Here is a 56,849-nt window from a genome sequence, read left to right as displayed (position 1 = left end):
GAGCGATCCGCAGGATGCCGGTTAGGCGCTGCCTGATCTGTAAGGAGGAGCAGCAATGAATCAGCGCGCAGAAGTATGGCTCAGTACGATCGATCAGGAGCAGGAGCTGCATCAGCAGACGCCTGTGGCTGTGGCGAAAACAGCTTCCGTGGAACAGACGATTAAACAGGTTCAGGTCGACCCCGGCACCCGTTATCAGGAAATGGACGGCTTCGGTGCCTCCTTTACGGATGCTTCCGCCTATCTGGTGTACCGGGTGCTGGATGAACAGTCGAGGCAGGAGGTCATGCAGAAGCTGTTCGATCCGCTGGAAGGCATCGGCATCAGTTTCCTGCGCCAGCCGATGGGGGCAACCGATTATACGACGGAGATCTACAGTTACGATGATATGCCGGAAGGCGAAGAGGATTTCGAGCTGAAGCATTTCAGCATCGATCATGATCGTGACTATGTCATTCCGGCTGTGCTTGAAGCGCTGCGGATCAATCCGGGCATCAAGGTGATGGCATCCCCGTGGAGCCCGCCCGGCTGGATGAAGACATCAAACCACATGGTGACCGGCAAGCTGCGGCCGGAGTGCTACAGCACGTATGCCCAGTATTTCGTGAAATTCGTGCAGGCGTATGAGGAAGCCGGAATACCGATCTACGCAGTTTCCATTCAGAATGAGCCAGGCTATGAGCCGAAGGAATATCCGGGGATGATCCTGACGCCGCAGGAGGAAGCGCAATTTATCCGCGACCATCTCGGCCCGGCGTTTGAAGCAGCCGGGATAGCAGCGAAGATTCTCTGCTATGACCATAACTGGGACGTGCCCCAGCATCCGCTCGGAATCCTGTCCGATCCTGAAGCGGCACGCTATGTGGCGGGGGTCGCATGGCATGTATACGGCGGCGAGCATGAAGCGATGTCGCTGGTGAGGAATGTACATCAGGATAAGGGTGTCTGGTTCACAGAGGCATCCGGCGGCAGCTGGATTCCGCCGTTCCGCACGGCGTTTCTCGACCAGATGAAGCATGTGATCCGCACGACACGCAACTGGTCGAAGTCGGTCGTATGGTGGAACCTCGCGCTCGACGAGCATAACGGTCCAACCGTGCTATCGAACAGCACTTGCCGCGGCTTGGTACAGATCAACCAGGCGAGCGGTGAGGTGAAATATGAGCTGGATTACTACACGATGGGACATATCAGCAAGTTTGTCGCGCCCGGCGCATACCGGATCGAGTCGACGACCTATCGCGATGAGCTGGAAAGTACCGCTTTCCTGAACCCGGACGGTTCGACGGTTCTGATCCTCTCCAACCGGACGGAAGCCGAGCAGGTTATGGAGATCGATACAGGCGATGGTTATATCTCGTTATCGCTGCCCGATGGGGCGGCGGCTACGGTGAGATGGTAATAGAAAAAGGTTGCATAAGACACCCCGCTCATAAGAGTGGGGTGTTTTTGTGTTAGGATTAGACATAACATTAACTTTGGAATTTCCCCCTTGACCCTCCTCTTAGGTCAGACCTTAGACTGCTGTCAGAAGGGAGTGAAGCATATGATGCTATTCACAGTCAAAGAAGTATCCGATCTGTCCAAGGTGACGATTAAGACGCTTCATCATTACCACAAAATCGGCTTACTCCAGCCGGCCGAGATCAGCGAAGCGGGTTACCGCCTCTACGGGACGAAGGAGCTTGAACGCTTGCAGACGATTTTGTTTTACCGTGAGCTGGATTTCCCGCTGGAACAAATCGGTCAATTGCTCGATCGGGAGCCGGATCGGGCAGCGATTTTGGCGGAGCAGGAAAGCCTTATGCAGCAGAGACGGGAGAGATTGGACAGGATCATGGATACACTCAGGAAAACAAAAGCCAGTCTGGAGAGCGGTAAACCGCTGCCCCAGGAGGAACTGTTTGTCGGCTTTGAGGAGGAAGAGGCGTGGCGGGAAGCGCTGCAGGAGCAAACCGATTACCTCCAAGAACAATATGGGATAGAGCTTCAAACAGAACCGATCGATGTGCAGGAAATGAATGAGCAGGCTGCGGAGGCCGCGGCTTTCATGAGGGACATGACGGCCTCCCTGCAAGGCGGAGTCATGCACAATGATCCGCGAGTACAGGAATTGATTCGCGACCACCTGACGTTTATGAATGGTCATGGACACCAGGTATCTGCAGCCGATTTCGCGGCACAGACTTCTTTCTTCATGCAGGATGATTTTCATCTGAAGATGCTGGAAGGTCAGCAGATTGGTCTGGCTTATTACCTGAATGCGGCTGCGGAATCGTACGCCAAGGCGGAAGCCTAACAGTTTAATCACCAAAGGCAGAGGATAAACGCTACGGTTTATCTTCTGCCTTTTTTTGCGTCCCGTTATGCAACTCCACTTATCAGTAAGTTCGAAAGGTCAGTAAGTCCGAAAGGCCGTGACTCCACAACTTCTTCAGGTAGATGATCTTCTACTCTCTAATAGTTAACGGAACTTACATCTAATCCGGCTAAACCTTCATTTGATTAAATATTCGTTATCTGAGAGGGTAATATGATGAAACAGGGAAAGATCGTTTACTGGATTAGAAAAAAATCGTTTGAGACTTCTTATGTTGGAATCTATCAATAAAGAGTGCGCCTTAACATTATTCGGGAGATGTGATGCAGCAATAAGATATCACTTCAGTGCGTTTACGAAAAGAGAAAGAGGCGAAGTCCGCCGCTTTCTCTTTTCGTCTATCCATATCTGCATCCCATTCATTGCAGCGCCTTCGGCACCGCAACCGCAATCAGCTTGCCGGTATCCTTGGCTTGAATGATCAGGGTATTGCCGGAACGGAGGGTTGGACCATAATTGCGGGCCCCTGTGTTGACGGTAAAAGCTGGAGCTGTAGTTTGCAGGTTGTAGCCATGGAAAACGCCGTCACTTTGCCCGATGTACACCCCATTGCCGTAAATATCCGTCTGAACGGGAGGGTTATCGGCTCCCCAGCTGACTTCCTGGCCATCCGCCAGTTTCATGCCTGTGATCCGATTCGCGGAGTAATCTATAAAAAATAACCTGCCAGCGTGCACCGATCCGGTCAGCCATCCGGAGTTATAGGGTTTGGCCCATTTTTGAACCGGCTTACCGTCCTTCTCATAATGACTGAAGTCATATTTCTGTATTGCATTTTCGGTGGTTAGGTAGAAGTCATTATTGATAAGCAGTGTGGAGCCGCTCACACCCTGTGTTGGTGTGCTGGAGTGCGCCCAGGAGTATACACGCGTTCCGACCTCTTTTCCTGTTTTTGCATTGAGGACGGAATAGGTTAGGCTCGGTATGTCGCTGACTTCGTCGAACATGGAGTACTCTACCTTGGAATAGACGAGTCCGTCCCTTACTGCAATCGGGGCTTCGCGTTTACCTGCTTTCCATAAGATTTTGCCCGTGCTTGTATCAAAGGCATTCAGCTGCGAGTACGAATATGCTCCAGAGATCGTATAGGACACGAGCAATACGCCATCCGATTCCATGCAGATATTGCCCCCGTAATCGGCCTGATCTTCCGCCGCTTTCCAGCGCTGCTTGCCCGTGGCTGCTTCGAGCGCGATGATGGCATTTTTCTTGGTAACGTAGACGGTATTGCCGATGACAACAGGGGAGTTTGAATCGGACAGGCCTGCGGCTGTCTGCCAAATAGCTTTGCCGGTCTTAACGTTAAGGGCATACACGCTGCCATTCTCCGTAATGCCATATGCGCTGCCGTTCACGTATTGGATGGAAGGCTTCAAACCGCTGCCATACGTAAATGACGTCTTGCCAGTAGCCAGATTCAGCGCGACCAGCTTTTTTCCTGAAAAAGAGAGGATTCGTCCGTCATCCGTCACGGTCCCATTCGATCCCGGATCGACGGCTGCCGTCCATAGCGATTTTTGCAGCGGAGCCTTGATCTTCTCGCCGAACGAAGAACCGTAAGAAACGGCAGGAGCATCGGCATGTGTAACAGGAACGGAACCTGCTCCGCATAACATGGCTGCAGCGATGGCGGATACCGCTCCGGCACGGAACAATTGAGTTGCATTCAATATTATCTACCTCTTTTCTTGATATGTTTATAGTGAGATTATGTGATGGCACCAAGTAGTAGTTTCATATATTAAACGTTTTAACCAAAATAAGGTTGCTGAACTACTGCGCGAAATCAAGTTAAGATTAAACCTGACCCGATAAGACCCGTAATAGTTTTCAGGGGGAAGTCATCGTTAAACGAATCATGCGAATGATGCAGAACGGAAAATTGACAATATTTCATTGCGTTTCTGATGGAGAGGTTTTATTCTGATAGATGCGTGATTCCATATTCTGTGAAATGACTTTGATGAAAACATGCGCTTCGTACTGGAACGGACCGCTGATTTCTTACGTATCAAATGACATATGCAATCACTTGAACAGGGGAGGATATAGACATGGGTAATGATATGAGCGTGATCTTAACGGAAAAAACGCCAAGCGGCGATCTTCGTCGTATTGAAGAGCGCAGCTGGAGCATGAATATGGTTGCTGCACTTGAGCACGTCAATTATCTCGTTGTTGGAGGCCAGGAATACGAGGCTATTGAGGGAAGATTGAACGTGGATGAGGGCAAGCTGGAGCTTCTGCTCGTACGGATCCGCAATGAATAGCTGCACAAACGCATGAAGGGAGGAATGAGACATGAAGAACGAACAACAGCCTCAGGATAAAGAAAAGACGGTTTCCAAGCTGTTTACGCCGGAAGGCAAGCCGGTGCGCGTCTTGTCTACATCGCTGGGCGTAGCGCTTCTCGCGAATGCGTTCCTGTTATCGGGAGCAACGGCTGCAGAAGCCACTACCGGATCGGCGGATGAGCCGAAGCTGGTCTCCTGGTCGACGGAGGAGGTAAAGGCGTACTTCGATAAAAACGCCGATTGGAACATTCCTCTTCCCGAGGAAATCGAGAAGGATGACCAGACGCAGTCCGGAACCACAGGTAGTACCGGTAACGGAGGCACGACCGTCATCAATAATTACGGTACCAGCCACTCCGGTTTCGGATGGGATGACCTGCTGCTGTATCATTTCTTGTTTAACAGCGGTTCAAGCTATCGTCCAAGCACATATTATGACAACCGCCGCACCTATTACACAGGCACATCGCAAACCTACAAGCCGCGTTCCTATTCGAGCAGCACATTTCAAAATAAACCGGTCGTCGGCTCCAGAGTCACGCCTAAAACCTCCAGATCGACCGGATCGATTACGCGGCGCGGAACGTCATCAAGCTCCGGCGGCATTGGCGGCAAATCCAGCGGTTACAGCTCGTCCGGCAGCTCCAGCTCGAAATCAAGTATCTTTTCGGGCTCGAAATCGAGCTCGAGGAGCGGGTTTGGCGGATGACCGGCCCTGTGTTTGAAGTACTGGCACCAGGCGGGCATGACCGCAAGGAACGGGTGGAACTGCTTAGCAAGATGGGGTTCACCTGGGCGAATATCGATGATGAGGAGTATTGGCTCGATCAACTGGTCGTCATGAACCGGGAAACCTATCAGGAACTGGAGGAGGCGTCGGCTTGCCTGTGGCGCATTTTGGACCGGACGGTGCGTTACGTGCATGGGAACCGGCATCTTTATGAGCTGATCGGCATCCCCGAGATTTTGTGGGATATGCTGGACATCTGTCCGCTGCCTGAAGAGAACCAGATCAGCCGTTATGCCCGGTTCGATTACGCCGTCTCGCATGACGGGAGCATCAAGCTGTACGAACTGAATGCGGATACTCCGACAGGCTATGTGGAGGCTTCCGTTGTCACGCCATGGATGTGCCGGGAAGCCGGCATCGATTCGCCCAATGTACAAATGAAGGGGCTAATAGCGGAAGCCTGGGGCATGGAACAGCCGGATACGGCGGCCTGCATCGCCTATGGCGAGCATCTGGAGGATTCCGGAACGATTGATGCACTTGTACGGCATAGCGGCCTGGATATTCAGTGTGTAGATTGCCTTGAGCTGTCCATCGACCACGGAATCGTGAAGGATGGAACAGGACGCGAAATCAAGCGCATGTTTGCCCTTTATCCGAAGGAATGGATGGCCGTTGATGACGCGGGGGATGCGCTGGCTTATTCCATTGAGACCGGCAAGCTTGAATTGTTTAATTCGCCGCACAGCATTCTTCTGCAATCCAAGGGTCTGTTGGCCGCAGCCTGGGGGCTCTATGAACTGGGGATTTTATATAACGATGGCGAACGCGAAATAATTGAAAAATATATTTTGCCGACCTACAACAAGCCCGTCTTTTCAGGAAGCTATGTCTCCAAATCCATGTTTGGACGCGAAGGTGGATCGGTTCAGATGTTCGATAGCGGGGGAGAGCTCGAGATCAAGGATGAGGATGGCTTTGACACCAGCGAGCTGTTTCCTTCTGTCTATCAGTTGAGGGCAAACCTTCCGGCAATCCCCACGGTCGTGGGAGAACGCCGCTTGTTGACAGGCATGTTCATGATCAACGGCAAACCATGCGGGCTGCTCGGCAGAGCTGGCGGGTTGATTACAGGAAATACGAGTCATTTTATAGCGATTGGAGTGAGATAGATGGCAAGAAACCGGAATAGGGAAAACCGTTCACCCAGAACCCCGTGGAGGCTTGCTGCCGGTTTGATCCTTACGATGCTGGCGATGCTCCTGCTGAATGCATGTTCCGACAATGAGAGCTCTGTATTCCACACGAATTCCTCCTCGGAGGAGGCGCTGGATAATGTGGCGCGGGTGCCGTGGGATTACCGGATCGTCGAAAGCAGCGTCGGGGACCTGATCGGCAGCGACATGACGATTTTGCCGGACAATGAGCTGATACCCAATGATGAGAACTATGCAACGGGAGACAAAATTTGGGCTTTGCAATACATGGATGCGGAAATGACCACGGATACGAATCAGCGTAACAACGTGCAGCTGTCGGCCTGGAGCACGATCAAGACCTTCAAGACGCAGGCGGATGCCAAAAAAGACATGGCCAACCTGAAGGTGCCCGTGACCACGGAAATCGATCTCGTCGGGGTGTACAAAACGCAATATCAGGATAAGACGCGGAATTTCGCCGTCCTTGAGCTGCCTTCCGGCAACCGGATCAAACAGCCGATTGATGATGACCGCTACAAGAGTCTGGAGAAGAAAAAGAAAGTCTCCGTCAAGTTGGAGGAAATACATGATTTTGCCGATTATGATTCGGCCTATGCAAAATTCAGGGGGTGGGCGAGTTGACCGTCGTCGTTAATCTAGTCGTAAGTGTACTTGTCATCATTGTGCTGCAGCTGCTTGGGATGCTGATCTTCAGCTGGATGACGCCGTTTAAGGATATGGAAGAGTTGAAAAAAGGAAATGTGGCGGTAGGAATCGCACTCGGAGGGAAATTCCTCGCTACGGCTATCGTCCTTGGGGTTGCGGCATTTACGAATACGTCCATCTGGTTTCTCGCGATGTGGTTTGCCGTCGGTTATGTATGTCTCGTGGCGGCGTATTGGATTTTTGAGCTTGTGACACCAAGCTTTAATATCGCCGACATGCTGCAAAAAGGCAACGTGGCAGTAGCCACATTGCTGTGCATGGTATTCATCGGAACGGCCTTTGCGGTCAGCAGTCTGATTGTTTAAACGATCGCTTCGGAAAGGGGTAGGCAGTTGCATTTTTTTCTCCGGTTTTCCACTCGCATGATGCGGATGCGCAAAACGACCATTGCTCTTATTATTTTTATTTTCGTGACCGGCAGCGCAACCGTAGCTTACATTCTGGAGCCGTCTACGTTTCACAGCTGGTTTAATGCCTTGTATTGGGTCATGACGACCATGGCGACCGTGGGGTACGGCGATTTTTTCGCCGCGACCGTCTGGGGCAAATTGTTCACGCTGTTTCTCTATATTTTCGGCATTGGACTCCTCAGCTTGGTCATTGGCAAAGTCATTGATTCCATAGGCAGCATTCAGCGGCAGAGGGAGGCGGGAAATTTGAATTATCACGGCCGGGATCAGGTTATTATTATCAATTGGAGCAAGAAGGCGAAATCGGCCGTTCATGAAATTCTAACGTATGATGAAAGGGCTCAAATCGTCATTATTGACGAGTTGGAACGACATCCGCTGGAGGAGCAGCATCAGGTGCATTTTGTCAGCGGTGATCCTTCGGCGGAGGATATTTTGCGGAAGGCTGGGCTTGAGAAGGCTAGAGCGGCAATCATATTCGCGGATACCCGGATCGAGGAGACCTCGCTGATCGACGGCAAATCACTGATGATCGCTTCCAGTATTGAGCGGATCGCACCGGAGGTACATACCACCGTGGAGGTTATGCATGAGAAACATATTCAAAACTTTCGGTTTGTGCAGGTCAATGAATTCGTATTATCGCATGATGCGATTTCCAGTCTAGCCGTGCGGGCAGCTTTGCAGGAAGGCAACTCCGCTGTCATCAGCCAGCTGATCAGCCGCGAGCAGGGGGATGATATTTATGAGGTTCCCCGTACCCGCGAATGGCGCACCTATGGAGATGCCTTTCAGGATTTGCTCCGCCAGGGAGCGACCCTGCTGGCCGACCGCAGTGATATGTCCATCAACCGCAAGCTGAATGATCCCATTCCCGCGGATGCACGCTTGTATGTCGTTTCGGATGAGGCGACATACCGGCGCATAGCAGGTAAATAAGAAAAATACAGAATCAGGAAGGATTCGCCCGGCGGTTTGTGGAAGCAAGCCACAGGGCCTTTTTTTATCCAAAAATCGACATCGGCTTTTCAAAAGGGAAGGGTTTAGCAGCCTGCGGCATACATATAAGAGGGACGTATCCCCATGAAGCATCAGAAAAGGCCGATTCATAAGGAGGAATTCGGATGAATTTATATCCTTACAAGAACTTGACCCAATGGTTTGCCACTACCTTGTTTTTACTAGGTTTCTGCTGTCTTCAAATTCTCTTGCAGATTCAAATGCACGGAAATCCGGCTATAGCCGGTATGTTTTTTGTCATGGGATTGGGTTTCGTAACGCTGGCTATTTTTATTGGCGCAGATTTATTCGCGAAGAAGCAAGTTGTCTGCGAAGGTAAAGTCATCAATAAGGAAAATAAAATCGTGCATATTTTGACGATCGAAGAGAAACTGAAACGCATCAGAATAGGGCAACCGGATGTATTCGAGAAACTGGCGGCGAATCAGAAAGTAGAGTTTACATTGACCCATTTCACGAAGATGCCAGTCAGCATTCGGATTGTGGAAGTGCCAGAGGAGCAGGAGGAAAGCGGCAGCAGGTAAAGATAAGCCAAGCGACACATTTTGAAGATAAAAGGGAGCATACAACATGAATCCATCAATATGGGAACTTTGGAATGGACATAAGGTCAAGCTGACCTGGATCGCGGGAGCGGAGCAACCAGATCCGGCGCTGGTCACCAGCGTGCACGGTATATGCCTGTATCAAGATCATGTTCTGGCAGTCCATGTGCAGGGGAGGGGATTTAATCTGCCTGGAGGGCATGTGGAGCCTGGGGAAACGCCGGAGGCGGCCTTTCACCGGGAAGCGCTCGAGGAGGGCAGCGTGAAAGGAACGGCGGTATATCTCGGGAAAATGGAGGTCAATCACGAAGAGGATGAAGGCTTTGATCCGAACGGGAAATATCCGATGATTGGCTACCAGCTGTTTTACTGGATGGATATTACCGAACGGCTGCCCTTCAGCCGCGAGCACGAGTGCCTGTCCCGGATCTGGGTGGAACCTACGGAATTCGAGCATGTCGTGAATGAGAATCGATTGATCGGTCTCGTATTGGAGGAAGCCTTGCTGCGGGATGGGCAGCCTTGATGGCAAATAGCAGAAGCAGCGGCTAATCATCATCTGGAAATGACGGGAGGAGATGACGCATGAGAGCGCCGGAGCACATCTTGCGGGTTTGGCACCGTTTTGACGGTTATCCAATGGAGACGTTGACCAAGGCCTGGTACAGTCTGCAGCCGGGAGAAGGAGGCCAGCGGAGCGTTCCTGAAATGAAGGAGCATCGAGAGCGCTATGGCATCACGGGCAATTGTTTTGATCTGGCGATCTGGCTGCTGGATGACTATCGAGCGGAAGGCATTACCGCTTATGCGGTCGGGCATGACCTGGGGTCGCCGATGGCCCATGTTGCCGTTGTGGCGGAGGATGAAACAGGCAGACGGTATTTCTGCGATCTGGGAGATCAGTGGATACAGCCTATTTTGGTAGATTACGAACCTTATGCCGACTCCAAGGAAGCGCATGAAGGCTTTATTACGGGCGGACGCATTCAGGTATCTTTGGATGCTTCAGCTCAGCATGTGGAGTTCAGCTATGTCAGAACGGGCGGGAAAATGAGCAAGCAGTCCTTTCATCTCGCGCCTATTGCCATGGAGAATCTGTTGGCGGCCGCGGATCATTCCCAGCGTTTGCTCCGTCACCCGCTTGTGGAGCATCGATTGTATCTGCCGGGTGAAGTGGTGCACTGGGAGTTTGACCGATGGACCAGCTTCTTCAGCCGGAACGGAGGACTTGATAGAGAGGCACAACTGCACAGCAATGAAGAATGGGCGCAGCGCATCCATCGCATCTCCGGGATCGACTTTCAGGTTGTGCTGCAGGCTTTGAACATCTACTCTGCCCTGACGGTTGAATGAATGCAGCTCCGCTAGAAGGTGCGAGCGGGCCGCTTTGCATCATCGTCTCCCGATATCCTTCAACGAGAAGAACACAAGCACCTCTCGATTTGAGAGGTGCTTGTGTATTTGCCTATCCTAATGAAGATGGAAATATAAGTTATGACCCCGTATTACCGGATTGATGCTCATAGTTCCGAATCAGCATCCCTTGTGCCTTCCTCATGCCAAGCCCTGCGTAGAACTCCTGAAGATCCGGGTCGCACAACAGGTCAACCATATAAATACCTTTCAGCTTATCTAACATTCGATGGGTGAGCTCTTTTCCGATACCCTGCTTTTGATAGGAGGGTACGACTTCCAGCAAAGGAATGTAGGCCGTCAACACCTTGTCGGACAGCGCCGTAATGAACCCGACAACGTGATTGGTATTTTCATCGATTGCTAAAATGACGTAAGTAGCATTGTGAAGAATCCGGATAAAGGTTTCGGTTGAAGGCGGATTCGGCCATCCGTCGAAGAAGCCTTCCGCAAAGGATGCTTCGGTGATATGTTGCATATGTTCCTGATATTGAATCATAGAAATCCCCTGCCTTTAAGAGAGATATGTATCTGATTATTAACCTAGATATAAGAATAAGGATTTGCTGGTAAACGTGCTAGGAATGAAATGGAAAATGAAATGGAATACCAAAAGATCTCCCATTGTCTCTTAAAATTCGTTGCGTGCGCATGGTTACCGCTATGAGACAATCATTATAACCATTCTTGGCATGGCGTCACAGCCGCGATTGCTGATATGATGAATTGAAGTAAATGGTTTTTTTGCGCACGGTGAAGTGAACGAAAGAGCCATGCCGAAAAAATTAGGACAATAGTACATAGTCAAGCTCGAGGAGGGCGTTCATATGAATCAACCATGGACCGGCCGCATGCCTGCGGTTCAATTCCGCACTGCGCGGCCGACACATCAAATCGAGAAAATCACCGAATTTTACCGGGATGGCCTCGGACTGCAGGTGATCGGCTCCTTTCAAAATCATCAAGGCTACGACGGCGTCATGTTCGGCATGCCGGACCACGCTTATCATTTAGAATTTACGCAGCATGAGCATGGGACCGCTGTGCCGCCGCCTTCCGAGGACAACCTTCTTGTATTTTACATCCCGGATCAAGAGTCGAGAGACGAAATTGCAAACAGGCTGCACCGGATGGGCTACCCGGCGGTGCCCTCAGAGAATCCGTATTGGGACGTGAACGGGATTACGATATGCGATCCGGATGGCTGGCGAATCGTTCTGCAGAATACAAGCGGAATTTGAGGGCTGTACGTATTGAACGGGATTTAATAATATGTGGACCTAGCGGATATCTGAATTAGGCCCATTTAATCGATGAGGTGAGGTCAATTGGAGAGTATATTGAATATAGAAGAGTGGATCATAGAAGCCGACATCCTTGGGATGCAAGCAGCGATGGAATCGGGCGAGATGAGCTCTGAGGAGCTTGTTCGGGCTTATCTGAACCGCATAGAACGTTATGACGAAAAGCTGAGATCCGTCATTGAGGTCAATCCGGATGCGATCAGCATTGCTAGAGCGCTGGATGACGAGCGGTTCGAAAAAGGAAGCCGGGGGCCGCTGCATGGCATTCCCCTGCTCCTGAAGGATAACATTGATACGCACGATGCGCTGCATACCAGTGCGGGAACGCTGGCCTTGGCGGAGCATGCCGCTGCGCAGGACTCATTCGTAGCCGCACAGCTGCGCAAGGCAGGCGCCGTTTTCCTCGGGAAAGCGAACATGACCGAATGGGCCAACTTTATGGCACACGGGATGTGGGCCGGATACAGTACGCGCCGCGGGTTGTGCCTGAATCCGTATGGTCCGGGAGAGCTGTTCATCGGCGGCTCGAGTTCCGGCTCGGGAGCAGCGGTAGCTGCCAATCTAGCGGCCGCGGCCATAGGTACGGAAACATCCGGATCAATCATCAGCCCGGCCAGCCAAAACATGCTGGTAGGCATCAAGCCCACGGTAGGACTGGTCAGCCGCTCCGGTATCATCCCGATTACCCGTACCCAGGATACCGCAGGGCCGATGGCCAGAACCGTCACGGACGCAGCGATTGTGCTGGGGGCGATGACGGGCGTAGATGAACGCGATGATTATACGACATCGAGCCAGGGACATTTTTTAACGGACTATACGCCATTTCTGGATGCTTCGTTTCTGAAGCAGGCGCGGATCGGCATTCCGCGGTTTTATTACGAGGGACTTGACCCTGAGCGGATGCAAATTCTCGAGAATGCGATCGAGGTGCTGCGCAGCGAGGGAGCGACGATCGTTGACCCGGTGGAGCTGCCGTGTCAGGAGACCAAGTGGAACTGGAATGTTCTGCTCTATGAATTCAAAAAGGGCGTCAACGACTATCTCCTGCAACTGCCAAGCAGCATCCCTGTCCATTCGTTGGAAGAGGTCATTGCGTTTAACAACGAACATGCCGAAGAGTGCCTGAAATACGGGCAAGGTGTATTGGAAGAATCCGAGGCGACAAGCGGAACTCTGTCGGAGCCTGAATACCTGGATACCCTCCGCTTAAATACGGAAATGTCGCGTGCGCAAGGAATCGATGCTGCTCTTGAGAAGCATAAGCTGGATGCCCTTCTGTTCCTGGGCTGCGATGAAGGAGACGATATTGCGGCCCGGGCGGGATATCCGGTCATTACCGTTCCGGGAGGATATGCGCAGGACGGCATTATTGCCCCTGGCGGCTACATTACCAAAGGTCCGGCAGGCATTACTTTCATCGGGACGGCTTACAGCGAGCCGACTTTGATTAAAATCGCTTACGGATACGAGCAGGCGACGAAACATCGCGTGCCGCCGGAGATGAACAGGCTGGATGAAGCTTAGCTTCGGGGATCCCTTAGAAACAGCTCGATAACCATATCGAGCTGTTCGTTATTGAAACTAAAGGAGACATACATGAGCAGCAAGTCGCGGACCAGCATGAGGAAAGATATGACTCGATCACGCAGTTGCTGTCATGCGCGACGATCAGAACTACGACCGTCCCTCAAAGCGGAGAAGAGCTGTCCCGGCAGGACATTCATCTCCAGATCCGGTACACCTTTCCGCAGGAGGCTCTTCGTCTGCTGAGGCAGAGCGGGTTTGAGGTGATGCATACCTACGGTGGATGGAAAAAGGAGCCGTTAACCTCGGCGAGTCCGGAAATGATCTTCATTTGCCGGAAAGCGGGTTAAGGCTCCTTAAAGGACAACGGTCGTTCAACTATCTTTGGCGGTTTCGCATTCGGATGCGGCGCAGCAGCACGAAGAGCACAGCTATTGGCGGCAGCAGCAGCGTGGCTTCTAGGGACTGGTGATACCACAATCTCTGTCCGATTTGAATGAAGAAAGCACAAATCGTAATCACGGCCAACAATATGACCGGATCGACGGATCGGTGAAACACTTTTTTGAACAAGAACTTCAAACCGAAATACGCTATAGCAAAATAAAATCCGCACATGAGGACGATGGCCAAGGCGACAGCAAGGAATACCAGTGGAATCAACTCCAATAACTTGGATTATATTTCCATTATACTCCTGCTGATCCGAATTCGAAAGACTTTTAGCCTTGTTGAATCGGTTCCAGTTCCAGTCCTTCCAGGTTGCGGCGGATGAGATCACAGGAAGTATGGAAGCGCTCCTGTTCATCCTCATTCAGCTTCAGTTCCAGCAGTTCCTGAATGCCGTCGCTGCTGATAATCGCCGGCACGCCGGCACACACGCCGTATTGGCCGTACTCACCATCGAGTATGGCGGATACGGCGATTATTTTATGCTCATCATTCAGGACGGAGCGGGTAATATGGGCAATCGCGCTGCCAATCCCGAAATGGGTCGAGCCCTTGCGCGTGAAAATCTCCCATCCCGCGTCCTTGGTTTTGCGGGCAATGTCGTTCAGATCGACATGCTTGAAACGTTCTTGATGCTGCGCCAAAATATCAAGTATCGGCTTGCCGCCGATGGTCACATGCGACCACGCCACGAACTGCGATTCCCCGTGCTCGCCGAGCGCATATCCGCTGACGCTGCGTGGATCGATGGAGAAAACGTCGGAGAGCAGCGTTTTGAGGCGGGAGGAGTCGATGGAGGTGCCGGATCCGATCACGCGGTGGCGCGGAAAGCCGGTCAGCTTCCAAATCATGTAGGTGACAATATCGACCGGATTCGCGGCGGTAATGAAAATGCCATTAAAGCCGCTCTCCACGATCGGGGTTACAATCTGCCGCGTAATTTCCGCAGCTTCCGCAAGCACATCCATCCGGTTCTGCCCCGGCTTCGGATTCGCACCTGCGGTAAGGATAACAACATCCACATCGGAACAATCCGCATAGGTTCCGGCATAGACCGTGGTGCGGGTATGTGTGAAATCTATACAATGCGACAGATCCAGGGCCTGGGCTAGCGCCCGGTCGTAGGTGCGGTCAATCATCATGATCTCGTCGCAGATGGACTGATTGATCATGGAGTAAGCGCAGCTCGATCCGACCATGCCGGAGCCTACGATGGCAACTCTTCTTCTTTTACGGTTCATAGGTCATCCGCTCCTTCAACACTATATTACATGAGGAATCCATGAAAATCCCATTACAGACGAAATCAGCCGAAATCGGCTGAAAACCGTCTCATACGAATAAAACCGGCAGCAACAGCTTAACCGGTTCCCGAGCGTACTATTCGTTAGGCCGCCGGACTCCATGGCAGATGCTGCAGCCGTTTTTTGCTGCGCCATACCGGAAATTTTCCGCCCGGCCCCACGTATTTGAACAGGTGCGTACCGACCGAGCTTCCCAAAATCGCGATAGCCTCGTGTCCGTTCACCCGTTTCAATCCCGCATAAAGTGCGGAGCTGAAAAGGATTTCCACCACCACGAACTTGACCAGTTCGGTCCGGGTAAACACCCAGACCGTAAATTCCGTAGCTCTAAGCCCTCGCATGCGTTCCTCCTTGCTTTCGTCATAAACTCCTTTTTAAGGATATCGTGGATGGCAAATTTTAAGAACATGCGGACAAGTTTGAATTTTGTTTGCGATTTTGACTGATCATGGAACCGACATAATCAATGTGATGAAAATCACAAGATCGGCATGCAGGCGATGGTACGCTGAGATTAAGGACAGGGTTATACTTGATTCGCTATATGGAAATACTGTTCATAGCAAGAGCGGCCTAGGGCAGCTTTACACGGTGCGGGATGAAATTCTGCTCCCAGTAAAGCTGCCCTTTTCAAAATGGCTGGCGCTTTCAGAAAGGAAGTAAAGAAGCATGAACACGCGAAGTCATCGGTCGTCGCTCATACATCCCGTGATTCGGCAAGCGTTTGAAATCAAAAAAACGGCTTTGCCCTGGAACCGTGCCATCAGTGCGGGCATCTGCCTCGGCCTTCCATCGCTTATCGGCCTGCTGCTAGGCCGCTTCGATTATGGACTGCTGGCGGGGACGGGCGGTTTTACATATTTGTATGCGTTTAATGAGCCTTATGTATTAAGGGCGCGAAAGCTGTTTTTCACGATGCTCGGCCTCGGGTTCTCCGTCTTCTGCGGCTCGCTGCTGTCGCCGTATCCGGTGCTGTCGGCGGTAGTGCTCGGACTGATCGGGGCGCTGGCTACTTTTATGTTCGGAGCCTTGAAATTCAAAGGTCCGGCGGCGTTGTTCTTCGTTCTCAGCTTCGCGCTTGCCTCCGGCATGCCGCATGGACCGTCCGAGGCGTTGACACGGGGAATGCTCGTCATTCTGGGAGGAGCGCTCGCTTGGCTGATCGCGATGGCGGGCTGGCTCACGAACCCGTATGGTCCCGAAATTCAGACGCTCCGCGCATTGTACCGCAATTTAGCGGAATTGCTGAATGCAGCCGGAACGGAAAAATACACCAAGGCAAGGCATGAGACACTGATCTCCATGGTGGAAGCGGAAACCGCCTTTGCTGGTCAAGGCAGCTCCTGGCGGGAACCCGGCCTTGTCGATCGGCTGCTCAGGTTGTTCCGGCAGGCCCATGTGATCTACCAGACAACGGACACGTGGAACCGGCGCAGGAAGGAGCCGCTTCCGGCGGCGTTGGGACAAGCGGTGAACAGTGCTTCCGCGGCGCTTCGCTCGCGCGGGAAATTGCAGGTGGAGGCTCTACGGGAACTGGAAGATGATCCGCAATTGCAGGACATTCTTCAGCCCGTCAAAGAGCTGTCTTCCATTGTTCAGCAAGATTCGAAAGAGGCATGGCAAGGGGGACGATTAACGGGCACCCCGGCGAAAAGCATATTTCTGGGTGCCTTCGACAAAAATTCACTCGTCTTTCTCCTATCCTTGAGATTCGGCATTATATTAACAATAGCGGCGCTGGCAGCCCATGCGTTTAATCTGAACCGTTCCTACTGGGTTCCTTTGTCGTGCGCATCGGTCATGCTCGGCTCAACGGTGATAGCGACCTTCCATCGGGCCATTCAGCGTTCGATCGGCACGATCATCGGCATATTGGCCGCAAGCGCGATTTTGTGGGCTCAGCCGGAGGGTTTCGTCATCTCGGTTGCCATCATGCTGTTCACTTTTTTTGCCGAGCTGTTGATTGTCCGCAATTACGCCATCGCTATTTTGTTCGTGACGCCGAATGCGCTCCTGATGGCAGAAGCGAGTTCACATATTCATAACGTGGCGTATTTTGCGGGAACCCGGATCGTGGATGTGATCACCGGCAGTGTGATCGGTTTGATTGGGGTGCTGCTCTTGGGCCGCAGATCGGCATCAAGCCGCATACCTTATTTGATGGGGCGAACGATCCGGAGCCAGTCGCAGATGGCTGCGATGCTTTTCACCGAACAACCGGCCACTTACCGCGCGGAAGATAGCAGAGAACAGCGTTATATGAAGACGAATCTGACCAATTTGACGACTGTCTATGCGACGGCGCTCGGCGAGATTCCAAGAAGCGAGGCGGAGCTGCAGCGTCTTCTGCCCGTGGTGTGGGCGTTGGATCAGTTTGCGTATCTGCTGAACTCCTATGCGAGAACGCCAAACCGGCCCGAGCTTCCTGATCCCGAGCTTGCCCGGTTGCTGTTGTCTTTCGAGAAAACGGCCCAAAGCGCCGAACAGCAGCGCAGCATGGTCCTGCCCGAGGTACCGGAGCTTGCGCTTGCCCCGAAAGTCCGGCAGGAGCTGATCTCTCTGCAAGCGGCCCTGGAGAAGAGCTTAGCGGCCGAAGCCGTTTCAAGCGAATAAGCGCAAACCAAAAAGCCCCGCCCAAATGATCGACATTTGAGTGGGGCGTTATTGTTTTGACTATGGATGATAGTCCTAGTAAGCCAGTGTGAACAACGCTTTGATATGGGAGAGGTAACGGATGTTACTTGCTTCCTTCATCATAGTTGCAGGCAGACCTTTAAGAGAAATGTTGTTTTCGCCTACAGTAGCTACGCCGTCTTTGCGTCCAAGACTTGCCAGTGTACCGGAGTTCACAGGAGCGAAGGTTTGGTATGCTTTGTCATTCAGATATGCGTACAGGTTGTAGCCGATCAGCTCGCCCATTTGCCAAGCGATTTGAGCCGTTGGCGGGTAAGGACGGCCGGTTGCGTCGAATACAACAGCGCTGTCCCCGGCAACGAATACATCTTTATGGGATGTAGATTGCAGGAATTCGTTGACGGTTGCGCGTCCGCGGTTGACTTCCAGACCGGATTCGCCCACAAGAGGGTTGCCTTGAACGCCGCCAGTCCATACGAAAGTGTTGGTAACGATTTTTTGACCGTCTTTCAGGTCAACTACGTTGCCTTCCACATTCGTTACAGGAAGCCCTGTCAGGAATGTTACGCCGCGTTTTTGCAGACTTTCCGTAGCACGCTCAATGAGGTGGTCAGGAAGCACAGGCAAGATTTTAGGACCTGCTTCAACGAGCAGCAATTTGATTTCAGCTTGGTTAACGCCGTATTTTGCAGTCAATTTTGGCAAAATATCAGCGATCTCGCCAACAAGCTCAACGCCAGTCAAGCCGCCGCCGCCGATGAGGATCGTAGCGTCAGCTGCATCTTTCGTTTGCGCATAAGCTTTGATGCGGTCTTCAATGTGCTGGTGGATCCGGTTGGCATCCTCAGCGGATTTCAGTACCATGCTGTATTTATCAAGTCCTGGAATACCGAAGTAAGCCGTGACGCTGCCCAGACCAACAACGAGCGCATCGTAAGAGAGCTTGGAGCCGTCAGCCAATTTGATTTCTTTGCTGTCTACCGAGAAAGAATCAACTTTTCCGATTTTCAGATCGATGTCTTTACCTTTGAACAGTTTGTCAAGAGGCATTGCAATGGCTTTTTCCTCGATGCTGCCTGCTGCAAGGCGATGAAGCTCGGTAATGATTTGGTGAGTCGGATATTGGTTCACCACGGTGACGCGCGCCTGATCTTTGTTCATATATTTGCGCAAAGTCAGAGCAGAGAGAAGTCCGCCATATCCTGCACCCAAAATGACAATATGTTTTGACATAGAATTTTCCTCCGTCCTTACTGGTAATATAGAGAGATTTATTTTTGTTCTTTAGCGCGCTCAGAAGAAACTTGAAGATATGCGTTCACGAAGCGGAACAATTTTTGCGCTTGAGGGTCTTTCAGCAATTTGAGCATACCGAAAAGACCGATTACTTCATGGCTCTCTTCAGCACGGTCTTTGGCTTCGATGACGTTGGCTGCAACATTTTTAGCGGATTTGATTACTGGGGAAGCCATTTCCGAAATTGCACCTACAGTGTCGCTTTTCAGCGTTTTGTCGGTAGCGACGGATTGAGCGAAGTCGTAAGACTTTGTCAATACATTCACAAGCTCAGTCAGCTTTGGAAGATGGTTGACCAGAGTAGTCAAAGATTCCTGAACCTCTGGCTTGAGCAGCTGGTCCAGCAAATCATTTTGATCTTGGCTGACAGGCGTGTTCGCTTGTTCAGTCTTTGCATCAGTAATTGTTTCTGACATGTCCATTTCTCCTTTGCGTAAGCAGCAATGCTTAGTTTTATTATAAAAAAGGGCTGATAGACCCTTTTTAGGCAGAGGGGTCTATAACCATGAGAGACCTTTCCCAAAAGAAAAAGGCCGAGATCTAAATGAAATGAACTAAAGTAACGGTAGAGTATCTAAATATGCCATAATACAGATGGCGATGATAACTGGCTATACTTTAGTTCAATTGATCTAAATCACCACTACATATGTTAACATAATGCTCTCTAAAAGGATAACGAGGCATTTAAGTGGGAAGTGACGAATTGTGAAGAATTACACATGATTACGGCATCTTGGTCCAAAATTCTCTGTTTTGCTTCATTTTTACGTTGGAAACGTGACGGAATCCATAGCGCGGCAGCATAAAACAGGGAATAATCCCCGGTCCGGGAACGCTCTTCCATAGGCTCTTCACCTCATTCCGGCCAAGGCATAAATAGCGGTTGCCGCCAGGCGATTTCACCTTCTCTTCCTATGATGTGTTCATCGCTTGAAAATGATGAGTAAGATCAGAAAAAAACCGCTTCCCTTGCACAGCGCAAAAAGGGGAGCGGTTTTGGGAATGCATTTGTGCAGTTGTTTATTTTAAGGCTGATGAGGCGCTTCCGGACTAAGCGGTTTACCGCTGAGTTGGCCTCCAGCTTCGATCTCGCGATACTGTTTCAGCATGAAAATTCTCCAGCGGACGATCATGCCGAAAGCCAGCAGGAAGAATAAAGCCCCGGACTGCGGGATCGAAACATACTCATCGATGACTTGGTGAAGCACCGTACGAACGATGAGCAGAACGAACAGAATGACGATAAAGCTCTTAGAGCGCCTTGCGAATACCTGCCCTTCGCTGACTTCAAATTTCGTACTTCGGATCAGCGGATATGAGAATATGAACCAGCCAACGAGAAAAGCAGCCAAGGCCCAAAGCCATGGAACCCGAACCTCAGGCGCCACGAACATGAGAAAGCCTGTTGACATGCCAAGCGGCGGAATGAGTATCTTTTTGATGGTCACCGGTCTATTACTGGCCTTCAAGCGGACAAAAATGACCAGGAGTGCCATAACCAGAGCCCCCACGGTGGAGCCGATTTGAAGATATGAGGGACTAATATGAGCCAAGTGTAAGACTCCTCTCTGAATATGATGTAATTAATCACGTATAACTATATTATATCACACCCATCAAGAAGTAAACTTGAACGTCACATAACATCTTTGACCTTAAGCCTCGCTTTTATTCAAATGCATTCCTTTTAGGAAAGTGCGCAGTCCATATTGTACGCTTTCTTCTAGCTCCAGATCCATTTGGAAGCCTCTATGCTGCTCCAGGGTAGCGTATCCATGCAAAAGGCTGCGCAGTCCGCGGATGGCATGCAGTGTCTCTTTCTCTCCAAGCTGGTAAGGCTCCATGATCCGTACAAACAGATCGAGAAGTTCCTCCTTGGCTGTCTCCAGATCCTCATGCTGCTGCGTATTTACTTTATAGAAGGCTTCATAGAGGCCGGGTCGTGAACGGGCGAACCGGAGGTAAGCCTCACACATGCTGAGGATGGCCTCATCGCCGGATTTGCCGATAACGGCGTTTCGGGTCGCATCAACGAGAAGATGCAGGCAGTAAACGGTAAGCGCCCCCTTCAGATCAGGAAGTCCTTTGACATGATTGTAGAGGGAAGGGGAGCGTACGTTTAGCTTCTGAGCAAGCGCTGCGAGCGTAAGAGAATCAAGGCCGGATTCATCGGCCAGTTCTGCTGCGGCAACCAGCAGGGTTTGGCGGTCAAGTCCCATTCTTGCCATTGCTATTTCACCTCCCGGAAGGCGGCTTCAGCACGCTGAATCGCCCGGATCATGGCCTCATGCGGCTGTTTCAGCATATGTCCGTGGCCTACAGCCAGATAGGAAGGCTGTAGCTCAGCGAGGCGGCGGGCGCTGTTCAGCGCAGCATCCCTGTTCCACGTCGCCATGGCGGGGAAGGGGAACAGCGGCTGCACATGACCGGATACGGCCATACCGCCCCGGACCTGGAATGCATCGCCGACAATCAACACTTGGCTGCGCGTATCCAGGAAAGCCATATGGCCTGGCGTATGGCCCGGGGAGGCGATCGCCTGCAGGGAGCCGATCCGTTCGCCGTCAGCGATCAGATGATCGGGCTTGGTGCGTATTTTTTTCGGTACATCGCCCTTGATCGGCATCTGAGGCTCCCCTTCTTCAAGGGCGCGGCTGCCGGCTAGCAGGGCTTGATCCCGGCGCGATATATATACTTTGACGTCAGGAATGGCTTCCTTCAGACCATCCAGTGCGCCGACATGGTCACCATGGGCATGGGTAAGCACAATCCGGGTAATAGGCTTGCCGAATGATTGTGCAGCCTTCAAGATTCCCTTCAGACTGAACGGCATACCTGCATCAATCAGCGTCAGGCCGTCGTTTTCTTCGACCAAGTAGACATTAACCGGGAACAGACGGGGTAAAAAAGCAAGCTGGGTCACTTGATGAACGGTCGTTTTTTTCATAAATAAGCATCCTCCCATAATATAAACTAATATTATTAGTATATTAACTAATGAAATTAGTTTTTGCAATGGTTATATTTCCTATACTTTGCATCCGGTCCCTAAGATCTCCCCTTCAATATAAGAGCGAGTATAAGTATGAAGCTTCATCGAGGAAACGGTTCTTATTCTATGATTGCGAAAAAAGCGTTTTCAAAAAGACAGATTCATACTATAATGGTTTTGTAAACCCTTTCATATGTCTAATCTGATTTTTGAGTCCTTCCTTGGGAAGGGCTCCTTTTTTTGCCAAAAAAGTGAGAGAAACAGCAGTGTACCTCCGTCTACTATATAAATGAACGATGAATGAGCAGGGAGGATCGTTATGGCAGACCCGTCACAGGACGTTGCGCTGGTCAGGCAGGTACTGGCTGGGGACAAGAAGAGCTTTGCCCAGTTGGTGGATATGCACAAAAACAAAATATATGGCCTATTAAGGGGTATGGGAGCCAGTCCGCAGGATGCCCAGGACTACACGCAGGAGGCGTTTCTCAAAGCTTATCGCAAGCTGGCAGGCTTCAGGGAGGAAGCGAGCTTCGCCTCTTGGCTGTACGCCATCGCCGTGAACGTGATGAAGGATGCCGGAAGGAGAAAAAAGCCAGAGCCGGTGGACGCTGATGTGCTGATCCGGGCACAGCATCATCAAGCCGAAACGCCGGAATCGGCTTATCTCCGCAAGGAAGCCGGCGGGGAAGTGCAGCAATTACTGCAGCAGCTGCCTGATAAATATCGGATCGTCCTGCTGCTGCGATATACGAATGAACTAAGCTATGACGAAATTGCCGCTATTTCCGGCATTGAGGTGAATCAGGTACGCAACCGGCTGCACCGGGCCAAAAAGTCTCTACGAAAAAAGTTCAAGGAGAAGGAGGGGATGATACATGACATGCTGGAAGCTTGCTCAGACCAAAGAATCCATTCAGTCTGGAAATAAGGCGGATGAAGAGCTGGAATTCCATATCCGGATGTGCCCGGAATGCCAGGGTCTGATAGCTGCGGCTGATGAGGAGGAAAAGGTATGGACGCAGCTTCTGTATGCCGAGAACCTCCCGGAAGGCTTCACCGAGCAGGTGATGACTTCCCTAGAACAGATGGAGATCGAGCCTGCTTGGGAGGAATCCATGGCTGTTTCCAAGAAGCGTCATCCGAGATCGTGGCCTTTCTTGAAAAAAAGCGCTTTGTGGGTCGCTTCGCTTCTCCTCGTAGCCATGGCATTGACTTTGTACGCGCAGCCGTCCATAGCCGACTGGGTCCGGTCGATCTTTTCAAAGGAAACCTCGGATAGCGGGATGATGGATGCCCGAAGCCTTGGGCTCGTGCAGAACCCCCATGTAAAAGTGAAGGATAAAGGTTACACGATTGAGATTAACGAAGTGGTCGCCGATGCGACCCGGCTTGTGATGGGGGTGAAGGTGACGGATCCGAGGGGGAAACCTCTTATTTATCAAGTGGATTGGAGTGGCCTTCATATTAAGGATATGAACGGGAATGAGATTGGCCAAATCAGGGGGCAGGAGGGCTCAAGCAATATTGAAAAATTAAACATTTCTTTCGTACAGGAAGTTCATACGGATGAGTTGGTCATAGAGGCACATGTGAACCGAATTCATATTCCATGGTCAGATAAGGTTGTACAGGGGAACTGGGATTTCAAATTTAAAGCGGACATTCGAAAAGCCAATGCACTCAATATCACGACGCCGCTGCATGAAACCTATACGACGCCGGACGGTTTAATGATTCAGATGGAGAAGCTGGTTCGCACGCCAAGCGGAGTGCGCCTGTTTATGGCAACCACCCTAAGTCCTGATGCGGCAAAACGCTCCCCGGGCGAACTGGAAAGCATGCAGCAGCTCATGTTTCATGTTGAGAATGAAGAGGGAGAGAAAGTCGCAAGCGTAGACAACGTATTCGGAGGTAGCAGGGTCATTGGACGAGATAGCCAGCTTCAAGACGGTAAACGGCAATGGGCATATACATTTAACTATCTACCCTATGACTCGCAAAAGCTGCGCTTCGTATTGGACGGATACTCCATTCCGATGAAAAGCAGCGGTTCTGTAGAGCTTGTTCCAAGTGAGCTTAAGGAGCACCCGGTCATATTCGAGGATCAGGGAGACATCGTTACATTAAGCGGTTTTACGGTGGGCCATGACCCAAATGCGAGGATAAACGAACCGATCATCGCAGGCCTGATCGAGATGAAGGGGAACTTCAAAAATATCTTTCAACGCGATCAATGGGTGGTCAGAGATCAGGATGGAAGGGAATATCCGGCAGAGTTCAGAGGAGCAGTCAGTGGGTCAGTCTTTATGGGCGAGATCAAGGAGGCTTCCGGCGACCCCGGCTTTGTCGTGCAAGGCATGACCGAATTGCCGGAAAGGGCCACGCTGATCCGTAAAGTCACCGAAAAATGGTATCCGAACGTGAACTGGTCCTTCGAACTGCCGATGGGCAAGCCGATTCCGGGACTTGAAAACGTGGACCCGGAGAGCTACTGGAGCTCGGAGACGCCTTAGCCTTAGTGAGTACCCCTTATTCGGTGAAGAACCGATTAGGGGTATTCTCTTTTTGCAACTATTTCAGCCCTCTTACATTTATAGAGCCCTAGCTCCATCTTCGCTATAACTTTCGTTCATGCTCGCGATAATAGATTTTCCGGTACACCGCCGGGGTCAAACTTTCAAATTTCTTGAAAGTTTTGATAAAATAACCCGGCTCGGCGAAGCCAAGCTCGTCGCTGACCAGGCTGATGGGCAAATCGGTCGTCTCCAGCAGCTGTTTGGCCCATTCGATTTTTAGGCGGGGCACGAACACTGAGAAATTTTCGCCCGTTTCACGCGTAAACACGCGACTGAAATAGCTGGGGCTGACATGGCACAGGCTGGCCATATCCTGCAGACGGATGTTTTCATGCTTATGGCGGTACAAATAATCGAAGGCGGGCTGCAGCAGCGGATTCGACGAGCGGTATTCGTTGGTCGTACTTTTCTTGATTTTCGTTTCGATCAGTGTGCTGGACAGCTCGCTTTGCATCGCCTGGATTGTTTCGTACGTCGGCGCCGCGGCGCGCATGGAAGCAGCGGCAGGCGATTCTAGCGAGAGGGTCTTTTTATACATATCGATCGTCGTATGTTTGTGAATGGCCTCTTCCACGATATAGTTGCACAGATGGAAAAGCATATCGGCTATGGTTGATACCTCTTCCGAAGACAGTAACGGCAGAGACTGATATTCCGGCTGCAGGGCAGCAAACCTCCGGTCCGTTTCCGCGTTCGGCGGGCGGGTCACAATTTGCTCTAGGGGAAGACCCGAATCGCGGAGCTTGATTTGTCCCGCCATGATGGCGCCGATGTACTGGTTGTCAATAATGATGGGAATGGCAATATCGACGATGCCGAAATGGCATTGATACACATAAGGTTTATTGGTACGTACAGCCTCCAGACCTCCGCGCGCATCGCATTTCTGGCAGTAGGAGGACAGCGCGTCATCCTTGCGCACGGCTTGGCAAAAGGACTGGCAGTAGCTATGCTTCGTGACCGGAACGCCCTTGTAATCCACCGTGATGATCGCCATCTTGGTGACGAGCGAGAGCGAGTCTTGCAGCTTGTGCCATTTATCAATATCGATGATCCGGTTCAAATCATAACGTGAGTTCATATTTATCGCTCCAGATGGTTGGGAATGGTTTGGGTGGCCGGTACGGTGAAGGATCGTTCTTTCGATCCCTGTAGTCTCTGAATACCTGATCTATTCTTCGGAAAAGGTAGAAAATCGGAGACAAAGGATATGCTTCCAAAGCATTAAGATGTTGAGCTCCTTTTATTATACTAAAACGCCCGCTTATAGAACAAGATAGTACAATTTTGTGTGGAATGAGACATCAAAACACCATCGGAAAGCGCTTTAAAAAGCACTTGGAGTGCAATGAATTCCACTATCTGCCCCTCGTATAATGAATATTAGACTAATGGTGGAGGGGAAGAATATTATGAGAAAAGCATTTATCAGTCCCAGCAAATACGTTCAAGGTGAAAACGAATTATTAAATTTGGGTTACTTTATTCAAACATACGGGGATTCTGCTCTGTTGATTGCCCATCCGGAGGACGTGAAGCGGGTGAAAGACAAGCTGGATCTTACCATAAAACAATTTGATATTACGCTCGTTGAAAGCGGATTCCGCGGCGAGTGCTCCCGAGAAGAAGTGCAGCGGCTGAAGGAGCTGGCCCGGGAAAAGAAATGTTCCTGCACGATCGGACTAGGCGGAGGCAAAGCGATCGATACCGCGAAATGCGTGGCGGAAGGCGATGCGCTGATTATTGTGCCGACGATTGCGGCCACGGATGCGCCAACCAGCCATTCGGCTGTCATCTACACCAACGAAGGGGCGTTTGAGGATTATGCGTACTTCAAGCAAAGCCCAAGCGTGGTCATGATCGATACGACGGTGATTGCGAATGCGCCGACCCGTTTTCTTGTATCCGGCATGGGGGACGCCCTGTCGACATACTTTGAAGCAAGAGCGACTTCGCGCTCCTTCACGAAGGTGAATGCCGGTCTGCCATGCGGCGTTCATGCCGGAGCTGCGCCAGTGGCCCGGGGAACGAAGGCTGCACTCGCGCTGGCCAAGCTCTGCTACGAAACGCTGCTGGAGGACGGCGTGAATGCCAAAATCGCCTGCGACAGTAACCAGGTTACCCCGGCGCTTGAAAATATTATCGAAACGAACATTCTCCTGTCCGGACTCGGCTTCGAAAGCGGTGGCCTGGCGGCAGCGCATGCGATCCATAACGGTTTGACGGCGCTTGAAGGTACCCACCATTATTTCCATGGCGAAAAGGTAGCCTTCAGCACCATCGCCCAGCTGGTTCTTGAAAATGCACCCAAGTCCGAGCTGAACGAAGTGCTGGAATTCTGCGCAGCGGTTGGCCTGCCGGTATGCCTTGCCGATATCGGCGTGGACAGCATGACGCAGGAAGAGCTGCTCAAGGTTGCGCAAATGGCTTGCATTCCGGAGGAATCCATTCATGCGATGCCGTTCCCGATCACGGAGGAATCCGTCGCGGCGGCCATCGTGGTAGCGGACCAAATCGGCCGGGAATTCAAACAAAATAAGGATGCGATGAAATGAAAAAAATCATGAACCAACCGGAGACGCTCGTCAGAGAAATGTGCAATGGCCTCGTCATGGCGCATCCCGGTCTTGAGTTTAACAGCAAACATAAAATCATCAAGAAAAAGAATATCCACGCGCAAAAGGTCACGCTGATCAGTGGCGGCGGCAGCGGCCATGAACCGGCGCATGCAGGCTTCGTGGGCAAAGGCATGTTGGATGTCGCCGTCTGCGGTGACGTATTTGCTTCCCCTTCCCAGATTCAGGTCTATCAAGCGATCCGGTCATCGGCAAGCGAAAAGGGAACGCTGCTGATCATCAAAAACTACAGTGGCGATATCATGAATTTCAAAAATGCGGCACATCTGGCTGCCGAGGACGGCATTCAGGTCGACTACGTGAAAGTGGATGACGACATCGCCGTGGAAGACAGCCTGTACACCGTCGGAAAAAGAGGGGTTGCCGGAACGGTCCTCGTCCATAAAATCGCGGGTGCAGCAGCAGAGGCAGGCATGTCTCTTGCGCAGGTCAAAGCAGCTGCCCAGGATGCCATCGACAATGTCAAAAGCATCGGCTTTGCGCTCACCTCCTGCACAGTACCTGCCAAGGGCACGCCAACCTTTTCTCTTGGAGAAGATGAAATGGAGTACGGCGTAGGCATTCACGGCGAACCGGGTATCCGGCGGGAGAAGCTGATTTCAGCCGACGAACTGGCTGGCCGAATGGTGTCAGAGCTGCTGGAAAGCTTGAAGATCAGCGGCGATAATGCGCAGAAAGTGGCCGTATTAATCAATGGATTCGGTGGAACTCCGCTGCAGGAGCTGTATCTGCTGAACAACGCTGTGATGCGGGAACTGTCCTCCCGAAATGTCACGGTCGTTAAGGTATTCGTAGGGAACTACATGACGAGCATTGACATGGCAGGCGCTTCGCTATCCATCATGAAGCTGAATGATCAGCTGACGTATCTGCTGAGTGAAGAATGCGACACGCCGGCACTTGTCGTTAAGAACGCATTCGAGCCTGTCCAATTCAACGAAGTGGTTGGTGAGGAGGGCGGGGAATCCGTATCCTACACAATGGTGACGGATGAAGCGCATGCTGTCGTTCAAGGCGGGAAGCTGTCGCTCGGCAACATGATCTATCTGATCGATAAAATGAGCGAGACCATTATCGAGAACGAGATTCCGTTCTGCGAGCTGGACTCCCATGCGGGCGACGGCGACTTTGGCATGAGCGTGGCCAAGGGCTTCAAGCAGCTCAAAGCAGAATGGGATGACATAACCGCCCAAGCAAGGGATATTGGAACATTCATGGACGCCTGCTCACTGATCATTATGGAGCACTGCGGCGGCGCTTCGGGTCCGATCTGGGGATCGGCTTTCCGTGCAGCCAGCAAATACGCGGGGGCCAGGAAGGAACTGTCCATACCGGAAATTGCGGATATGATGAGTGCAGTCGTCAAAGGCATTCAGGATACGGGAGAACGTTCTTTCGGACGAGGAGCCGTGGTCGGAGACAAGACGCTGATCGATGCCCTGGTGCCTTATGCGGATGCATGGGCAGCTGCGGCCCGTGATGGTCTGGAGCTGAAGCAGGCAGGCATTCAGGCGGCTAAAGCCGCCGTGGAAGGCGCCCGCAAGACCGAATCGATCGTAGCCCGGATGGGCCGGGCCGGAACGGTCGGAGAGCGGAGCATCGGCTATCCGGATGCCGGGGCACATGCTCTGGGCGTCATATTCACCGGGCTGTCGCAGGCGCTTCGTTAGATTCGCAAACCAAAAGCCGTCATGTTCATGAGACGAACATGACGGCTTTTTTATATTGGGCTTAAGTTTATCTATACATGAAAGGACTCATACATTTCATGTTAATCCGTTTAAAGGTTCATTCCATAAAATAATGAAATCAAACGTCAGCGTAAAGGTTGGTTGTGCCAACAGCCGCCGGATGTTTTCCATAGGCGCATGCCAGGATAAGGGCGTCATTCTCAGCATCGCTTCCAGATGTTGTCCGCTCAGCTGGACCTCATACCGGACGCGCTGCTGCGTCATCCCCGGAAAATGCCTGGCAAACAGGGCGGCCGTTTCGCCGGATTTCTCCTGCTGCAAAGGCCCGGGTCGGCCGTACAGGACCTGACGGAACTCTTTCAAGTAGCCGGGTCCAGGGATGACTTTCACGAGCCTGCCGCCTGGAGCCAGCAATCGCCGGAATTCTTCGTAATTGGAGGGCGATAAAATATTGCAAATGATATCAAAAGTCCGATCCTGAAACGGGCTGCGGGCCAGATCCGCCACGCACCAGATCACCGGAGCATTTCCTTTGGCCGCCAGCGCGATGCCAGGCTTGGACGCATCCATACCCGCTGCAAGGATATCCCGGTGCGAGGCGAACTGCAGCTTATGAAGCAGGTAAACGAGATGCGATCCTTCCCCGGAGCCGGCATCGAGAATGGATGACGGTTGCGCGGATGCAGGCTGCATCATGCTACCTTGTATGCCGTCCGCCAGTTTATCCAATAAGGGCGCGAAATAACCGCTGCCGTTGATGAGTCGGCGTGCTCCAAAGAGCTCCTTGTCGTACTTGGAGGCTTTCGCGTTCGGCAGCAGGTGAACATAGCCGTCCTTGGACAGGTCAAAGCTGTGATTTGCTGTACAGGCCAAGCTCCGTTCGTTTACGATGTTCATCGGCAAGGAACAGACCGGACAGCGAAAAATATGCTCATAGAGAGCCATCAGGCGCGCTCGCACAAGCGTATTTTCTTTTTTGGACAATGTAAAACACCCCATTCATTCGTTGGTATGCAAATGAAAAGGCACAGCCGAATAAACCCTGGGTCTTGGCTTTGAAAAAAGCAGCAGGGCCGATTCAATCTGTACCTTCCATTAACGCAAACGAATGAACTTAATAATCATGACTGGAGTTTCATCTCCTTGAAGAAAATTCGGAGGGGGTTGCCCTCGGTTCTATTGTAACGCAAACCCGATTCGGGATAAAATCACAGGAGTGAGGTTTATCTTGACTTGAGAAAGTCACACTAGGACTAAAGCGTCCTCATCATCAGGATCTAAAGGGGCTCGTGTGCATGCAAAAGGGGCTTCTCAGGTTGACATTACCAACTGTTAACCATATAATTACAGTATAAGGAGGAGCGAAAATGAATAGTGAGTTTAACATTGCCGTCCATTGTTTAACCCTTCTTAGCTTAAAAGAGGATCATATGGCTAACAGTGAAGAGATTGCGAAAAGCGTCTGCACGCATCCCGCTCGCATTCGCAAAGTGCTTGGCCTGCTGCGCAAGCATGGATATGTGGCGACAAAAGAAGGGGTTGGCGGAGGATATCTGCTGAATCCCGGCACAGAAAACGCGACGCTCGGAGACTTGTATCGTCTGCTTGCCCAAGGTTCCCTAAAGCCTGGCTGGTGCTCAGGCGGTGATGAACTGCCATGCGAGGTGGCGGCCAATATTCAGGGGATTATGGATCAAATATATAGCGGCGGGGAATCGGCGCTGGAGCGTTACCTGGACGGGATTACGATGAAGGATGTCAAACGCCAGATCGTAGAAGCCTAAGCGGCGTATACGTTTTAAACCCAATAGCTTACCATGTTAAGCAGTTCCGGAATGAGGGGCTGCTTTTTTCGTATGCAAAAAATAAAACCGTTTGTAAGTCTGTCCAATGCGGACATTCAGGCATATGGCAGTAGCAAACAATACAAAGGCAACACCAAACAGACCCGGAGTTCCCGGGTCTGTTTGGTGTTCGCAGTTTTTTTTATGTCTGGTCCGCTCTAAGAAACGTCTTAACCGCAGGCGGTTCATAGGATGTGAATTGATCAAGCAGCCCCGCCGGATCAGTATCCTTCATTGCCATCGAGAGGTATTGTTCGTGCAAAAATTGCTCGCTCGCCATATGCTGAAAAAATGCCAGTAAAGGGTCGTAATAGTGGTTGATATTGAGAAATCCAAGCGGTTTGCGGTGAAGCCCAAGCTGGCCCCAAGTGAAGATCTCGAAAAATTCTTCCATCGTGCCCGGTCCGCCGGGAAGAACCATGAAGCCTTCAGCCAGTTCGGCCATTTTGGCTTTGCGTTCATGCATGGATTCCACGATAATCAGCTCGGTTAAGTGCTTGTGGGAGAGTTCCTTTTTGTCCAAAAAGCCGGGCATGACCCCAATGACCTGTCCGCCTTCCGCCAAAACGGCATCGGCAACCGCCCCCATAACGCCAACGCTGGATCCCCCGTATACGAGCGTAATCCCTCGCCGGGCCAGTTCCCCGCCTAACTTTTTTGCACCTTCCACATAAATGCCGGATGCTCCTTTACTGGAGCCGCAAAAAACAGCTACTGATTTCACGCCAATCTCCTCCTCGCAAGTCTGGTCTCTTCTCTAACGATTGATACTGCTCATCTATTATATCCTAGACCGGAAAAGGGATGGTTAACCGAAGTGCAATATTTTTCTTTTTGAAGATATTCAATTCACATTTATCTTATAGGAATAGTATAATATAGTTGGATTCAAGAAGGGGGTGCTCTCGGATGAAGGAAATTCCTGAGCCGTATGTAAAAGCGAATCAGACCGGAATCGTTTTATTGGTCATCTTCACTGCGGTGTTCAACCAGCCATTGATCTTGCTGGCACTTTGGTGCATACAGGTGGTGGGGCTTATTGCGGGTAAAAATCTGTTTGTGCTGCTGGCGAAGCCTTTTTTGAAAGTGAAGGGGGCGCATACGCAGGCTCTGGAACTTCAGCGCTTCAATAATACGCTGGCTGTCCTATTCCTGACGCTGTCGCTGCTGTCCTTCCTGATCGGGCTGCCTGTGCTGGGTTATGTGTTTGCCGCCATGCTGTTTCTGGCCGCTTTTGCTGCCATTTGCGGATACTGCATCGGCTGCACGGTTTATTTTCAATACAAGCAGTTTAAAGCGAGAAGAAAGTTGCGGATGTAATCCATCGCTCTATATATCATGGCACTGCCCTGCGCCTGATCTGGCGTCGGCGGTGCTTTTTTGCTGGTGGGGAGTTATTCCGCCACTGGGAAAAAGACAACTGCCATGGGTAATAGATAAGAGAAGCGCTTCAAGTTTAGTTCTGGAAAACACAAGTTAACATTGCCGTGGGACATGTAAACCTTTATTGTAGAAATTATGGACAGATCTTTAATTTGAATTGATCAAATGATGGTAAAGGAGTGGATTTCAACATGAGTGATCACAAGAGCTTGTTTTATACCGGTACATACACCGGGGCGGACGAACAGGGGATATTCCTGTGTTCTTTGGATTTACAGAGTGGACAAATGGAGATCGTAAATGGTACGGATGGCATAGCTAACTCTTCGTTTTTGGCTTTGAATGACGCGCGGGATCGGTTGTATGCGGTAAGCGAGACGGAGCAAGGGGAAGTCTACGCATATTCGGTTGACGCCGAAACAGGCGAGCTGCATTTGCTGGACCGCAAGCCAACGGAAGGTTCTGCTCCCTGCTATATTGCATTGACTCGTGACGAAAGCCATGTGCTGGTTGCCAATTATTCAAGCGGCCATGTCGATGCTTATCGCATCGGGGATCAGGGGGAGCTTGAGCTGAGCAGTCTGGTTCAGCATAGCGGCAGCAGCATCAACCAGGATCGCCAGGAGGGAGCGCATCCGCATTCCGTATTCCAGGATCCGGAGGGGAAATATGTGCTTGTATGCGACCTGGGAATGGACGAGATTGTCTTCTATCGTCTTGAGGATGGCAAGCTGGTATCGCACCATGCCGTGAAGACGGCTCCGGGGGCGGGACCGCGGCACTTCGACTTCCATCCGTCAGGGCAATGGGCTTATGGTATCAACGAGCTGGACGATACGGTGAACGTGTATGCCTTGGATTCGCAGGCAGGGGATATGAAAATTCTGCAGACCCTGTCAGCTCTTCCGGAAGGTGCCGCACGGGGAAGTGCTAGCGCAGACATTCATATCACGCCATGCGGCCGGTTTCTGTATGCTTCCAACCGCAGCGAGGACAGTATCGGACTATATCACGTCAACCCATCCACAGGCTTGTTGACGTCGGTGGAATGGGTATCCACGGGCGGAAAAACGCCGCGGAATTTCGCTGTTTTTAAAGGCGGTTATGTGCTGGCGGCCAATCAGAACAGCAGCACCATCGTTTCCTTTAAAATCGACAAGGAGAATGGACGGCTAACTCCAACGGGATATGCGCTTGAGGTACCGAAGCCGGTATGCATCCTTCCGGTCACCAAGTGCAAACATTAGTCGGTCATTTGAAAGTCGATTAATAAAGCAGCCTCTGCATCAAGCAGAGGCTGCTTTTTCGGGTTGGGAGGACGCTGCTGCCCATGAACCAAGCGGTTGTCGGTCGTATCCTTGGGGGCACTTCTGACCCGGGACCCGCGCTTATCCTTAGAACTAGCCTCTCTCTTCGGAGTAATACAGATGAAACAACACGTCCTGCTGATGGTTGCCGAAGCCTTTTCCGAACAGGGTGATGCCGCTTGTGTTTTTTTCCTGCCCCGGTACCGCGATGCGGAAGGTCCACTGCTTGTCCCGTACGGGAAGGCTGCTAAGCGTAACGCCCGAGATTCGTTCTCCATCGACATACGTACCGTCCTGGTTGATCCGAAGTGTTTTCAGCATGCCGTTCTGGCTTCCGGGATCAGACCACCAGGCAGGGGTATAGGTGCCCTGGTGGGTACTTTGGTATTTTAGGCCGGCCCATCCGCCGAGCTCTACCCGGTTGAAGGAAAAGACGAGGCTGGACGGCTTGGCATTCGGATGGAAAGGAAGCATGGTTGACAGTTCACAGGTGATTTCCAGCTCTTCTGGAGTTTGGCTGTCGAGCAGACAGTTGGGAACCTTATACTCGATATAGCCGCTGCGGAACCATAACATTTTGGCTTGGACGCGTTCGGGATACCAGAAGTACCTCGGTTCGTTATATTCCCCGATGGTGTGCTCAACGGTTGCGATTCCACAGGGGGCAGTAAGCTCGAAATCCGTGTAATGGCCGACGGAAACCTCTGTTTGATGAGATTTGCGGTGGAGTGCAGGGGACGCGGGGATCGTAATCTCGATTCGTTCGGCGGATAAGGCGCAGATTTTTTGCACTCCGCCTTTGCCGGGAGCCATTCGGGTTGTGATTAACCGGGCTTTCTCCAGCTTTTTAACATGCATGGTCATGATGGCGCTGCTTAAGCAGAGGGCTTCTGCCAACTCTCGAACATTCATCTGCCGCTCGGATAGAAGCTGAAGGATATTGAGCCTCACACGGCTGGCCAGAGCTTCGTAGACAGGAAGGGACGCGGTAGTTGTATCCAGTTCCATGACAAGCCTCCATTCAGATTGAAAATGAGACTTACACTTTCAATTATATAATGGTATTCCATAATGTACCAATATTCATCGTATAAATCCCGTAATTTTCCCAAAAAAAGGATTGACGAAGATATAGACTGTGTTTACAATACGAATATAACATACTAAACAGGTAGGAATAATGGTTATAAAAAGGAAAATGGAATACTTCGTTCTCGCCGTACAAACGGAGGAACTGCTGAACAAGGGAATGGATCGCATTCATGATGGATGGGTCATGCCTTGGATAGCATTTCTCCGTTTTTTTGTTTGGTTTAGGAACGGTCTGGCGGGATTCGAAATTTTACAATGAGGAGTGGGGAAGATGGTCAAAGCAAGGAATAAGGGGTTTGGAACAGCAAAAAAGGGAGTGGTGATTGCTCTTGTACTTATGTTAACGGCGGCGCTGGCAGCCTGCGGATCCAAGGATGGGGCCGGTGCATCCGCAGAAGGAAAGAGTCAAAGCACGGAAACGAAAAGCAGCGCCAAAGAGATCAGCCTGCTGAATGTATCCTATGACCCGACCCGGGAACTGTATGAGAATTATAACAAAGCATTTGCAGCCTATTGGGAAAAGGAAAAGGGACAGAAGGTAACTATTAAACAGTCGCACGGCGGTTCCGGTGCGCAAAGCCGCTCGGTCATTGACGGATTGGAGGCGGACGTCGTGACGCTCGCGCTCGGCTATGATATTGATGCGATTCAGAAAAAAGGACTCATCAATGAGGGCTGGCAAAGCAAATTTGACTTGAACAGCACGCCTTACAATTCAACCATCGTGTTTCTGGTGCGCAAAGGCAACCCGAAGCAGATCAAGGACTGGAACGATCTAATCAAGGGCGACGTGCAGGTGATCACGCCTAATCCGAAGACATCTGGCGGAGCACGCTGGAATTATCTGGCCGCTTGGGGATATGCCCTGAAGCAGAACAATAACGATGAAGAAAAAGCGAAAGAGTTCGTCCGTGACCTCTTCAAGCATGTACCGGTGCTGGATACCGGGGCCAGAGGAGCGACGACAACATTCGTGGAACGCGGCATCGGCGATGTGCTGCTGGCCTGGGAGAATGAGGCGCTGCTGTCCGTGAAGGAACTTGGTCCGGACAAATTCGATATCGTGTATCCTTCCATCAGTATTCTGGCGGAACCTCCGGTTGCCGTCGTGGATAAAGTCGTGGATAAGAAGGGAACTCGTGAAGTGGCGGAAGCTTACCTGAAATATCTGTACTCGGAGGAAGGCCAAAAAATAGCGGCAGAAAACTTCTACCGTCCGACGCTTGCCGGCGTCATCGAGAAGTATAAGGATACGTTCAAAGACATCAACCTGTTTACGCTCAAGGATGTATTCGGAACATGGCAGGAGACGCAGACCAAGCATTTCAGCGACGGCGGCGTGTTCGACCAAATCTATACGCCGGGCAAATAAAGCAGACAGGCATGGAGAGGATGAGATGTTATGAGCCAAGCAAGGGCAGGGCGGAGCCGGGTACTTCCCGGCTTTGGCCTTACGCTCGGATATAGTGTTGCCTATTTAAGCCTCGTGGTGCTGCTGCCGTTGTCCGCGCTGCTGATCAATTCGACCGGCCTCGACTGGGCGAAGTTCTGGCAGGTGGCGACGGATCCGCGCGTGCTCGCTTCCTACCGGATCAGCTTTACCACCTCCGCTGCCGCCGCATTGATTGATGCAGTGCTGGGCCTTCTACTCGCCTGGGTTCTGGTACGCTATGAATTCCCGGGAAGGAAGCTGTGTGACGCGCTGATCGATCTGCCGTTTGCGCTGCCGACTGCGGTTGCGGGCGTATCGCTGACCGCCTTGTATGCGCCGAACGGCTGGATCGGGTCCCTGCTCGAACCGCTGGGAATTAAGGCAGCCTTTTCGCAGCTTGGCATCACGCTCGCCTTGATGTTTATTGGCCTGCCGTTTGTCGTAAGAACATTGCAGCCGGTGCTTCAGGATGCGGAACGTGACGCCGAGGAGGCCTCGGCGACGCTGGGAGCGGGGAGATTCCGGACGTTTCGCACCATCATTCTTCCGGGGCTTGTGCCGCCGCTGTTGACGGGCTTTGCACTTGCCTTCGCCAGAGGCATCGGGGAATATGGCTCGGTTGTGTTTATATCCGGCAATATGCCGATGAAAACGGAGATCGCTCCGCTGCTCATCATGTCCAAGTTGGAGCAATACGATTATGCGGGTGCCGCGGCAGTAGCCGTGCTACTTTTGCTGATTTCATTCCTGATGCTGCTTGTGATCAATTCACTGCAGCGTTGGTCCAGCCGGAAAAAGGAGGCGGTATAACATGGCAGGTACTCTACCAGGAGCCGCAGCGCCACGTCCGGTGCAAACTTCGAGGGCGGCATCAGAGGCACCTTGGGTGAAATGGCTGTTGATTGCCGGAGCAGGGCTTGTGCTTCTGTGGCTGATCGTGCTTCCGCTTGCCGTCGTGCTGACGCAGGCGCTGAAGAAGGGCTGGGATGTCTATCTCAGCGCTTTATCCGATCCGGATGCCTTGTCTGCGCTGAAATTGACATTGCTGGTGGCTCTTATCACCGTCCCGCTGAATACGATTTTCGGAGTCGCGGCAGCGTGGGCGATAACGAAATTCAAATTTAAAGGCAAAGGCATCCTTATTACCTTGATTGATTTGCCATTTGCGGTCTCGCCGGTCATCGGCGGCCTGATCTTCGTGCTCGTATTCGGGGCGAACGGCTGGTTTGGCCCATGGCTTGCAGATCATGACATCAAGATCATCTACGCTGTGCCCGGTATCGTGCTGGCTACGCTGTTTGTCACATTTCCATTTGTGGCGAGAGAGCTCATTCCGCTTATGGAGGATCAGGGACAGCAGGAAGAGGAAGCCGCCATCACGCTTGGAGCCAAAGGCTGGGTCGTGTTTACGAAGGTGACGCTGCCTAACATCCGCTGGGGTCTGATCTACGGGATTATTCTGTGCAATGCCAGAGCGATGGGGGAGTTCGGCGCGGTATCGGTCGTTTCCGGGCATATTCGCGGAGAGACCAACACGCTTCCGCTGCACGTCGAGATCCTGTACAACGAATATCAGTTCTCCGCCTCCTTTGCCGTGGCTTCCCTGCTGCTGCTGCTGGCATTGGCTACGCTGCTGATCAAGAGCTTCTATGCCCGAAAAAATGCGCATTGACAGTCTTTTTGCCGGCATGATAATGTAACTGTAAAACATAGTAAATTGGTTGGAAAAGAATGATTAATCCGATATGATGTCATCGACGTGATGAATGTCATGAATGAGATGAATGTGAAATACCCAAAAACGTTCTGAAGCAAAGGAGGCTGCATCATGGCAAAAGGGCTCCAGGTGGATCAATTATGGCTCGAACGGATCGCAGGCCAATTAAATGACATGGAATTCGGCTCGCTTCATATCGTCGTGCATGAAGGCCAAATCGTGCAGATGGAACGGACCGAGCGGAAGCGTTTTGAGAATACGCCGGCCAAAGCAGCCAAGACGGGGATTACGGCAAGAACCCGGCAGGATCTGAAAAAGACGTCCCGGGATCACCGGCAGGCCTGATGTGCTGCTGAGGAACGTGAATGGTTATGGATGTTCAATCGAGCTTGAAAAAAACAAACCCGTTGATGGTATAGCCCTTGGGAGGGCGAACATCGACGGGTTATTTTTCAGTTTGCATGTGTTCTTCTTCGGAAACCTCAAGTAAATCTGCGGAGCCTGCATATGGACGGTCACGCCTTGAACGATGAGGGTTCATGGCAAATCCCCACGCAAAGAGAATAACTTGTACAGCTAATATGTAAGGGGCAGCGGTTAAGCCCGCCAAGTGTGCCAGCGCGGCAGCACTTATGAGAAGAGCCAGAACCCGATACGAAATTCGGGTTGAGTCTTTTCTCGGCGTCATCACGGCGAGGTAGAAGGAGATGACTGCTGCAACACATGACACAAACCGTATCCACAGCTCGGCGCTTGTCCAGGATAACACCGTGAAGCTCTGTCCTGGAAGCTCCTGATACAGTTGCAGGCACCAGTATAGAATCAGCACCATGGCTGCAAAGGGAACTGCAGGGCGGATCAGCTTCCAGAAACCGATGCCCCAGCCCGGATTGTCCAGTGAACGGATAATGGACGACTGCTCACGGATTCGCCGGCTGATCTCCCGGTCCAGCACTCTTTGCAGCTGCAGATGACGCGACGCATCACGCTCTCTGGTGTATGCATCAATGGCTTCAAGCAGCTCCGTTGTGATCAGTGGAGCAGCTTTGCATTGCTGCAGCAGCAGAATCAGGGACTCAGGCTCTTGTTCGGATTCAGACGATGAATCCGCAGCCGCTTCGTTGTCCAGCATACCCGCTGCGCGGGAATAGATTTCGAGTGTTTGGTGAAGGCGCTCCAGCCGTGCCGTAGCCATGCTTCGGAAGGAACGGGCGGTACGGAAATACAGCCATAGAAAAAGGATGATCGCAAGTCCGGTGATCATGATTCTGGACTGCGTATCGGTAATATCATTTGCATTAATCCAAGCCGCAAGGTACAACGCCGAATCCCTCCTTCATCGCTTTTGTTATCACTATTGCATAACAGGCTCCGGATTACAATATTTCAATGTGCCTGATTATTCCAGCTTCGCGGATAAAATATGCGGAAGACTGTCGAGATCCTTCAGAAGCTCCTGTAGAGTACCGTTATGTCTGGTCTTGCCCTCGATTTTGAGATGATACATGCCGAGGCGTTCGGGATCCTGCTCCATTTCATAAGAAGCGATGGCAATTTTCCTGGCGGCAAGCGATTCCAGAATGGGTTGCACGGATTCCTTGGATTCCAGCTCGAAGGAGATGTTGAGCGCCCTTCCGGTTTTGAAGATCATGCTGAGCAGCTCAAGTCCGATCATCACGAGAATGGTCGCGCTGATTCCGGCAGCATACATGCCTGAGCCGATGGTCAGGCCAATGCCCGAGGTGGCCCATACCCCTGCAGCCGTCGTAAGACCGCGCACCATTTTGCGTTCAATAATAATCATGCCAGCTCCGAGAAAACCGATGCCGCTGACGGCCTGAGCCGCGATCCGGCTGGGATCCAGCGCAATATGATCATTGTCCAGAACCTGTGAGAATCCATACTGTGACACCAGCATGATCAGCGCGCTGCCGACGGCGACGAGAAAATGGGTTCTCAGCCCGGCTTCCTTGGCTCTGAGTTCACGCTCCAAACCAATGACGGCCCCGAGCAGCCCGGCCACCGCCAAACGGATCATGTATTCTGCAATCATGCATTCATCAGCTCCTTTAACAAACAGTTGCGGAAGAGTTCCTGATTTATTACCCCATTTCCTTGCTTACTTCGTTCACGGTATTTTTCAACTCTTGACTCAGGTGGGTAAATAGATACCAAAAGGAATTGCCAGGGAGGTTTCGGAATGGACTTGGGAATGATCACCGTTAAACTGATTACCGGTTTTCTAGGATTGTGGATTATGACGCGCGTTCTGGGCAAAAAAGAAATTTCCCAGCTGACTCCCTTTGATTTTGTGTCTTCGCTCATGCTGAGTGAATTGGTGGGCAATACCGTATATCAGGAAGACGTCCATGTCGGTCAGCTTTTGTTTTCACTGGCCATATGGTTCATTTTATCTTATGTATTTGAAAAAGTAACCCAATATGCCAGGAAAACCCGCGGATCTTTGGAAGGATCGCCTTCCATCCTCATCCGTAACGGGGAAGTGGATATGCGTGAAATGAAGCGGAACCGCCTCGATTTCGAACAGCTGCTGATGATGCTTCGTCAAAAGGATATCTTTTCCGTCCGGGAGGTATCCTATGCTATTTTCGAGACCAACGGATCGCTGAGCGTGATGAAAAATGGAGCGTATGAGGCTGTGCAAAAATCGGATCTGAAGATTTCGGATGATGAGCCGGGCTTTACTTATCATTTTCTGGAGGACGGCCGCATGAATGAAGAAGGTCTTCAGGCTCTGGGCAAGGATAAAACATGGCTGTTGGAGCAGCTTCGCGAAAAAGGATACCAGGAACCGGAAAAAATCGCGTACGCGGAATGGCAGGAGGGGCGGGGATTATACATTCTTGAGCATAAGCACAAAAAGAAGGATCGATGAATGGTCAAGAATTTCGGGCATGAACCGCCATTTGAGGGTAATATAGGAGTGTACGCATAGTTAAACCATACAGAGGAGATTATTTCATGACAGAAACCATTCACCCGATGAATATAACGATATTTGGCGCAACCGGCACGGTCGGACAGGCTGTGCTTAAAGAAGCACTTAGCCGCGAGCATGAAGTAACGGCAGTCGTGCGGGACGTATCCCGGCTAACCGACAAGCATGAACGTCTGCATGTGGTCCAGGGCGATATCCTTGACCCGGCATCGGTAGAAAAGCATACGAAAGGACGCGAAGCGGTGATCAGCGCTTATGGTCCGAAGTTCGGTTCGGAGGAGGAGCTTGTGGAAGCTGCTCGTTCTCTGGTCGAAGGCGTACGGCGCTCCGGGGCAAAGCGTCTGCTGGTGATTGGGGGAGCCGGGAGTCTGATTACGGACGAAGGCGTGCCTCTTATGGATACGCCAGCCTTTCCTGCAGAGGTCTATCCGCTGGCCAAAGCGCATGCGGATGCTTTTGAGATATACAGCCAGTCGGAGCTGGAATGGTCTTACCTCAGTCCGGCTGCTGTGCTTGAGGATGGCCGCCGCAGCGGGAATTTCAGAATCGGCATTGACCGCCTGATAACGGATGAGCTTGGCGTCAGCCGGATCACGACGGGGGATTTGGCCGCGGCGCTGATGGATGAGATGGAGGATCCGTATTTCGTCGCTTCCCGGTTTACGGCGGCGTATTAGGGCCGGATTTGGCCAGGAACTGAAGATCTAATGCAGTTAAGCAGCGTTCGGAGAGGACGATAGGCGGTCTTGGCCGTTAAGGGAAAGGGAGAAGGGCAGCGGGCGCGATCCAATGTGGATGTGCAGCGCTGCTTTTTCTATAGAATCGGCAGGATTCAGAAGTTTGGGATCCGTGCTAGAGGATAGGGATATTTCACTGTGGTTTACATTAGAATGTGATATGGAAAAAGGGAGGAAGAGATGCATGTACATGGTAACTTCAGCGCAGATGCGGGAGCTGGACCGCCGCACCATAGAGGAAATCGGGATTCCTTCGGCTGCATTAATGGAGAATGCGGGGAGAGCTATTGCGGAGGAAGTGATACGGCTGTGCCGGGAGCGGAACATGTCGCGGCAGGTTGACGAAGCTCGTGGCAGCTTCCTGGAGAGGGAACTCCGCGGCTCGATTCGAGGCGATGAAGCTCTAGAGCTTGAACAGCCTGGCCGAGAGCATTGGCTGATCCTTGCCGGCAAAGGCAATAATGGCGGCGACGGGCTGGTAGCCGCCCGTTACCTTCGCGAGGCGGGCGTCGGCGTCACTGTCGTGTACGCTCTTCCGCCGGAGCAGCTGCAAGGGGATGGCGCCCTGCAGCGTGACGCCGCTGCAAGGCTGGGCATCCCCTTGCTTGTCCACGGACGCGATGCCGTGGACTATGCCGCATGCACGGGCATCGTGGATGCCCTGCTGGGGACGGGCGCGCACGGCGAACCGCGCGGCGCGTACGCGGACATGATTGCCGCCGCGAATGCCAGCGGCAGAATGATCGTGTCGGCGGATATTCCCAGCGGGGTGGACGCCGACACGGGGGAAGTCAGCCAGCCGTGCATCGCGGCGCGGCTGACGGTCTGCCTCGCGTTCCTGAAGCGAGGCTTGACGCAGTACCCCGGCGCGGAAGCCGCCGGGGAGGTGGTGGTCCGCTCCATCGGCATACCCTCGGAGCTGTGCGGTCAGCAGGAGGGCCTGGCCTACCTGCTGACCGAAGGCACGCTGCGCGGCCGCCTGCGCGTGGACGCGGCGCGCCGCCGCTCGCCGGACGGCCACAAGGGCACGTATGGACACGTGCTTGTGGCGGCCGGAAGCCCGCGCATGAGCGGCGCGGGCCTGCTGTGCAGCCGCGCGGCGCTGCGTGCGGGCAGCGGCCTCGTGACCTGGGCACTGCCTGCACCGCTGCTGCCGCACATGGCAGGAGCAGCGCCTGAAATCATGCTCGCCCCCGCAGCGGAGGGCGACTGGGACGCAGCTTCCGCGACATCCGTGCTGCAGCTTGCCGAAAGCCGGGACGTGATAGCGATCGGTCCCGGCCTAGGGCGCTTCGAGAAGGATGGAGAATGGCTTCGCCGTATTTGGGAGCAGTCACAGTGTCCGCTGGTAGTGGACGCTGATGCTCTGAATATGCTGGCGGATCGTACGGATCTATCTGCTTGGAAGACGCGGAGGGCTGATACGGTGCTGACGCCGCATCCGGGTGAAATGGCTCGGCTGGCGGGCTTGTCCACGAAGGAAATACAGCGTGACCGGATCGGAGCCGCCGTGAAGTATGCGACGGTCAATCGGGTGACGCTGGTGCTCAAGGGAGCACGGACCATCATTGCCGCTCCCGATGGCTCGGCATACGTGAACATGACCGGCAATGCCGGCATGGCGACGGGAGGCTCCGGAGATGTGCTGACGGGCATCATCGCCGGACTTCTGGCCCAAGGACTAACCGGTCTTCAGGCAGCCGCCTACGGCGTATATCTGCACGGTTTAGCGGGAGAGACGGCGGCCGCGCGGCGCGGGCACATGTCATCACTGATTGCCGGAGATCTGATCGAGGCACTGTAATCATCGGCGGGGTGTCTGCCATCTCTACGATCCTCTACAAGCAAAAAAGGCAAATCAACGGCACGACGAGCGCAAATAATGGCGTAAACAAAGAATCGCTGGAGAAAAGGCGCTTCCCTGTAAAAAACACCAATAGAGTGCAGACGCCTGCTACTGCCGCGAGCTCAGGATATCCGTCAAACTCTGGTGTACGGATAAACAGGCAGTAATATGCCGTATAAGCGGCGGCTGCATACAAGGCAGCCTGTTTCAGACGGCTTAGCGGCGGGAGCATGGCCAGGATGGCGTCCGATGCTATGGAAATTAACATGGCATAGCTGTAAACCCACATCTCCGGCGACATGGAGAGCTCATCGCTCCGTGCGCCCCAAGGCATCTCAGGCAATGGCAGCACCCGTGACAGCAGCATAAGCATCAGCAGGGTCAGGCCTGCTGATGCCAGCTTGTTCATCGTATATTTGCCCGACTTCAGCCGGGCATGGATAAAGGAATAATCCGGTTTCATCATTCGGTCCTCTCCTTGCCCATTATGATCCTTGGTACAGCATAATCTTCATCCTTAAGAAAGGTTACAGGGAGATGGGGCGAGGATATGAGTTGGGTGTTTTTCTTTAGATATCAGGCAGACGCATCCGAGAAGAGCCCCCTGATATCGCAAGAAAAACTTCCTTTTATAACCGATATGATATAAATGTTTTTCTTTAGATATCAGGCAGACGCATCCGAGAAGAGCCCCCCTGATATCGCAAGAAAAACTTCCTTTATAACCGATATGAAATAATTGTTTTTCTTATGATCCCCCCCAAGAATTTGAGTTGCGAAACATGGATATATGCAGGATGTGGTAAAATTGGTTATCGGAGTGAATCTTGCATGAGCCATTGAAGCATGTGCATGTTACATGCATGTATCCTGCGATGTTGAATACGAATTCGGGAACAAGGGGGCAGGAGAGCGAATGGAGAAATTCATGGCTGGCTTAGGTATTTTCTGTGGTGTGTTTCTCGCATTTTTCCTGATTGTTTTATTTTCAGGCGATCTTGCGGTCATGGTGCCCATCGTAGGATTTAGCACGGTTATTGCCATGCTGGGCGTGGTTTTGATCAACCAGCAAAGAGAGCTGGAAGCCCGGAGGAGGGCCGAGAGAAGACGACTGAACCAGCTGAATAGCAATAATGAGCAGACAAAAGGCAGCCTTTCCTGATCCGACCGGGAGGCTGCCTTTGCCGTTGAGGAACCCATGTCAACGGAATGACTGTTGTCATCGTATTACGGACAGTGATGTTCCATGAGATTATTCCTTATTTCATTCGTTATTTCAAAATACGTAGGATGGCGTGAAAATGGAGTGCGTGAAAATCAGGATTTCTTTTTCCGCGGGATGGTCAGCGTGTGCCAGTCATCGCCCTGGATCATTTTAGCCACATAAATGATTTGGCCTACGTGGCTGGAGTAATGAGACATTTGGCGTTCGATGGATTCCAGAACCGAATGGGGCTGCTGCCGGATATAGACGGTGCGGAGCAGGTCATCGCTTTTCAGATCCGAGAGCGTCTGGAGAAAGACATCCCAGCCCTGGTTCCATATGGAGAGAAGATCATCCTTGGACTCGATCGTACCTTCGAACTCCTCATCCCGGTCGCGGCCGGGCTTTTCGCCATCCGTTGTGAGAAAATCAGTCCAGCGTGAGATCATATTGCCGCTTAGGTGTTTGACGATGATGGCGATGCTGTTGGACTCCTCGTTCGGTGCCCAGTTCAGTTTTACATCATCCTGTACTTGGGCAATGGCTTTCTCAGCGGATTGCTTAAGTTCTTTAAATTTTGCCGTTGCGCTTGCAAGGTAAACACTTCCCAAATCTTGAACGTTTGTTGGATTTTCCAATCCAATCACCTCCGTATATGGATGTTTCGGCTTTCCAGAACGATAGTACATCCAGTATATTCCTATCGAAATGTCTTCTGCAACTATACAAATAACCTCCTCACTGCGCAGCGGTCTGCTGCGCAACGAGGAGGATGGTTGGCATTTCTGTCGATGCCATCAAGAAGCGTTAAGTGAGGAGTTGGGGCGGAACCAGCCGCTCCACGCCGCCCATGTAAGGCCGCAGTGCTTCAGGGATATAGATGCTGCCGTCTTGCTGCTGATGATTCTCCAGCAGCGGAATCAGGATGCGGGGCGATGCCACGGCAGTGTTGTTCAGCGTATGGCAGTATTGCAGATTTCCTTCCTCGTCCCGGTACCGGATATTCGAGCGGCGGGCCTGGAAATCCAGCAGATTCGACGACGAATGCGTTTCGCCGTAGGCATCACGGCTAGGCATCCAGGTCTCGATATCATACTGCTTATGGGTTTTCTGCGACATGTCGCCGGTGCAGACGGCCATCACCCGGTAAGGGAGCTCCAGCAGCTGCAGAATACCTTCGGCATGGCCGGTAATTTCCTGAAGCACCGCCTCCGATACCGCGGGATCGTTTTGACAGAGCACGACCTGCTCCACCTTGGCGAACTGGTGAACGCGGTATAATCCGCGCACATCTCGTCCGGCCGACCCGATCTCGCGCCGATAGCAGGCCGACATGCCCGCGAGCCGGATCGGCTCTGTCACGTCAACGATCTCATCGCTGTAATACGATACAAGCGATACTTCCGACGTACCGACCAGCCATTTGTCTTCTCCGGTCAGCTCGAATGTCTGATCCTGGCCGGTGGGGAAAAAGCCCGTCCGGTTCAGGGCTTCGGGACGGACCATCACCGGAACGTCCATGGGCGTGAATCCGCGTGCAGTCAGATAATCCAGTGCGAGACGCTGTACTGCAAGATGAAGGTAGAGACCTGCACCTTTCAAATAATAGTTGCGCGTTCCTGCGGTCTTTACGCCCCGCGGAATGTCGATCATGTCATGCATTTCACCCAGAGTCACATGATCGCGCAGCTCATAATCAAATACCGGAGTTTCTCCGACCCGGCGAACCTCGACATTGTCGGTGTCATCCTTGCCTATGGGTGTATCGGCCGATACGACGTTGGGAGCAAGGAGGAGGAGCTTCGACACATTTTGGTCGGCTTCCTGCAGCCCGGCTTCCAGAATGCCCAGCTCTTCATTCAGCTGTTTGACCTGAGCCATCATCGGTTCTGCTGCTTCCTTGTTGCCCTGCTTCATGAGCGGTGCGATTTCCTTGCTGAGCTTGTTGCGCTGTGCTCTTTTTCCTTCCGTTTGCAGCAGCAGATCCCTGCGCTTCGAATCCCATTCAAGCAGCTTATCTACCTGAAAGGGAATGTTCTTGTGTACCGCCGTTTGCTGTACCTGTTCCGCATGATCGCGGATAAATTGCATGGTTAACATGATTGATCTTAGCTCCTTTGTCCGTAAAAAAATACAAAAAGCGCCCTCATCCTTTGGGACGAGGAGCGCTTGCTCGCGGTGCCACCCAACTTGACCGGACTGCATACGCAGGAGCCGATCCTCTTGGTTCCGCGGTAACGGACGGAAAGCCGGTAAACTTAGGGAGAAGAGCGAAACTCTGCTCCGATCGAAAACGCCTCACAGTTGGATGCTGATCATCGGCATAGTGGTTGGTGTTCAATTCTTTTGGCTTAGTATATCGTAAACCGGTTTCCGGCGCAATATACATTTATTCCGGAAATCGCATTTACAGTTTGGGAAGGACCTTTCTTGCGGCAAGAAAAAGCCATGTGCATAGAACAAACGGCATCGTCAGCGTCGGGAGTCCGTAAGGCAAAAGCCAACTGTCCAGGCTTGCCGTAACAGGCACGGTCAGAATGGCTGCAATGATACCCGCCCATGGCGCAAACCGGCTCTTTGCATCGAATACAGCAGCGACCGCCAGTATGGTTAACACGGCATTATATCCGTAAAGCCCGGCATTTAGCAATGAAACCTCCGCCCCTAGTCCATAAGCGGCTAACCAAGCAACGATCGTACCGATCACCGCATACAGGCCCAGTCTCCAACCGGCCCATAGCACCCCAATGAATATGAGAATTCCGGACCAAACATTATCCTGAAAATATACTTGTCCAATCCCGTTAACTAGCCCATGAAACCAGTCCATTGAACCTCCGGCATGCAGCTTCCAGTGCGATAGATCCTGCGGCAAGAGGTCGGGATTGAGTTTGAAGGCCTCCAAACGGTAAGAAGCAAGCAGCAGAAACCAAGTGAGTACAATATACGGAAATGTCATTACAGGTATTGTGGTATTTCGCAGCATGTGCATCATAGCTGCGGTAAAAAGAGCTGCCACGGCGGCCCCTCCTAAAGCGATGATCCAGCGCATGTCTCCATCCAGATTTAACGCCAGCGCGATGCCGGCGAGTACCGAGTTATAACTAAGTAATCCTTGGTTAACAATGGTTTTCTCCGCTCCTCCGAAGCGGCCGATGAGAGCAGCTATGAATGCAGACAGCAATGCGATAATGCCTATCGAAACCGAGGATAGCATGATAGCGATCAGAATAATGAGACCCGAGACAGCATTTTCAATGAATATAACCTGGGAAATGCCTATTAAGGTTGCAGCAATGAGTGGAGTTAACGTTCCTTCTCGTAATGCTTTTCGTTTGTCCGTTTGCATGATGATCTCCTTTTCTGGGGAAGGGTTTCCTTGCATTCTACTTGAACAATCCGGCGAGTTTACTAGATCAACATTTGCAATATGTATTATATATAATAAATTGAATATGGAATTTATTATATATATAAAATATGATATATTAAGGATATGAGGTAATCAAATCCATATATCCTAGATTTGGCTCAAATGCTGTATAAATACACGGTAATTCCTTGGGAATTTAAAAAGACGATGAATACATCACAACTAGGAGGCTAATCCATGCAATTGTTACCGCGTGAGATGGACAAACTTTTGATCGTAGTTGCCGCAGATCTTGCCAAGCGAAGAAAAGCAAGAGGACTTAAACTAAACCATCCTGAAGCCATTGCCTATATCACTTATGAAGTCATGGAAGGGGCCCGGGATGGTAGAACCGTTGCAGAATTAATGGAATACGGCGCAACTATTTTGTCTCGTGACGACGTGATGGAGGGCATTCCGGAGATGATTCATGATATCCAGGTGGAAGCCACCTTTCCGGATGGAACCAAACTGGTCACCGTACATAGTCCGATACGGTAGTAACCAAACGACAGGAGGAAAATTCAAATGACACCAGGCCAGATTTTTTTGAAGGATGAAGACATTATCTGTAATGCTGGAAGACTTGCATCAAGAACCACTGTAAAGAACATCGGGGATCGGCCGGTTCAAGTAGGTTCTCACTTTCATTTTTACGAGGTCAACGAAGCTCTTCAGTTCAACCGTGAAGACGGCTTCGGCAAACATTTGAACATCCCGGCGGGGGCTGCAGTGCGGTTTGAGCCCGGAGACGAGAAAGAAGTCGAATTGGTTTGCTTTGCCGGAGAACGCCGTGTCTATGGATTTAACAATAAAACTGATGGATCTGTGGAAAGCGGGGGCCAACAATGAGCTTTAGAATGCCAAGAACCCAATACTCTCAAATGTATGGACCGACAACGGGAGATTCGATACGCCTTGCAGATACGGATTTGATTATTCAGATCGAGAAGGATTATTCATCCTACGGGGATGAAGTCGTGTTTGGCGGCGGCAAAGTGATTCGCGATGGAATGGGCCAACATCCTTTGGTTACCCGCGGAGACGGAATTCCGGATGTGGTCATTACCAATGCCATTATTTTGGATTATACCGGCATTTATAAAGCGGATATCGGGATTCGCGACGGAAAGATCGCAGGAATCGGAAAGGCTGGTAATCCATTGGTGATGGATAACGTGGACATCATCATCGGGGCTTCCACGGAGATTATCGCAGGCGAAGGCATGATCGTCACGGCTGGCGGCATTGATACGCATGTTCACTTTATCAATCCTGCGCAGATCGAAACGGCGTTGTCTTCCGGACTTACGACGCTCATCGGTGGAGGTACGGGTCCTGCTGCGGGTTCCAAGGCCACAACCGTTACCCCTGGTGCATGGAATATTCAGCGGATGCTCGAGGCGGCGGAAGGAATGCCCATCAACGTCGGTTTCACAGGAAAGGGACAAGCTGCGGCGGAAGAGCCTCTGGCCGAACAAGTACGGGCCGGAGCGATTGGACTCAAGGTCCATGAGGACTGGGGCGCTACGGCATCGGCTCTCGACCATGCATTAAGCGTGGCGGATAAGTATGATGTGCAGGTTGCGGTTCATGCCGATACCCTGAACGAAGGCGGCTTCATGGAGAACACGATGGCTGCCATTAAAGACCGGGTTATCCATATGTACCATACGGAAGGCGCAGGCGGGGGGCATGCTCCGGATTTAATCAAATCCGCCAGCTACATGAACGTTCTTCCGTCATCTACGAATCCGACGCTTCCTTATACGGTGAATACGATCGATGAACATTTGGATATGCTCATGGTTTGTCACCACTTGAATCCTTCGATCCCTGAGGATCTTGCTTTTGCGGACTCGCGCATTCGTCGTGAAACCATTGCCGCGGAAGATATTCTGCAGGATATGGGCGTCTTCAGCATGGTGAGTTCGGATGCGCAGGCCATGGGACGTGTAGGCGAGGTCATTTTGCGGACATGGCAAACTGCTGACAAAATGAAAAAACAACGGGGAACGATGCAGGGAGACAGCGAGCTCTCGGATAATCATCGTGCCAAGCGCTATGTTGCCAAATATACGATCAATCCGGCCATTACGCACGGGATTTCAGAGTATGTAGGTTCGGTTGAAGTCGGGAAAATGGCGGACCTTGTCATTTGGTCACCTGCATTTTTTGGCGTGAAGCCTGAGATGATCATCAAAAACGGGATGGTCGTGCAAAGCTTGATGGGAGATGCCAATGCTTCCATTCCGACGCCGCAGCCTGTCATCTATCGTCCGATGTATGCGCAATATGGAAAGGCTCTTTCCAGAAGCTCGGCCACTTTCATTTCCCAGTATGCTTTTGACCATAAAGTCCACGAGCAATTGGGCCTCGAGAAAATCATTCTCCCGGTTCACGGCATCCGAACATTGACGAAGAAAGATATGAAGCTGAATTTCGAAACGCCTGAGATTACAGTGGACCCGCAAACCTATGAGGTGAGAGTCAACGGGGAACTCATTACATGTGAGCCTGTTGACAGAGTACCGATGGGCCAGCGCTATTTCCTATTTTGAGGTGAAAAACATTGATTATTGAAAAAGTCCTAACCAATATCGAAAGTTTAGGAAAAGATGAAGTTGGAAAACGCCACATCGAAAAAATATATATGGAAAGCGCCGATTTAGTGAAGCGAATCCAACGGGTTAAAACAGACCATGGCAAGGAAATCGGGATTCGTTTAACAGACCCGCGTGACCTTGTGGCGGGAGATATCCTGTTCATGGATGATAAAAATATCATTATGGTCGATGTCCTCTCGGATGATTTAATCGTCATTCGCCCGCGCAGCTTGAAAGAAATGGGAACCATCGCTCATCAACTCGGAAACCGCCATCTACCGGCCCAGTTTGAAGAGGATGAAATGCTGGTTCAATACGATTACCTTGTTGAAGAATTGCTGAAGCAGCTGGAAATCCCGTATCAAAGGGAAGAGAGGAAAGTAAAACAGGCATTCCGCCATATCGGCCACAGCCATGGATAAGAATACGCTATCGTTATTTCAACTGTGCGATTCGAACTTTCCTACGGGCGCCTTCAGTCATTCGTATGGTCTTGAAAGTTACATCCAAGCAGATCAGGTGCATGATCAGACGACATTTTCCAAGTGGCTCCATGTATATGTGAATGAACAGCTTGTCCATTCCGATGGGCTTGCTTCCCGGCTCGTATTCGATGCATTGCAGGATGGAAAACTGGATCAGGTATGGAAGCTGGATCGCATGCTGACCGTCCAGAACCTGCCTCGGGAAACGAGGGAGGGGACGCAAAAGATGGGTGACCGCATGTTGAATCTCGTAGGATCCTTGTATGATGTGCCTGTGTTGTTGTTGTATCGGGACCGAATCAAGAAGAAGCAGTGCTTCGGACATCCGGCGATCGTATTTACGATGATCGGGCATCATCTTGGCGTTTCGCAATCAACCACGATTCTATATTATTTGTATTCCGTGATTTCAAGCTTGGTGCAAAACGCAGTGCGGGCCATCCCGTTAGGCCAGACGGCTGGACAGAAAGTCATTCAAGGATTCCAGGACGTATTGCTCGAAGCAGTGGACAAGATCCTGGGCCTGAATGAAGAGGATTTCGGAATCATCTCACCCGGCCTGGAATTATCGCAAATGCAGCATGAACGCGTCAATATTCGAATTTTCATGTCTTAAAATATCAACTATAGAAAGAAGTGTGTTATATGGAACCGATTAAGATTGGCATTGGAGGACCTGTCGGCGCCGGAAAAACCATGCTCGTAGAAAAATTGACCCGGCATTTGGAGGGCGAAATCAGCATGGCGGTGGTAACCAATGATATATATACCAAAGAGGATGCCAAATTCCTGATGGCGAACGGCGTGCTGCCGGCAGATCGGATTATCGGCGTTGAAACCGGGGGATGCCCTCACACAGCCATTCGTGAAGATGCCTCCATGAATTTTGCTGCCATTGATGAGTTGAAGGAGAAGCACCCGGATGTTGAGCTTATTTTCGTGGAGAGCGGCGGCGATAATCTTGCGGCTACGTTCAGCCCCGAGCTGGTCGATTTCTCGATCTACATTATCGATGTGGCGCAAGGAGAGAAAATTCCGCGCAAAGGCGGACAAGGCATGATCAAATCCGATTTGTTTATCATCAATAAAACGGATTTGGCGCCTTATGTCGGTGCAAGTCTTGAAGTCATGGAGTCTGATACGAAGGTATTCCGCGGGAATAAGCCGTTTGTATTCACGAACTTAAAGGACAATTCCGGACTGGACCAGGTTATTAAATGGCTTAAAGAGAATGCATTCTTAAAGGGATTGGAATAGGATGAAGGACTGGACAGGGATTCTGCGATTGGAAGCTGAAGAACGAAACGGAAAAACTGTCGCCAAAAATGTGTATTTTCAGGGCGCTTATAAAGTCATGCGTCCGGTGTATCACGATCATTCCGGGCAAGTGTGCTATTATATCCTAAATCCGGGCGGAGGTTACTTGGATGGGGATCGCTATCAAATGAAAATTGCATTAAATGAACAGGCCCGGCTCACTTTAACCACGCAATCAGCAACAAAAATATACAGGACGCCCAAGCAACCCGCCTACCAGGAAACCGAAATTATCCTGAAGAAGGGCAGTTATCTGGAGTATATTACGGATCCGCTGATTGGATATAAGGATGCACGCTATCAACAAAAAACGGTCGTCAAAATGGAGAAGGGCGCAACCTTCCTTTATTCCGATATCATTACTTCGGGATGGTCGCCCGATGGAGAACAATTTAGTTATGATCTGCTTCAATTAATCAGTGAAATCTATATGGATGATGAGTTGGTTGTGTATGATCATATCAAATTGAATCCGGCAAACCACCATATGGCTTCGCTTGGGTATATGGAAGGCTTCTCCCATCTAGGGTCTATGATCGTAGTCGGGGAGCAGGTGAATGCTGATCTTCTCGATCAGTTATATCACGCGGTTCATGAGGATAAGGGCGATTATAAAATCGGACTCTCCTTATTGCCGGTTTCTGGGCTTATCGTTCGGGTCTTAGCGAACTCTACGCAAACCATAGAGAAAATTCATACAACATGTCACCATATGATCAGTCGAGAGCTATTTAACACTATTCCGTCTTTTCTAAGAAAATATTAATGCCGAAGACCCGGCAACCTGTAGGTTGCCGGGTCTTTCACAGAAAAGATACTACCTGAGAACTATAAAAGAGGTTACAATTAAAACGATTACAGATACAATTATGTGGAAGATCAGGTAGATTGGATTAGCTACTCAAATGAAAATAAGGAATGAGAATATATGAATACTCTTGGCTATGCGATTCTCAGTGTACTTGGTAGGAAGCCATGTTCCGGATATCAATTAGCAACCCATTTAGAAGTGTTGTGGCCCGCAAAACATAGTCAGATTTATCCTCTGTTAACCAAAATGGAGCAGAATGGACTGGTAGTGTTTGAGCATGTCGAGCAAACGGGCAAACCGGATAAAAAAATATTTTCAATTACGGAAAAGGGAGAAGAATCTCTGGGAACATGGATTACCGGCAAGACTGCCGATCCCATCCTTCGCGATGAATTTTTGATCAAGATGTATTCGATGTGGATGACAGATGAGAATCAAGCGAAAGAGTTAATTCACGATCGTATAGCTAAATTAGAACATAAGGTAGCTTTGCGAGATCAAAAAATCGCCAAAGTGGAGACTGAATACAGTATTTCATCCAAGCATTTTGGACGGTATGTCCTACTAAATAGAAGTAATTTACTAGATAAAGAAGAGATTTCGTGGTGCCATTGGGTTTTGAAGATTATGGAGAATACCAATATAATTCATTTTTTATTAGGAATCATCAGTGCGGGAACCTTCAATAAAATAATGCAGAGCATTTCTTTTTTTAATGAATTCTAATGGATCACCCTTAAATGAGCATCATGACGGAGGGATGCAAACGAGCGGCCCTGACGAAGGCATGAAGACTTTCGCGGAACGTTCGTATTACTAAAACAAATTATGACGAGCGAAAGGTAGAAAGCATGAAATTTATTTGGAATCGTTATATGTTAGGTGTTTTGGTTATTCATATCATGGGATTCATCGCCTTGTTCACTGTGGTGCCCACCCATCCAACCTTCGTTGGCATGGGGATCGCTGCGTATGTGTTCGGTGTCCGCCATGCGTTTGACATCGATCATATCGCCGCGGTAGACAATACGATCCGCAAATTGATCGCACAAAAGAAAGATTCGCGCGGAGTAGGGTTCTTCTTCTCATTAGGACATTCCACGGTTGTTTTTTTACTGGCAGTATTAACCGCGGTGTCCGTGAAGTTTGTTGCCAAATACATGTCCAGCATGCAGGATATTGGCGGGATTATCGGCGTGACGGTATCCGGTGTTTTTCTGGTATTTTTATCGATACTCAATCTGATGTTGTTCGTTCAACTTTGGAGAACATTCCGCAAGATGAAGGAAGAAAAGATCCGCGAGTCGGATTTAGAGCAATTATTCGAAGCGAAGGGCTTTTTCACCCGATATTTGGGACCCTTATTTAAGGTGGTTACGAAAAGCTGGCATATTTATCCGATTGGTTTCTTGTTTGGCCTGGGTTTCGATACAGCAACCGAAATATCATTGTTAACCATGTCGGCGGGTGCAGCGAACAATAACTTTCCTGTACTCGGGATCATTGCACTCCCGCTTCTATTCGCGGCGGGTATGAGTTTATTCGATACGCTTGATGGCTTGATGATGACCAAAAGCTATGCTTGGGCCAATGATAGACCGGTTCGCAAGGTGTACTACAATCTGATTGTCACCGCGATATCCGTCGTTGCGGCACTGGCGGTCGGCATTGTTGAACTGGCCCAAATTACGACCGAAAAGCTTCATTTGTCGGGCGGTTTATGGGATGTGATTGCATCCATCGACTTCGGCAATTTAGGTTATTTCTTGGTTATTTCGTTCTTGTTGATCTGGGGTTTGGCCGTTTTTATATGGAAATTCTACAAAATCGAAGAGCGTTATACTGTAAAGTAAATGTCGCTTGAATGAAATAAAAAGGGACGAAGTTAGGCAAAACAGCCTGCTTCGTCCCTTTTTGTATGCAGCATGATCCTAGGGAGGCAGGCCTTCTCATATTGCGCCGAACATGACTGGAGGGAACAAGGAACCTATGCAGCCATGTCTGCTTATAGTAAGGAAGGAGAAGCATTACAGACAGGTAATGCGGTCATACAGCAGCCGAAAAAAGAGGTGTTTACTGTTGCGTAGTATAGTCATCCTGAACGGAGGTCCTTCGCTAACTTCACGGCTGATGGGGGTCGTGCGGTATGCGGAGGATTATGCTTTGAAAAAAGGACATCCGCTCCACCGGATCGATGTGGTCAAGCTGCCGGCCGAGGATCTCATTTTGGCCCGGATCGATAGCAAAGAGATCGCTTCCGCTAATCGTACGCTTGCAGAAGCGGATGCCGTCATCATCGCCAGTCCGGTATTTCAGGCCTCGTATACGGGACTGCTCAAGACTTTTTTGGATACGGTCCCGCAAAAGGGACTTGCCGGAAAAATGATATTGCCCCTCTTGATCGGTGGCAGTCTGGCGCATTTGCTCGCGATGGACTATGCCTTGAAGCCGGTGTTGTCCGCAATGGGAGCCAGGCATATTCTCGGCGGGGTTTTTACGGTCGATACTCAGATTACACGGATCAGTTCCGGAGAAATGATACTTGCTTCAGAGCTTATAGAAAGGCTGGATACTGCGCTGGAAGAGCTCTCTGCAGAGCTGGGACGGCGCAGCCTCATGCGCTCGGAGGGGAATGCCGGGGTAGACGGTCCCGAAGCCTGTACGGCCTTAATAGGGAGCCTGCGAGTTCAGATTCAGTAGAAGGCGGGGCAGCTCCGTTCGGTCCTTCTGGCCCAACTACAACAAAGCACCTGTGATCTAGGAAGATCACAGGTGCTTTTGAATGAGAACGGGAAATATATGATTTCGGTTTCTTACAGATCGTCAAATCCGTTGTCGTCGCCGACTTTACCGTAGTTGCGGGACTTGGCTTCGAAGAAGTCGGTTTTGGTGGCGTTCAGCGCTTCATCGGAGAACGGACGGATCCAAGGCATGCAGTTGGAGTCGACGCCTTCGTATCCTTTTTCCAGACCCATCAATTTCAGACGCTTGTTGGCGATGTATTTGATGTAGTCAGACAGCTCGTTCAAGTCGATGCCGCGGTTGTTGCTGAGCGTATAATGCGCCCAGTTCGTTTCGAGCTCAACCGCGCGGTCGATGGTGCGGTAGACGTAGTCCATGTTTTCCGGCGTGTTCAGCTCAGGGAAGTCCTTCAGCAGCTGTTTGAACACTTCGGCGAAGAAGTAGCAATGCTGATTCTCGTCGCGTTGAATGTACGAAATCATCTGGCTGGTTGCCATCATCTTCTGGTCGCGTGCCAGGTTGTAGAAGAAGGCGAAGGTACTGTAGAAGAAAATACCCTCCAGAATCAGGTCAGCCACAAGCGCGCGGAAGAAGGTCTGCGGCGATTGCTCATCGCGGAATTCCTGATAAATTTCGGAGATGAAACGGTTGCGGTCAAGAAGAACCGGATCATGCTTCCAGTATTCGAAGATCTCTTTTTGTTCCTGCTCCGACACGATGGAAGAAAGCACGTACGAATACGATTGGTTATGGACAACCTCTTGTTGTCCGATAATCGCCGAGATGGCTTCCAGAGAGGAGTCCGTGAAGTAACGTTTTACGTCG

General features: G+C 51.1%; 61 protein-coding genes (1 of these 61 running past the window's edge). 40 read left to right on the top strand and 21 right to left on the bottom strand.

Translation table 11 applies throughout. The annotated features are described in order from the left end of the window. The first annotated feature begins 55 nt into the window (after positions 1-55). Complete coding sequence (locus GRF59_RS19770) at positions 56-1,402, top strand: glycoside hydrolase family 30 protein (protein WP_160499437.1); 1,347 nt, start codon at positions 56-58, stop codon at positions 1,400-1,402. A 147-nt stretch (positions 1,403-1,549) separates the two neighbouring features. Continuing rightward, positions 1,550-2,299: a MerR family transcriptional regulator gene (locus GRF59_RS19765; RefSeq protein ID WP_160499731.1), complete on the top strand. Its 750-nt coding sequence runs from the start codon at positions 1,550-1,552 to the stop codon at positions 2,297-2,299. Between the two features lie 440 nt (positions 2,300-2,739). Here GRF59_RS19765 and GRF59_RS19760 read toward each other — a convergent pair whose 3' ends face one another. Next, a complete protein-coding gene (locus tag GRF59_RS19760; RefSeq protein WP_160499436.1) occupies positions 2,740-4,050 on the bottom strand; it encodes an outer membrane protein assembly factor BamB family protein in 1,311 nt (436 codons plus the stop codon). A gap of 384 nt (positions 4,051-4,434) precedes the next feature. Here GRF59_RS19760 and GRF59_RS19755 point away from each other — a divergent pair, with 384 nt between their 5' ends. The 9 genes from GRF59_RS19755 to GRF59_RS19715 all read left to right on the top strand — a co-directional run bounded on the left by GRF59_RS19755 (position 4,435) and on the right by GRF59_RS19715 (position 10,657). Beyond that, on the top strand, positions 4,435-4,650 hold the full coding sequence (locus GRF59_RS19755; protein WP_160499435.1) for a hypothetical protein: 216 nt from the start codon (positions 4,435-4,437) through the stop codon (positions 4,648-4,650). Between the two features lie 31 nt (positions 4,651-4,681). Further along, positions 4,682-5,383 (top strand): hypothetical protein, encoded by a 702-nt coding sequence (locus tag GRF59_RS19750; protein ID WP_160499434.1) that lies wholly within the window; start codon positions 4,682-4,684, stop codon positions 5,381-5,383. Further along, positions 5,380-6,576: a glutathionylspermidine synthase family protein gene (locus GRF59_RS19745; RefSeq protein WP_160499433.1), complete on the top strand. Its 1,197-nt coding sequence runs from the start codon at positions 5,380-5,382 to the stop codon at positions 6,574-6,576. The genes GRF59_RS19750 and GRF59_RS19745 overlap by 4 nt, the downstream gene beginning before the upstream one ends. After that, the gene (locus tag GRF59_RS19740) at positions 6,577-7,245 is read left to right on the top strand and encodes a hypothetical protein (RefSeq protein WP_160499432.1); all 669 of its coding nucleotides are present in this window, start codon (positions 6,577-6,579) and stop codon (positions 7,243-7,245) included. It abuts the gene before it with no gap. After that, positions 7,242-7,634, top strand: coding sequence for a DUF350 domain-containing protein (locus GRF59_RS19735; protein ID WP_160499431.1), 393 nt, complete (start codon positions 7,242-7,244; stop codon positions 7,632-7,634). The genes GRF59_RS19740 and GRF59_RS19735 overlap by 4 nt, the downstream gene beginning before the upstream one ends. A gap of 57 nt (positions 7,635-7,691) precedes the next feature. Continuing rightward, positions 7,692-8,678: a potassium channel family protein gene (locus GRF59_RS19730; RefSeq protein ID WP_341480113.1), complete on the top strand. Its 987-nt coding sequence runs from the start codon at positions 7,692-7,694 to the stop codon at positions 8,676-8,678. A gap of 185 nt (positions 8,679-8,863) precedes the next feature. After that, the gene (locus GRF59_RS19725; protein WP_160499429.1) at positions 8,864-9,283 is read left to right on the top strand and encodes a hypothetical protein; all 420 of its coding nucleotides are present in this window, start codon (positions 8,864-8,866) and stop codon (positions 9,281-9,283) included. 46 nt (positions 9,284-9,329) lie between these two features. Beyond that, complete coding sequence (locus GRF59_RS19720) at positions 9,330-9,830, top strand: NUDIX domain-containing protein (protein WP_160499428.1); 501 nt, start codon at positions 9,330-9,332, stop codon at positions 9,828-9,830. A 59-nt stretch (positions 9,831-9,889) separates the two neighbouring features. Next, a complete protein-coding gene (locus GRF59_RS19715) occupies positions 9,890-10,657 on the top strand; it encodes a hypothetical protein (RefSeq protein WP_160499427.1) in 768 nt (255 codons plus the stop codon). 139 nt (positions 10,658-10,796) lie between these two features. Here the strand turns inward: GRF59_RS19715 and GRF59_RS19710 are convergent, their stop codons facing one another. Then, positions 10,797-11,216, bottom strand: a complete 420-nt coding sequence (locus tag GRF59_RS19710; protein WP_160499426.1) for a GNAT family N-acetyltransferase — start codon at positions 11,214-11,216, stop codon at positions 10,797-10,799. A gap of 328 nt (positions 11,217-11,544) precedes the next feature. Between GRF59_RS19710 and GRF59_RS19705 the strand changes: the two genes are divergently transcribed. The 3 genes from GRF59_RS19705 to GRF59_RS19695 all read left to right on the top strand — a co-directional run bounded on the left by GRF59_RS19705 (position 11,545) and on the right by GRF59_RS19695 (position 13,898). Then, a complete protein-coding gene (locus GRF59_RS19705) occupies positions 11,545-11,958 on the top strand; it encodes a VOC family protein (protein ID WP_160499425.1) in 414 nt (137 codons plus the stop codon). A 141-nt stretch (positions 11,959-12,099) separates the two neighbouring features. Next, positions 12,100-13,548, top strand: a complete 1,449-nt coding sequence (locus GRF59_RS19700) for an amidase family protein (RefSeq protein ID WP_237391953.1) — start codon at positions 12,100-12,102, stop codon at positions 13,546-13,548. A gap of 125 nt (positions 13,549-13,673) precedes the next feature. Then, on the top strand, positions 13,674-13,898 hold the full coding sequence (locus tag GRF59_RS19695; RefSeq protein ID WP_160499424.1) for a hypothetical protein: 225 nt from the start codon (positions 13,674-13,676) through the stop codon (positions 13,896-13,898). A 28-nt stretch (positions 13,899-13,926) separates the two neighbouring features. Here the strand turns inward: GRF59_RS19695 and GRF59_RS19690 are convergent, their stop codons facing one another. From GRF59_RS19690 to GRF59_RS19680, 3 genes are all read right to left on the bottom strand, one after another. Further along, positions 13,927-14,211: a hypothetical protein gene (locus GRF59_RS19690; RefSeq protein WP_237391928.1), complete on the bottom strand. Its 285-nt coding sequence runs from the start codon at positions 14,209-14,211 to the stop codon at positions 13,927-13,929. A gap of 59 nt (positions 14,212-14,270) precedes the next feature. Then, positions 14,271-15,239 carry an L-lactate dehydrogenase gene (locus tag GRF59_RS19685; RefSeq protein WP_160499422.1) on the bottom strand — a complete coding sequence of 323 codons (969 nt, stop codon included), beginning with the start codon at positions 15,237-15,239 and terminating at the stop codon, positions 14,271-14,273. Positions 15,240-15,385: 146 nt separating this feature from the next. Then, positions 15,386-15,643 carry a hypothetical protein gene (locus GRF59_RS19680; RefSeq protein WP_160499421.1) on the bottom strand — a complete coding sequence of 86 codons (258 nt, stop codon included), beginning with the start codon at positions 15,641-15,643 and terminating at the stop codon, positions 15,386-15,388. 328 nt (positions 15,644-15,971) lie between these two features. Here GRF59_RS19680 and GRF59_RS19675 point away from each other — a divergent pair, with 328 nt between their 5' ends. Then, the gene (locus GRF59_RS19675) at positions 15,972-17,915 is read left to right on the top strand and encodes an FUSC family protein (protein ID WP_160499420.1); all 1,944 of its coding nucleotides are present in this window, start codon (positions 15,972-15,974) and stop codon (positions 17,913-17,915) included. Positions 17,916-17,990: 75 nt separating this feature from the next. Here GRF59_RS19675 and GRF59_RS19670 read toward each other — a convergent pair whose 3' ends face one another. The 5 genes from GRF59_RS19670 to GRF59_RS19650 form a co-directional block, all read right to left on the bottom strand. After that, positions 17,991-19,169, bottom strand: a complete 1,179-nt coding sequence (locus GRF59_RS19670) for an NAD(P)/FAD-dependent oxidoreductase (protein ID WP_160499419.1) — start codon at positions 19,167-19,169, stop codon at positions 17,991-17,993. A 38-nt stretch (positions 19,170-19,207) separates the two neighbouring features. Continuing rightward, the gene (locus GRF59_RS19665; protein WP_160499418.1) at positions 19,208-19,648 is read right to left on the bottom strand and encodes a helical membrane plugin domain-containing protein; all 441 of its coding nucleotides are present in this window, start codon (positions 19,646-19,648) and stop codon (positions 19,208-19,210) included. Positions 19,649-20,260: 612 nt separating this feature from the next. Further along, positions 20,261-20,788 carry a CcdC family protein gene (locus tag GRF59_RS19660; RefSeq protein ID WP_160499417.1) on the bottom strand — a complete coding sequence of 176 codons (528 nt, stop codon included), beginning with the start codon at positions 20,786-20,788 and terminating at the stop codon, positions 20,261-20,263. Between the two features lie 102 nt (positions 20,789-20,890). Further along, a complete protein-coding gene (locus GRF59_RS19655; RefSeq protein ID WP_160499416.1) occupies positions 20,891-21,463 on the bottom strand; it encodes a TetR/AcrR family transcriptional regulator in 573 nt (190 codons plus the stop codon). Positions 21,464-21,465: 2 nt separating this feature from the next. Further along, positions 21,466-22,182, bottom strand: coding sequence for an MBL fold metallo-hydrolase (locus GRF59_RS19650; protein ID WP_160499415.1), 717 nt, complete (start codon positions 22,180-22,182; stop codon positions 21,466-21,468). Between the two features lie 364 nt (positions 22,183-22,546). Between GRF59_RS19650 and GRF59_RS19645 the strand changes: the two genes are divergently transcribed. Together GRF59_RS19645 and GRF59_RS19640 are read left to right on the top strand one after the other, a co-directional pair. Next, on the top strand, positions 22,547-23,155 hold the full coding sequence (locus GRF59_RS19645; protein WP_160499414.1) for an RNA polymerase sigma factor: 609 nt from the start codon (positions 22,547-22,549) through the stop codon (positions 23,153-23,155). Further along, the gene (locus tag GRF59_RS19640; protein WP_160499413.1) at positions 23,103-24,740 is read left to right on the top strand and encodes a DUF4179 domain-containing protein; all 1,638 of its coding nucleotides are present in this window, start codon (positions 23,103-23,105) and stop codon (positions 24,738-24,740) included. The genes GRF59_RS19645 and GRF59_RS19640 overlap by 53 nt, the downstream gene beginning before the upstream one ends. A 103-nt stretch (positions 24,741-24,843) precedes the next feature. Here the strand turns inward: GRF59_RS19640 and GRF59_RS19635 are convergent, their stop codons facing one another. Next, positions 24,844-25,884, bottom strand: a complete 1,041-nt coding sequence (locus GRF59_RS19635; protein WP_160499412.1) for a PocR ligand-binding domain-containing protein — start codon at positions 25,882-25,884, stop codon at positions 24,844-24,846. A 331-nt stretch (positions 25,885-26,215) separates the two neighbouring features. Between GRF59_RS19635 and GRF59_RS19630 the strand changes: the two genes are divergently transcribed. Both GRF59_RS19630 and dhaK read left to right on the top strand, forming a co-directional pair. Further along, positions 26,216-27,358 (top strand): glycerol dehydrogenase, encoded by a 1,143-nt coding sequence (locus GRF59_RS19630; RefSeq protein WP_160499411.1) that lies wholly within the window; start codon positions 26,216-26,218, stop codon positions 27,356-27,358. After that, positions 27,355-29,109, top strand: coding sequence for a dihydroxyacetone kinase subunit DhaK (gene dhaK, locus GRF59_RS19625; protein ID WP_160499410.1), 1,755 nt, complete (start codon positions 27,355-27,357; stop codon positions 29,107-29,109). The genes GRF59_RS19630 and dhaK overlap by 4 nt, the downstream gene beginning before the upstream one ends. A gap of 96 nt (positions 29,110-29,205) precedes the next feature. Here the strand turns inward: dhaK and GRF59_RS19620 are convergent, their stop codons facing one another. After that, entirely contained in the window at positions 29,206-30,114 is a 909-nt protein-coding gene (locus GRF59_RS19620) for a putative RNA methyltransferase (protein ID WP_160499409.1), read from the bottom strand. A 383-nt stretch (positions 30,115-30,497) separates the two neighbouring features. On the opposite strand from GRF59_RS19620, the gene GRF59_RS19615 reads away from it, so the two are divergent. Then, positions 30,498-30,914, top strand: a complete 417-nt coding sequence (locus tag GRF59_RS19615) for an Rrf2 family transcriptional regulator (RefSeq protein ID WP_160499408.1) — start codon at positions 30,498-30,500, stop codon at positions 30,912-30,914. A 202-nt stretch (positions 30,915-31,116) separates the two neighbouring features. Here GRF59_RS19615 and GRF59_RS19610 read toward each other — a convergent pair whose 3' ends face one another. Next, positions 31,117-31,698, bottom strand: a complete 582-nt coding sequence (locus tag GRF59_RS19610; RefSeq protein ID WP_160499407.1) for a TIGR00730 family Rossman fold protein — start codon at positions 31,696-31,698, stop codon at positions 31,117-31,119. A gap of 185 nt (positions 31,699-31,883) precedes the next feature. On the opposite strand from GRF59_RS19610, the gene GRF59_RS19605 reads away from it, so the two are divergent. Both GRF59_RS19605 and GRF59_RS19600 read left to right on the top strand, forming a co-directional pair. Beyond that, complete coding sequence (locus GRF59_RS19605; RefSeq protein WP_160499406.1) at positions 31,884-32,294, top strand: DUF4395 domain-containing protein; 411 nt, start codon at positions 31,884-31,886, stop codon at positions 32,292-32,294. 254 nt (positions 32,295-32,548) lie between these two features. Beyond that, entirely contained in the window at positions 32,549-33,604 is a 1,056-nt protein-coding gene (locus GRF59_RS19600; RefSeq protein ID WP_160499405.1) for a lactonase family protein, read from the top strand. A 153-nt stretch (positions 33,605-33,757) separates the two neighbouring features. Here the strand turns inward: GRF59_RS19600 and GRF59_RS19595 are convergent, their stop codons facing one another. Continuing rightward, positions 33,758-34,672 (bottom strand): ArsR/SmtB family transcription factor, encoded by a 915-nt coding sequence (locus GRF59_RS19595; RefSeq protein WP_160499404.1) that lies wholly within the window; start codon positions 34,670-34,672, stop codon positions 33,758-33,760. Between the two features lie 355 nt (positions 34,673-35,027). Here GRF59_RS19595 and GRF59_RS19590 point away from each other — a divergent pair, with 355 nt between their 5' ends. The 4 genes from GRF59_RS19590 (at position 35,028) to GRF59_RS19575 (ending at position 38,250) form a co-directional block, all read left to right on the top strand. After that, positions 35,028-36,128: a sulfate ABC transporter substrate-binding protein gene (locus tag GRF59_RS19590; protein WP_160499403.1), complete on the top strand. Its 1,101-nt coding sequence runs from the start codon at positions 35,028-35,030 to the stop codon at positions 36,126-36,128. 30 nt (positions 36,129-36,158) lie between these two features. Further along, positions 36,159-36,998 (top strand): sulfate ABC transporter permease subunit CysT, encoded by an 840-nt coding sequence (cysT, locus tag GRF59_RS19585; RefSeq protein WP_160499402.1) that lies wholly within the window; start codon positions 36,159-36,161, stop codon positions 36,996-36,998. Between the two features lies 1 nt (position 36,999). Further along, on the top strand, positions 37,000-37,860 hold the full coding sequence (gene cysW / locus GRF59_RS19580) for a sulfate ABC transporter permease subunit CysW (RefSeq protein ID WP_160499401.1): 861 nt from the start codon (positions 37,000-37,002) through the stop codon (positions 37,858-37,860). Positions 37,861-38,016: 156 nt separating this feature from the next. Continuing rightward, positions 38,017-38,250, top strand: a complete 234-nt coding sequence (locus tag GRF59_RS19575; RefSeq protein ID WP_160499400.1) for a YezD family protein — start codon at positions 38,017-38,019, stop codon at positions 38,248-38,250. A 100-nt stretch (positions 38,251-38,350) separates the two neighbouring features. Here the strand turns inward: GRF59_RS19575 and GRF59_RS19570 are convergent, their stop codons facing one another. Next, on the bottom strand, positions 38,351-39,226 hold the full coding sequence (locus tag GRF59_RS19570) for a hypothetical protein (RefSeq protein ID WP_160499399.1): 876 nt from the start codon (positions 39,224-39,226) through the stop codon (positions 38,351-38,353). Positions 39,227-39,304: 78 nt separating this feature from the next. Continuing rightward, positions 39,305-39,958, bottom strand: a complete 654-nt coding sequence (locus tag GRF59_RS19565) for an MgtC/SapB family protein (protein ID WP_160499398.1) — start codon at positions 39,956-39,958, stop codon at positions 39,305-39,307. Positions 39,959-40,105: 147 nt separating this feature from the next. Here GRF59_RS19565 and GRF59_RS19560 point away from each other — a divergent pair, with 147 nt between their 5' ends. The 3 genes from GRF59_RS19560 (at position 40,106) to GRF59_RS19550 (ending at position 43,405) form a co-directional block, all read left to right on the top strand. Beyond that, positions 40,106-40,801: a DUF421 domain-containing protein gene (locus GRF59_RS19560; protein WP_160499397.1), complete on the top strand. Its 696-nt coding sequence runs from the start codon at positions 40,106-40,108 to the stop codon at positions 40,799-40,801. A 107-nt stretch (positions 40,802-40,908) separates the two neighbouring features. Continuing rightward, positions 40,909-41,541: an NAD(P)-dependent oxidoreductase gene (locus GRF59_RS19555; protein ID WP_160499729.1), complete on the top strand. Its 633-nt coding sequence runs from the start codon at positions 40,909-40,911 to the stop codon at positions 41,539-41,541. A 244-nt stretch (positions 41,542-41,785) separates the two neighbouring features. Continuing rightward, on the top strand, positions 41,786-43,405 hold the full coding sequence (locus GRF59_RS19550; protein WP_160499396.1) for an NAD(P)H-hydrate dehydratase: 1,620 nt from the start codon (positions 41,786-41,788) through the stop codon (positions 43,403-43,405). 34 nt (positions 43,406-43,439) lie between these two features. On the opposite strand, the gene GRF59_RS19545 is transcribed toward GRF59_RS19550, so the two are convergent. Then, positions 43,440-43,913, bottom strand: a complete 474-nt coding sequence (locus tag GRF59_RS19545) for a hypothetical protein (RefSeq protein WP_237391927.1) — start codon at positions 43,911-43,913, stop codon at positions 43,440-43,442. Positions 43,914-44,363: 450 nt separating this feature from the next. Between GRF59_RS19545 and GRF59_RS19540 the strand changes: the two genes are divergently transcribed. Then, complete coding sequence (locus tag GRF59_RS19540) at positions 44,364-44,609, top strand: hypothetical protein (RefSeq protein WP_160499395.1); 246 nt, start codon at positions 44,364-44,366, stop codon at positions 44,607-44,609. Positions 44,610-44,764: 155 nt separating this feature from the next. Here GRF59_RS19540 and GRF59_RS19535 read toward each other — a convergent pair whose 3' ends face one another. From GRF59_RS19535 to GRF59_RS19525, 3 genes are all read right to left on the bottom strand, one after another. Continuing rightward, on the bottom strand, positions 44,765-45,289 hold the full coding sequence (locus tag GRF59_RS19535) for a DUF1572 family protein (protein WP_237391926.1): 525 nt from the start codon (positions 45,287-45,289) through the stop codon (positions 44,765-44,767). Positions 45,290-45,458: 169 nt separating this feature from the next. Further along, positions 45,459-46,751: a serine--tRNA ligase gene (gene serS / locus GRF59_RS19530; RefSeq protein WP_160499393.1), complete on the bottom strand. Its 1,293-nt coding sequence runs from the start codon at positions 46,749-46,751 to the stop codon at positions 45,459-45,461. A gap of 307 nt (positions 46,752-47,058) precedes the next feature. Next, positions 47,059-48,000: an urea transporter gene (locus GRF59_RS19525; protein WP_160499392.1), complete on the bottom strand. Its 942-nt coding sequence runs from the start codon at positions 47,998-48,000 to the stop codon at positions 47,059-47,061. A gap of 261 nt (positions 48,001-48,261) precedes the next feature. On the opposite strand from GRF59_RS19525, the gene GRF59_RS19520 reads away from it, so the two are divergent. From GRF59_RS19520 to ssuE, 10 genes are all read left to right on the top strand, one after another. Next, positions 48,262-48,564 carry an urease subunit gamma gene (locus GRF59_RS19520; RefSeq protein WP_160499391.1) on the top strand — a complete coding sequence of 101 codons (303 nt, stop codon included), beginning with the start codon at positions 48,262-48,264 and terminating at the stop codon, positions 48,562-48,564. Between the two features lie 27 nt (positions 48,565-48,591). Continuing rightward, entirely contained in the window at positions 48,592-48,915 is a 324-nt protein-coding gene (locus tag GRF59_RS19515) for an urease subunit beta (protein ID WP_160499390.1), read from the top strand. Further along, positions 48,912-50,624 carry an urease subunit alpha gene (gene ureC / locus GRF59_RS19510; protein ID WP_160499389.1) on the top strand — a complete coding sequence of 571 codons (1,713 nt, stop codon included), beginning with the start codon at positions 48,912-48,914 and terminating at the stop codon, positions 50,622-50,624. Before GRF59_RS19515 ends, ureC begins: the two co-directional genes overlap by 4 nt. Positions 50,625-50,635: 11 nt before the next feature. Further along, complete coding sequence (ureE, locus tag GRF59_RS19505) at positions 50,636-51,091, top strand: urease accessory protein UreE (RefSeq protein WP_160499388.1); 456 nt, start codon at positions 50,636-50,638, stop codon at positions 51,089-51,091. Continuing rightward, positions 51,084-51,770, top strand: coding sequence for an urease accessory protein UreF (locus tag GRF59_RS19500; RefSeq protein WP_160499387.1), 687 nt, complete (start codon positions 51,084-51,086; stop codon positions 51,768-51,770). Before ureE ends, GRF59_RS19500 begins: the two co-directional genes overlap by 8 nt. Positions 51,771-51,799: 29 nt before the next feature. Continuing rightward, on the top strand, positions 51,800-52,411 hold the full coding sequence (gene ureG / locus GRF59_RS19495; RefSeq protein ID WP_160499386.1) for an urease accessory protein UreG: 612 nt from the start codon (positions 51,800-51,802) through the stop codon (positions 52,409-52,411). Position 52,412: 1 nt separating this feature from the next. Next, entirely contained in the window at positions 52,413-53,237 is an 825-nt protein-coding gene (locus tag GRF59_RS19490; RefSeq protein ID WP_160499385.1) for an urease accessory protein UreD, read from the top strand. A gap of 162 nt (positions 53,238-53,399) precedes the next feature. Beyond that, positions 53,400-54,008, top strand: coding sequence for a PadR family transcriptional regulator (locus GRF59_RS19485; protein WP_160499384.1), 609 nt, complete (start codon positions 53,400-53,402; stop codon positions 54,006-54,008). Positions 54,009-54,133: 125 nt separating this feature from the next. Then, the gene (locus GRF59_RS19480; RefSeq protein ID WP_160499383.1) at positions 54,134-55,135 is read left to right on the top strand and encodes a HoxN/HupN/NixA family nickel/cobalt transporter; all 1,002 of its coding nucleotides are present in this window, start codon (positions 54,134-54,136) and stop codon (positions 55,133-55,135) included. Positions 55,136-55,361: 226 nt separating this feature from the next. Beyond that, positions 55,362-55,982 carry an NADPH-dependent FMN reductase gene (gene ssuE / locus GRF59_RS19475; protein ID WP_160499382.1) on the top strand — a complete coding sequence of 207 codons (621 nt, stop codon included), beginning with the start codon at positions 55,362-55,364 and terminating at the stop codon, positions 55,980-55,982. A gap of 113 nt (positions 55,983-56,095) precedes the next feature. On the opposite strand, the gene GRF59_RS19470 is transcribed toward ssuE, so the two are convergent. Then, positions 56,096-56,849 carry the 3' portion of a ribonucleotide-diphosphate reductase subunit beta gene (locus GRF59_RS19470; RefSeq protein ID WP_160499381.1) on the bottom strand. Its footprint extends 278 nt past the window's final position, so 754 of the gene's 1,032 nt are visible here — the last part of the coding sequence; its start codon lies beyond the right edge, outside the window; it ends in the stop codon at positions 56,096-56,098.

This window comes from Paenibacillus dendrobii, from assembly GCF_009807035.1.
GTDB classification, from domain to species: domain Bacteria; phylum Bacillota; class Bacilli; order Paenibacillales; family Paenibacillaceae; genus Paenibacillus_AQ; species Paenibacillus_AQ dendrobii.
This window is presented reverse-complemented; position numbering and strand designations above follow the sequence as displayed.

Bases quoted from the DNA above. Each gene is read 5' to 3' on its own strand.
- GRF59_RS19770 (WP_160499437.1), top strand. From the start codon at position 56: ATGAATCAGCGCGCAGAAGTATGGCTCAGTACGATCGATCAGGAGCAG.
- GRF59_RS19730 (WP_341480113.1), top strand. From the start codon at position 7,692: ATGATGCGGATGCGCAAAACGACCATTGCTCTTATTATTTTTATTTTC.
- GRF59_RS19745 (WP_160499433.1), top strand. From the start codon at position 5,380: ATGACCGGCCCTGTGTTTGAAGTACTGGCACCAGGCGGGCATGACCGC.
- GRF59_RS19490 (WP_160499385.1), top strand. From the start codon at position 52,413: ATGAAGGACTGGACAGGGATTCTGCGATTGGAAGCTGAAGAACGAAAC.
- GRF59_RS19515 (WP_160499390.1), top strand. From the start codon at position 48,592: ATGACACCAGGCCAGATTTTTTTGAAGGATGAAGACATTATCTGTAAT.
- ureG (WP_160499386.1), top strand. From the start codon at position 51,800: ATGGAACCGATTAAGATTGGCATTGGAGGACCTGTCGGCGCCGGAAAA.
- GRF59_RS19655 (WP_160499416.1), bottom strand. From the start codon at position 21,463: ATGGCAAGAATGGGACTTGACCGCCAAACCCTGCTGGTTGCCGCAGCA.
- GRF59_RS19545 (WP_237391927.1), bottom strand. From the start codon at position 43,913: ATGATGAAACCGGATTATTCCTTTATCCATGCCCGGCTGAAGTCGGGC.
- GRF59_RS19750 (WP_160499434.1), top strand. From the start codon at position 4,682: ATGAAGAACGAACAACAGCCTCAGGATAAAGAAAAGACGGTTTCCAAG.
- cysT (WP_160499402.1), top strand. From the start codon at position 36,159: ATGAGCCAAGCAAGGGCAGGGCGGAGCCGGGTACTTCCCGGCTTTGGC.
- GRF59_RS19650 (WP_160499415.1), bottom strand. From the start codon at position 22,182: ATGAAAAAAACGACCGTTCATCAAGTGACCCAGCTTGCTTTTTTACCC.
- GRF59_RS19540 (WP_160499395.1), top strand. From the start codon at position 44,364: ATGGAGAAATTCATGGCTGGCTTAGGTATTTTCTGTGGTGTGTTTCTC.
- GRF59_RS19560 (WP_160499397.1), top strand. From the start codon at position 40,106: ATGGACTTGGGAATGATCACCGTTAAACTGATTACCGGTTTTCTAGGA.
- GRF59_RS19525 (WP_160499392.1), bottom strand. From the start codon at position 48,000: ATGCAAACGGACAAACGAAAAGCATTACGAGAAGGAACGTTAACTCCA.
- GRF59_RS19670 (WP_160499419.1), bottom strand. From the start codon at position 19,169: ATGTCAAAACATATTGTCATTTTGGGTGCAGGATATGGCGGACTTCTC.
- GRF59_RS19635 (WP_160499412.1), bottom strand. From the start codon at position 25,884: ATGAACTCACGTTATGATTTGAACCGGATCATCGATATTGATAAATGG.
- GRF59_RS19665 (WP_160499418.1), bottom strand. From the start codon at position 19,648: ATGTCAGAAACAATTACTGATGCAAAGACTGAACAAGCGAACACGCCT.
- GRF59_RS19520 (WP_160499391.1), top strand. From the start codon at position 48,262: ATGCAATTGTTACCGCGTGAGATGGACAAACTTTTGATCGTAGTTGCC.
- GRF59_RS19705 (WP_160499425.1), top strand. From the start codon at position 11,545: ATGAATCAACCATGGACCGGCCGCATGCCTGCGGTTCAATTCCGCACT.
- GRF59_RS19645 (WP_160499414.1), top strand. From the start codon at position 22,547: ATGGCAGACCCGTCACAGGACGTTGCGCTGGTCAGGCAGGTACTGGCT.
- GRF59_RS19600 (WP_160499405.1), top strand. From the start codon at position 32,549: ATGAGTGATCACAAGAGCTTGTTTTATACCGGTACATACACCGGGGCG.
- GRF59_RS19615 (WP_160499408.1), top strand. From the start codon at position 30,498: ATGAATAGTGAGTTTAACATTGCCGTCCATTGTTTAACCCTTCTTAGC.
- GRF59_RS19590 (WP_160499403.1), top strand. From the start codon at position 35,028: ATGGTCAAAGCAAGGAATAAGGGGTTTGGAACAGCAAAAAAGGGAGTG.
- GRF59_RS19480 (WP_160499383.1), top strand. From the start codon at position 54,134: ATGAAATTTATTTGGAATCGTTATATGTTAGGTGTTTTGGTTATTCAT.
- GRF59_RS19565 (WP_160499398.1), bottom strand. From the start codon at position 39,958: ATGATTGCAGAATACATGATCCGTTTGGCGGTGGCCGGGCTGCTCGGG.
- GRF59_RS19720 (WP_160499428.1), top strand. From the start codon at position 9,330: ATGAATCCATCAATATGGGAACTTTGGAATGGACATAAGGTCAAGCTG.
- GRF59_RS19700 (WP_237391953.1), top strand. From the start codon at position 12,100: ATGCAAGCAGCGATGGAATCGGGCGAGATGAGCTCTGAGGAGCTTGTT.
- GRF59_RS19630 (WP_160499411.1), top strand. From the start codon at position 26,216: ATGAGAAAAGCATTTATCAGTCCCAGCAAATACGTTCAAGGTGAAAAC.
- GRF59_RS19640 (WP_160499413.1), top strand. From the start codon at position 23,103: ATGACATGCTGGAAGCTTGCTCAGACCAAAGAATCCATTCAGTCTGGA.
- GRF59_RS19485 (WP_160499384.1), top strand. From the start codon at position 53,400: ATGAATACTCTTGGCTATGCGATTCTCAGTGTACTTGGTAGGAAGCCA.
- GRF59_RS19765 (WP_160499731.1), top strand. From the start codon at position 1,550: ATGCTATTCACAGTCAAAGAAGTATCCGATCTGTCCAAGGTGACGATT.
- GRF59_RS19555 (WP_160499729.1), top strand. From the start codon at position 40,909: ATGAATATAACGATATTTGGCGCAACCGGCACGGTCGGACAGGCTGTG.
- dhaK (WP_160499410.1), top strand. From the start codon at position 27,355: ATGAAAAAAATCATGAACCAACCGGAGACGCTCGTCAGAGAAATGTGC.
- GRF59_RS19725 (WP_160499429.1), top strand. From the start codon at position 8,864: ATGAATTTATATCCTTACAAGAACTTGACCCAATGGTTTGCCACTACC.
- serS (WP_160499393.1), bottom strand. From the start codon at position 46,751: ATGTTAACCATGCAATTTATCCGCGATCATGCGGAACAGGTACAGCAA.
- GRF59_RS19740 (WP_160499432.1), top strand. From the start codon at position 6,577: ATGGCAAGAAACCGGAATAGGGAAAACCGTTCACCCAGAACCCCGTGG.
- GRF59_RS19675 (WP_160499420.1), top strand. From the start codon at position 15,972: ATGAACACGCGAAGTCATCGGTCGTCGCTCATACATCCCGTGATTCGG.
- GRF59_RS19500 (WP_160499387.1), top strand. From the start codon at position 51,084: ATGGATAAGAATACGCTATCGTTATTTCAACTGTGCGATTCGAACTTT.
- GRF59_RS19575 (WP_160499400.1), top strand. From the start codon at position 38,017: ATGGCAAAAGGGCTCCAGGTGGATCAATTATGGCTCGAACGGATCGCA.
- GRF59_RS19710 (WP_160499426.1), bottom strand. From the start codon at position 11,216: ATGATTCAATATCAGGAACATATGCAACATATCACCGAAGCATCCTTT.
- GRF59_RS19595 (WP_160499404.1), bottom strand. From the start codon at position 34,672: ATGGAACTGGATACAACTACCGCGTCCCTTCCTGTCTACGAAGCTCTG.
- cysW (WP_160499401.1), top strand. From the start codon at position 37,000: ATGGCAGGTACTCTACCAGGAGCCGCAGCGCCACGTCCGGTGCAAACT.
- ureC (WP_160499389.1), top strand. From the start codon at position 48,912: ATGAGCTTTAGAATGCCAAGAACCCAATACTCTCAAATGTATGGACCG.
- GRF59_RS19685 (WP_160499422.1), bottom strand. From the start codon at position 15,239: ATGAACCGTAAAAGAAGAAGAGTTGCCATCGTAGGCTCCGGCATGGTC.
- GRF59_RS19715 (WP_160499427.1), top strand. From the start codon at position 9,890: ATGAGAGCGCCGGAGCACATCTTGCGGGTTTGGCACCGTTTTGACGGT.
- GRF59_RS19680 (WP_160499421.1), bottom strand. From the start codon at position 15,643: ATGCGAGGGCTTAGAGCTACGGAATTTACGGTCTGGGTGTTTACCCGG.
- GRF59_RS19605 (WP_160499406.1), top strand. From the start codon at position 31,884: ATGAAGGAAATTCCTGAGCCGTATGTAAAAGCGAATCAGACCGGAATC.
- GRF59_RS19755 (WP_160499435.1), top strand. From the start codon at position 4,435: ATGGGTAATGATATGAGCGTGATCTTAACGGAAAAAACGCCAAGCGGC.
- GRF59_RS19550 (WP_160499396.1), top strand. From the start codon at position 41,786: ATGTACATGGTAACTTCAGCGCAGATGCGGGAGCTGGACCGCCGCACC.